Origin of the sequence: Massilia sp. DJPM01, from assembly GCF_030348125.1 — a bacterium.
Classification (GTDB): domain Bacteria; phylum Pseudomonadota; class Gammaproteobacteria; order Burkholderiales; family Burkholderiaceae_D; genus Telluria_A; species Telluria_A frigida.
Genome location: NZ_JAQOZV010000021.1, coordinates 1 through 55,541, shown reverse-complemented (window position 1 = coordinate 55,541; position 55,541 = coordinate 1). Strand labels below are relative to the sequence as shown.

The window sequence follows — 55,541 nt, the reverse complement described above, 5'->3', positions numbered from 1 at the left end:
CGAGCAATCGGCCAACCTGATCGTCGCCCAATTGCTGTTTTTGGAATCGGACAATCCCGACAAGGATATTTCACTCTATATCAATTCGCCGGGCGGCTCGGTGTATGCCGGCATGGCGGTCTACGACACGATGCAGTTCATCAAGCCGGACGTGTCGACCCTGTGCACGGGTTTCGCCGCCAGCATGGGTTCGTTCCTGCTGGCCGCCGGCGCGAGCGGCAAGCGTTACGCCTTGCCGAATGCCCGCCTGATGATGCACCAGCCGCATGGCGGGTCGCAGGGCGTGGCCGCCGATATCGAGATCCAGGCGCGCGAAGTGCTGTACCTGCGTCACCGCCTTAACACCATCTATGCCGAACGCACCGGACAGACGCTGGCGCAAATCGACAAGGATTCGGACCGCGACCATTACATGTCGGCCGCCCAAGGGGCGCAATACGGTTTGATCGACCGCGTGCTGGCCACGCGCGAGGGGACTTGAGGCCTTCGCTGCCAGGCGCCTGCCGGCGCGCTCAAGGGGGGCAGGCGCAAGCCTGTCCATCCGGATTAATCGATGCAGGCATCGCTGCTGTCGGCGTCGACCGTGCCCAGGCGCTCCACCCTGCGTTCGGTGCAGTCGACATCGAGGGCAGGCGCGCCGGCGCAATCGGCACTGCCGGCTTGCCCCGGCTCGCCATCGAAGCCCTGGCCGAAACCACCCTGGCTCAGCCATTCCTGGAAGCCATTGTTGGCCTGCGCATACCAGCGCGCCTGCGGCGACACGCGCACCATGCCCGGCACCAGCATGCGCGGCAGGTGAATGCCGCCGGTCCAGCGCGCGATCGCGTCACGCGTGGTCTCCAGCGCCGACTGGGCCAGGGGATTGTCGGGAAGATTGTCGGCAGCCGATTCCAGGAAATCGGCGGTGTTCAATTGCGTGGCGGCGGAAGTAATAGTGCGCATCCTGGTCCTCATCATGTTGTCCTGTTCAATTTCCCTGGTGCTGCCGTAAGCATTCGCAGGTGGCGTTAGGCCGATTCCTACTGAAGTTTCAGTTTAACAACCGGGCTCTTGCTATTCTTGATCTGTGTCAAAGATGCGTGAAGGCTCTTCCTTAACTCGCCAGCACTCGGGTCTTTATCCTACAAAGCGCTAAGCGCATTCCTATGCCGTCATGGGCGCATCTGGTAAAGTCTCGCCCATGAGTAAATTATCCCTGGACCGCATCCTGCAATCGCAGGGTTTCGGCACACGCAAATATTGCCGCGCCCTCATTGAAGACGGCGAAGTCGTCATCAATGGCGCCCCCCACACCGACTACAAGACCGCGATCGACACCGCTGGGCTGGTCATGACGATCTTCGACGACGAATGGGTTTACCGCGAACATGTGTATATCGCGCTGCACAAACCGGTCAATGTCGAGTGTTCGCGCAAGCCGAGCCACCACCCCGGCGTATTGACATTGCTCCCGGAGCAATTCACCTGGCGCGACGTGCAGCCGGTGGGCCGGCTCGACCACGACACCACCGGCATGTTGCTGATGTCGGACGATGGTCCATTTATCCACACCCAATCGTCGCCCAAGCGCCACATCCCCAAGATATATCAGGCCACCACCCAGGACCCCGTCACGCCAGAACTGATTGCGGAACTTCTGTCCGGCGTCAAACTGCATGACGAGCCGGCGCCGCTGGCGGCGCTCAGCTGCGTCCAGCGCGGCGAGCATCGGCTCGAAATCGTGCTGGAACAAGGCAAGTACCATCAGGTCAAACGCATGCTGGCCGCCGCCGGCAACCATTGCAGCGCGCTGCACCGGTCCGCCATCGGCCAGCTGACCCTGGAATCGCTCGGCCTGGCCGAAGGCGAGTGGTGCTATCTGGACCAGGCCCGGTTGGACTTGCTGGTGCCGGGCTGATCCCGTGCGCCGAACAAGATCATGAAATTAGCCACACTCAAGGACGGTAGCCGCGACGGCCAGCTGGCGGTGGTGTCGCGCGACCTGAAAACCATGCATGTGGCCGACGGCATCGCGCCGACCCTGCAGGCGGCGCTGGACGACTGGGCCTTCATCTCGCCCCAGCTGGGCGATCTGTACCAGATGCTCAACAGCGGACGGACTTCGCGCAGTGCCGATTTCGATCCCGCCAACTGCATGGCGCCCTTGCCGCGCGCTTTTCAGTGGGCTGACGGTTCGGCGTATGTCAATCACGTCGAACTGGTGCGCAAGGCGCGCAACGCCGACATGCCGGCTTCGTTCTGGGAAGATCCCCTGATGTACCAGGGCGGCAGCGATGATTTTCTCGGGCCGATGGACGAGATCGTGCTGGCGCACGAGGAGTGGGGCATCGATTTCGAGGCCGAGGTGGCCGTGATCACGGGCGACGTGCCGATGGGCAGCACGCCGGACCAGGCCTTTCAACAGATCCGGCTGCTGATGCTGGTGAATGACGTTTCGCTGCGCAAGCTGATTCCGCCCGAGCTGGCCAAGGGCTTTGGCTTCTTGCAGTCCAAGCCGGCATCGTCGTTTTCGCCGGTGGCGGTCACGCCGGATGAGCTGGGCGAGCACTGGCAGGATGCCAAGGTGCACCTGCCGCTGCGCTCGACCTGGAACGGCAAATTGGTCGGCCAGCCGCATGCCGGCGTGGATATGGTATTCAACTTCGCGCAACTGCTCGCACATTTGTGTAAAACGCGCAATGCGCGCGCCGGGACGATTCTCGGTTCCGGCACGGTGTCGAACAAGGATGCCAAGCGCGGCTATTCCTGCATTGCCGAAAAGCGCGCGCTGGAGATGATCGCCGATGGCGTCGCAAGCACGCCGTTCATGCTGTTTGGCGACACGATCCGGATCGAGATGCTCGATGGCGCAGGCAAGTCCGTGTTCGGGGCGATCGAGCAAACGCTCAAGCAGGCCGAGGCGAAAAAGAGCCGCTAGCGGGGGCGCACGCTAATATCCGTGCATCCGCTTCAAATAGGCTGGCAACAGCCACCATAAGCACAGGATGAAGGTGGCGATCGTCGCCGCCACGGCCAGTCCGACCAGCGTACCGAAGACTTCCGACATCACCAGGTTGGTCGCCAGGATCAGCGCCACCGCCAGGGTGAACGCGCCGGCCACGATCTGGCGCGTCGCCACGCGCTTGAAGCGTGCGCGGTCGTTGAGAGGGCGCATCAGCCGATGCTGGATCGCTGGCGCACTCAGCAACACCAGGCTGGTCAGCGCCAGCACGAAGGTGGCCAGGAAAACCAGCTTTTCCGTGTGCACGATCTGGCGGAAGCCGCCATTGAACGGCAGGATGATCAGGAAGGCCGTCAGCATCTGCGCTCCCGGCAGCAGGATGCGCTGCTCGCTGAGCATGTCGGAAAAGTCGCCATCTTCCTTGAGGTCGGCCGCAACCAGCGGCTCTTGGGGATCGGGCGGTACCAGCGAATTCATGGCAATCGTGTAGAAGTTGATAATTTTTGATTATACGAGAGCCCGCCCCGGAGCTCCGTTCGCCTGCCACCACCCGAATTGACCCCTGTTTCCCGCCTTACTCCATGGATAGCGCCAGGGCGATGTCGCGAATAATGGCATCTGTTAACGGGAGCCTGGCATGTCAGACGAAAGCGACGCAGAAAAGACCGAAGCCGCGTCAGCCAAGCGCTTGGAGCAGGCGCGCGAAGAAGGCGACGTGCCCCGATCGCGCGAAGTGGCGACGTTTACGGTCTTGATGACGGCCGGCTGCACCCTGTGGTTCTTCGGCACCGGCATCGTGCGCCAGCTGAACGCGACCATGGTGTCCGGCCTGGCCATGAGCCGCGAGCAAATCTTCGACCCGAACGCCATGATCCTGCGCGTGGCCAGCGATATCGCCCAGGTCATGCTGGCTTGCCTGCCGCTGGCGGCGGCGGTCATGGTGGTGGCGCTGGCGTCGCCCCTGCTGATCGGCGGCTGGCTGTTCAGCAGCAAGTCGTTCATGCCTAATTTCAACAAGTTGAACCCGATCCGCGGGCTGAGCAATATGGTCTCGACCAACGCGCTGGTCGAGCTGCTCAAGGCCCTCGCCAAGACCATCGTGGTCGGCAGCGTGGCCTGGATGGTGGTGATGAGCCAGAAAGACGCCGTGATCGGCCTGGCTGTCGAGCCTTTGAGAAGCGGCAGCGCGCATATGGTCGACCTGATCGGCTCGGCGTTCCTGTTTATCGTCGGCGGCCTGGGGCTAGTGGCTGCGATCGACGGTCCGTACCAGATCTGGCACTACGCGAACAAGCTCAAGATGACGCGCCAGGAAATGATCCAGGAGTCGAAAGAGTCGGACGGCAATCCCCAGATCAAGGGCAAGATCCGCCAGATGCAGCGCGAGATGTCGCAGCGCCGCATGATGGCCGACGTGCCGACCGCCGATGTGGTGGTCACCAACCCGACCCACTATGCGGTGGCGCTGAAGTACGCCGATGGCCAGCGCGGCGCGCCGCGCGTGGTGGCCAAGGGCAGCGATGAAGTGGCGGCGCGCATCCGCGAACTGGCCAAGGAAAACAATGTGGCCATGCTGGAAGCGCCGGCCCTGGCCCGTGCGCTGCACAAGCACACCGAGATCGGCGACGAGATTCCGGAAGCGCTGTACTCGGCGGTGGCCGAAGTGCTGGCGTATGTGTTCCAGCTGCGCGCCTACAAGAAGGATGGCGGGACTTACCCCGACCGGCCGACCAGGCTGCGCGTACCACCCGAGCTCGACCCGCATGACCCGGCATCGCAAGCCAAACCTGAACCGAAGAACGGAGCCACACCATGAACCGCCTGAACATGCCCTCCTGGTTAAGTGCAATGAAAGGCGGCGGCAACGCCCTGGCGGCGCCGGCCATCATCATCATGCTGCTGATGATGATGATCCTGCCGCTGCCGGCCTTCGTGCTGGACGTGTTCTTCAGTTTCAACATCGCCCTGTCGGTCATCGTGCTGCTGACCAGCCTGTACACGGTCAAGCCGCTCGACTTCATGGCGTTCCCGACCATCCTGCTGGTGTCGACCATGCTGCGCCTGTCGCTCAACGTGGCCTCGACCCGTATCGTGCTCACTGAAGGTCATACCGGTGGCGCGGCGGCCGGCAAGGTGATCGAAGCATTCGGCCACTTCCTGATTGGCGGCAACTACACGGTCGGTATTGTCGTGTTTATCATTCTGACTATCATTAACTTTACCGTCGTCACCAAAGGTGCCGGCCGTATCGCTGAAGTGGGTGCGCGTTTTGCCCTGGACGCAATGCCTGGTAAACAGATGGCGATTGATGCCGACCTCAACGCCGGCCTGATCGCCGAAGACGAAGCGCGCCGCCGCCGTACCGAAGTCGCCCAGGAAGCCGAGTTCTACGGCGCCATGGACGGTGCCTCGAAATATGTGCGCGGCGATGCCGTGGCCGGCATCATGGTTACCGTGATCAATGTGATCGGCGGCTTGCTGGTCGGTGTTTTGCAGCACGACATGGCCTTCGGCGAAGCGGCCAAGACCTACACCCTGCTGGCCATCGGTGACGGCCTGGTGGCGCAGATTCCCTCGCTGATCATCTCGACTGCGGCCGGTATCGTGGTGTCGCGCGTGGCCAGCGAGCATGACATCGGTACGCAGCTGATGAACCAGTTGTTCGCCAAGCCGGAAGTGCTGTACATCACCGCCGCGATCATCGGCGGCATGGGCTTGATTCCAGGCATGCCGAATCTGGTATTCCTGATGCTGGCCGGCGCGCTGGGCGGCAGTGCTTACCTGATCAACAAGAAAGCCAAGGCCCCGCCGCCGGAGGAAGTCGAAGCGCCGCCACCGGTGGCCGCGCCCGAGCAGGAAGAAGCCAGCTGGCAAGACATCATGCCGGTCGATACGCTGGGTCTGGAAGTGGGCTATCGTTTGATTCCGCTGGTCGACAAGACCCAGGGCGGCGAGCTGCTCAAGCGCATCAAAGGCATACGCAAGAAGTTCGCGCAGGAAGTTGGTTTCCTGGCGCCGCCGGTGCACATCCGCGACAACCTGGAGCTGAAACCGTCGGCCTACCGGATCACGCTCAAGGGGGTGGAAGTGGGGAGTGGCGAATCGATGAACGGGCAATTTCTGGCGATCAATCCGGGCATGGCCAGCGGCACCCTGGCGGGCCTGGTGACGACCGATCCGGCGTTTGGTTTGCCGGCGGTGTGGATCGATGCCGGGCTGCGCGATGAGGCGCAAAGCATGGGCTATACCGTGGTCGATGCCGGTACTGTCGTGGCAACGCACCTGAATCATTTGATCACGACGCATGCGTCGGAATTGCTGGGCCGGGCCGAAGTGCAGGCACTGCTCGATCATCTGGCCAAGGAAGCGCCGAAACTGGTGGAAGACCTGGTGCCGAAGCTGGTATCGCTGTCGACCTTGCAGAAAGTGTTGCAGAATTTGCTGGTCGAAGGCGTGCACATCCGTGATATGCGGACCGTGATCGAAACCCTGGCCGAATATGCCCCGCAGACCCAGGATCCGGCCGACCTGACCGCCGTGGTGAGGGTCGCGCTGGGGCGGGCGATTGTGCAGCAGTTGTTCCCGGGGACCAATGAGTTGTCGGTGATGACCTTGGATAACCGGCTTGAGCGGCTGTTGATGCAGGCGCTGGGGACGAATGGCGATGGCGCCGGGATCGAGCCGGGCCTGGCCGATACGATTGCGCAGCAGGCCGGCGCGGCTGCGGCGCAGCAGGAACAGATGGGCTTGACGCCGGTGCTGCTGGTGCCGGGTCCGCTGCGGGCGATGCTGTCGCGTTTCCTGCGCCGGGCCTTGCCGCAGTTAAAGGTGCTGTCGCACAATGAGATTCCGGAGACCAAGACGATTCATGTGACCAGTTTGGTGGGCGGGCAGTAAAGCGTTCGGGTGCGACCGTGGCGCGGGAAGCGCAATGGCGTGTCACGGGGCCGCTTGCGATGGCTGGAAAAAACGCATGTTCGCGGCCCCGCTCGAAAAAACGGTGTTTACATTTCCAGGCCAATTCGCTCCGCGATTTTTTCCGCCAACTGCGTGAAATCTGTTTTGGCGTCCTGCACCGCGCCAAAATGGCTGCCGATCGCGCCATCGGCCGAGGTGAGATTGAAAATAGGTTTTCGGCGCTCGTGAGCAATGTGGATCAGGCTACGGTAATGTTTAATTGTCGCTAGGCAATTGGGATCGTCGTCCTGCCGCATCTCGGCAGGTACGGATTCATTTAATATACATTCGCGATAGGCTGCCGGAATGCGTTGGGCCCATCTGTCGTAAATGCTCACGGGCCTGTCCAGGCGCATGCTGAGTTGCTGGCGCATGTAGCCGATCGGCTGCATGCGGCGATCGGGCGGTTTGAAATCGATAAAAATGCTATTTTCACCGCTTGCATTCCAATTGGCCAACCTTTCATGCCAAGAACTCTCCCAGCTGCGAAGCGTAGGCCCCAGGATTTTCAGGCTCATCAGCGAAGGTAAGTCGTTTCCTAAAGGAATTGCGACATAGTCGGTAGCGATCAGAACTGAACGATTGATCGCGCCGAGGTTCGGCCCGATATCGACCAGAATAATATCCGCCTGCACTTTATCCGCCGCCATTTGCATGACCTGCGAGAACGCGCTGAGTATGTGCATCGGTTGGTAAAGATGCTTATCGCCCAGACTGTTGCGCCATGCTCCTGAAAGCGTCTCTTCAAAAGCCGAGAGATTGATATCGCCGGGAAGCAAATGCAGCTCAGGAGTGATGCGCTGAAGAATGGGTTCCGCAATATCCCCAGCGTCAGTCAGCGGTTTGACACATTGATAGATAGTCGACCCTGGGTGTTGTTTTTCCCATAATATCTCCATCATATTTTCGTCAAGCAAAATGGAGGTCAGGGTAGCCTGCGGGTCCGCATCCACGATGACGACCTTTTTACCCAGGCGGGAGAACATCCAGCCCAAGTGGTATATCAGGGAAGTCTTGCCCACTCCTCCCTTGTTGTTGAAAAAGGTCAGTACCTTGGTATTCATGATTTCCTTCGCAAAACACAGACCACCGCGCTTTGGGTGGTCTCGAATTCTGGTGCCGGATTACCGTTCAGCTCCATCGTTCTTCTGGCGGTAGCAATACCCCGTCCAAAGGCCTGGACGAAGCCAAACGTCCTGAGCACGTCTGCGATGTTCGGGTTTCTATAATCCGTGATGCCGGGTTTTCCGAAATTTTCCACAGTGACGTTGCCATAGGGCCCGCCGGGACTGTTTATTTCGATCCGATCATTGAACCAATATACTCTGGTGGGGGCATTCGTGCTTTCGTATGTCCGGTGCAATATCGCGTTATATAAGACCTGCTGGATCGCAGCCTGGGGGTAGGGCGTGTCGACCAGATGGGTCGGCGCGGAGACAATGTCCACCGCGCTGCGATTGTGCGCCTTCAGCTTGTCTTCGGCCCTGCGCAGCATTTCAACAATCCCGCCGCCTATTTCCTCTTCATCAATGACCGGATCAGCGAGCTCCGTACCATTTATGCGCAAGAATTGAATGCGCGCGCCCGGCAAGAAATCCTGGGGACGTTTTCCCAGTGCTAATAAGCCGGTGACCGTGGGCGTTGTATCGTCGGGGGCGACGATCATGCGGCAGGAAGCGAGACGTTCCTCATAGGTACGGCCGTTGGCTTCAAGTATGTCCGACGCAAAGGCTTGAGGAAGATACTCATTCTCGAAAATCACGCGTGAAAGGTCTGAAATTTTCGCCGATGGCAAAGGGTAGATATCGAAAGGCAAAGTTTTGTATCGCCGCTTTTCAACGAGAATTCGCTCTTCCTGTTCGTTGGCCAGCGAACTGCGCGGGCCGGTGCGAATCCAGATGCGTCCGTCATACTTGTGGGGCGGCATATCGGACGGCATGACCGTGACCACGGCTAGTTCGGCACCTTTTAACATTCGTTTCTCTACCGAAAACACGGGCAAGGGCAAAATATTGCCATCTGTTTTCATATCTGCCAGTGACAGCAAGAGCTGATCCGTCACCTCCAGACCGCTCGGCTCGCCATTATCTTTTGCTCCGATAAACAAGATGTCCGGTAGATTATGTCCAGGCAAATCATTCGCAAACGCACAGACGGCCTGGCGCGCTTTCTTGGGAACGTCACCCTTGAAGCTTTCTTTGCGCTCGGCACGGTCTGATTCCGTGTCGTCCAGCAGATTGAGCAGATCCTGATCGGTAAGTCTTAGCATGTCTGTTACTCCAAAAGTCACTTACTTGGCATGATTGCGCTCTCATTTCTTCAGCGGACCATCTCGACGGCCATGCGCAGCGCTACCAACGTGATTGACTACGGTGAATTTTTATTGACGTCGCAGCAGTGTTCCTGTAAGCCGTATGATACGCTACTTGATTCATGGCTCAAACATCGGCCCATATCCCTTTCCGACCTGCCGTTACCCTGATGGCGCGACGTTCGGCGCCAGTCTTGCACCGGGTTGCTTGTCGGCTTGGCCGACCTCTTTCATCGTGCCAGCTTGAAAATGTTTTTATTTCAACATTGCGCGTAGCCCATTTGCGGTCGCTTGGCGGCCCGGATCAAGCCGCGCAGGGGATGAGCGAGGATCTTGCTGCTCCTCCGAAATGAACCCCTTTTACCATCCTTCTCCCTCGATCATTTCCAAACTGCATCGTCAATAATGGATCCTGTCAGTGCCTCATGTGAGCGCACCCAGCAGGAACCCAGGAGTTGGCGATGAATGTCAAAAAATTTACGGCTGCAACATCCCGCGACGCGCTGCGTAAAGTACGCGAAGCGCTCGGGCCCGACGCCGTCATCCTGTCCAACCGTCCGGTCGACGGCGTGGTCGAAATCCTCGCCCTGGCCAGCGACGACGTCGCCTCGATCTCGTCGCCCGCCCACGAAACCGAGATGGCCCAGCCGCGCCCATCCCTGTCGATCCCGCCAGAATCCTATGCCAACCGCCGCAGCGTACCCGCGCCGGCCCCGGCCTACGCCGCCCCGGAAGCGTTCGACATGTCGATGATGGCCTCGCAGATGTCGTCGATGATGCAGCAAGCCATGGCACAGGCCAAGGATAGCGCCAGCGCCGAAATGTCGGGCATGATGAATGAAATCCGCGCCATGCGTGGCTTGATGGAAAGCCAGCTGGCCGAGATCGCCTGGGGCACGACCCAGCAGCGCGAGCCGCAAAAAGCCGGCGTGCTGCGCGACATGCTGGCCGCCGGTTTCTCGGCCAGCCTGGCGCGCTACCTGATCGAAAAACTCCCGGCCGGAAAAGATGCCGCCGAGAGCTTGCGCTGGATCAAGACCGTGCTCGCGCGCAACCTGAGCACCATCTCGAACGAAGATGAAATCCTGGAAAAGGGTGGCGTGTTCGCCCTGGTCGGCCCTACCGGCGTCGGTAAAACCACCAGCACCGCCAAGCTGGCCGCGCGCTGCGTGATGCGCCACGGCCCGGAAAAGCTGGCCCTGATCACCACCGATGCCTATCGTATCGGCGGCCACGAACAGTTGCGCATCTACGGCAAGATCCTGGGCGTGATGGTGCACTCGGTCAAGGATGAATCGGACCTGCGCATCGCCCTCAAGGAATTGCGCAACAAGCACACCGTGCTGATCGATACCGTCGGCGTCTCCCAGCGCGACCAGAACGTGGCCGAACAGGTGGCGATGCTGTCCGAGACCGGCGCCGACGTCAAGCGCCTGCTGTGCCTGAATTCGACTTCGACCAACGAAACCTTGAACGAAGTGGTGCGCGCCTACCAGGGCAGCGGTCTGGCCGGCTGCATCATGACCAAGCTCGACGAAGCGGCCTCGATCGGCAACGTGCTCGACGTCGTGATCCGCCAGAAACTGAACCTGTTCTATGTCTCGAACGGCCAGCGCGTGCCGGAAGACTTGCACCTGGCCGACCGCAACATGCTGGTCGACCGCGCCTTCCGCCTCAAGCGCGATGCCGCCGCGACCCAGTTTTCGGATGCCGAACTGCCGCTGCTGATGGCCAACACCAGCACCGCCCGCAACGACCGCAGCCTGCGCGAGGTGTCCCTTGGCTAATCACTTCGATTTCGACCAGGCCGAAGGCCTGCGCCGGATGCTGGCCGGCCCCAAGCCGCGCATCGTCACCTTTCTCTCGGCCACCCCGCAAGACGACAAGGGCGCCATGCTGGTCAACCTGGGCGCTTCGCTGGCCCGGGCCGGCAACGATGTGCTCATCGTCGACGCCTGCGACCGCGAATACGGCGTGGCCCAGCGCCTCGGCGTGGCCGACCGCGCCAGCCTCTTGCAAGTGGCGCGCCAGCAGTGCGCGCTGAACCAGATCATCCACCAGGTGCCGCAGGGCTTCGGCGTGGTCAGCATGGCGCGCGCGCGCGGCGGCCCGGACGAGGCGCGGCGCCTGGCCAAGACCTTCGACGTGCTGGTCAAGCAGACCGGCATCGTCATCGTCGACGGCGAATTCGGCGACGACGATACTTTCCCGGTACCGGTCATGGACAGCGCCGAAATCGTGGTCCAGGTCTCCACCAGCGCCGCCTCGATCACGGCCGCGTACGCCCTCATCAAGCGACTTTCGCAACAGTTGGGGCGCCGTCCGTTCGGAATTCTGGTAACGGGCGCATCCGAAGCCGAAGCAAAGGTGGTATACGATAATATGTCATCTGCGGCAAGTCGTTACCTTGCCGTACAGCTCACCTCGATGGGCTCGGTCCCGGCGGACGAATACCTGCACCGGGCCGCGCGCTTGGGCCGGGCCGTGGTCGATGCGTTCCCGCTGGCCGGGGCGTCGGTGGCATTTCGCCAGCTGGCGGGGCGCTTTGCCCTGACAGCCATGCCGCAACTTGGCAGGACAGGGGGGACTTCCCATTTTGGTTCTTAAAACATACTGATAACTATGTACACCGTCAAAGGGAAAGCGGACAAGAACCATTTACTGACGGAGCACATGCCGTTGGTGAAGCGTCTCGCCCACCACATGAAGGCCAAGCTGCCACCCAGCGTGGAAGTGGATGACCTGATCCAGGCCGGCATGATCGGCCTGCTCGACGCCATCACCCGCTACGAGGAAACCCACGGCGCCCAGTTCGAGACCTATGCCGTGCTGCGCATCCGCGGCGCCATGCTCGACGAACTGCGCAGCAGCGACTGGCTGCCGCGCTCGATGCGCCAGAACATGCGCAAGATCGAAACGGCGATGAGCACCCTGCAGCAAAAGCTCGGCCATCCGCCCACCGAATCCGAAGTCGCCAAAAGCCTCAAGCTGTCCCTGGCCGACTACCAGGACATGCTGACCGACGGCGGCGGCCACCAGCTGGTGTACTACGAAGATTTTCACGACAACGAAGGCGGCAACGACAGCTTCCTCGACCGCTATGCGGTGGACGATGCCGATCCGCTGCGCAGCCTGCTCGACGGCGACTTCCGCCACGCCGTCATCGACGCCATCGACAATTTGCCGCCGCGTGAAAAAATCCTCATGGGCCTGTACTACGAAGAAGAACTGAACCTGAAAGAGATCGGGGCCGTCATGGGGGTATCGGAATCGCGCGTGTCGCAATTGCACACCCAGGCGGTTGCGCGCCTGCGGGCGTCCTTGAAGGAGCAGGCGTGGACCGGGCCAGCGTAGCGGGGATCTTCCTGGCGCTGGCCGGCCTGGTGATCGGCCAGTCGCTGGAGGGCGGCAAGCTGTCCTCGCTGGTGCAGCCGGCGGCGTTTGCCATCGTCGTCATCGGTACCGTCGGCGCCGTGCTGCTGCAAAGCGAAGCGCCGACCTTCATGCGCGGCGTGCGCATGCTGCGCTGGGTGTTTTCGCCGCCCCCAAGCCAGCGCGCCGGCCTGGCGCGCGAGATCGCCGTGTGGGGCTTGCACGCGCGGCGCGACGGCTTGCTCTCGCTGGAAAAGTACATGGCCGTCAACAAGGATAAATTCGTGCAGAAGGGCTTGCGCCTGGTGGTCGATGGCATCGCCCCCGACAAGCTGCGCAGCCTGCTGGAGATGGAAGTGACGGCCTACGAATTCGGCGAACGGCAAGCGGTGAAAATCTGGGAATCGGCGGCCGGCTATTCGCCCACCATCGGCATCCTGGGCGCGGTGCTGGGCCTGATCCACGTGATGGAAAACCTGAGCGACCCGGCCAAGCTGGGCAGCGGCATCGCGGTGGCCTTCGTGTCGACCGTGTATGGGGTCGGGCTGGCGAATATGTTTTTCTACCCGATCGCCAACAAGCTGAAAACCATCGTCGCCGAACGGGTGACGCAGTACGAAATCCTCACCGACGTCTTTCACGACATCGCCAGCGGCGACCATTCGCGCGTGATCGAAGAGCGGGTCGCCTGCCTGCTTTCGCGGCCCTGAGCCATGGCGCGCAAAAAATACGAAGCCGAGCACGAAAATCACGAACGCTGGCTCATTTCGTATGCCGATTTCATCACCCTGCTATTCGCCTTCTTCGTCGTGATGTACGCGATCTCGGTTGTCAACGAAGGCAAATACAAGGTGTTTTCGGTGTCGCTAGGCGACGCCTTCGGCGGCAAGGACAAGGGCACGGCCAGTGTCGCCAGCAGCAATGTGCCGCAGCTGATCGTGCTGCCCGACCCGCTCATCAAGCGGCGCGCCGAAGCCATGCGGCGCGAAAAGGACCGCTTGACCAGCCTCGCCCAGAAACTGACCTCGACCCTGGCCCCGCTGGTCAGGGAAGGCAAGGTGCGGGTGACGCAGAACAGCCGCGGGGTGAGCGTCGAGATCAATGCCAGCGTGCTGTTCGACCCGGGCGACGCCACGCTCACGCCGGAATCGGACCAGGCCCTGCGCGCGCTGGCGGTGCTGCTCAAGGACGACCCGCATGCGGTGCAGGTGGAAGGCCATACCGACCCGACCCCGATCAGGAATGCGCTGTTCCCGTCCAACTGGGAATTGTCGGCGGTGCGCGCGAGCAGCGTGGTGCGCCTGTTCATCGACAGCGGCGTGGCGCCGGCGCGCCTGACGGTGGTGGGGCACGGCGCCAACATCGCGGTGGCGCCCAACGCCACGCCGGAAGGCCGCGCGCGCAACCGGCGCGTGGCGGTGACGATCTTGTCGGCGCTGCCCGATACCACGACCGAGATTCCCACCCGTTGATCCAACCGGGCTGGCCGGCCGGGCGAAACGAGGCACAATGGCCGGGAATGGCACAGGCGGGCGACCCGGCCCCGCCGATCGGCAACCGCAGCCGGGACGAACCAAACAAGGAGCATGGCGATGAAACGATCACTGGCGGGCGTATTGATGCTCATGGCGCTGGGGCTGGCCTATGCGAAGGATAAACCGATGAACGGCGTGAGCGAAAAAGTCGCGCTGGCATCGCGCGAGGGCAAGGTGCTGGTGACCCTGACGGTGAGCAACAAGACGGCACAGCCGATTTACCTGTGGAAAGTCACCTACGCAAGCAAGCAACTGTTCGGACCGGAGTTCGAGATCAGCGTGGCGGGCAGTGCGGCGCCGGTCAATTACATCGGCCCGGTGGTCAAGCGCGCGCCGCCGGGGCCGGATGATTATGTGAAGGTCGAGCCGAACGGCGTGCATAGCAACACGATCGACATCACGGGCGCGTATGACTTCCTGCCAGGCAAGCACCGCTACCGGCTCAGCCATACAGGAAGTTACGTGCTCAGTTTGCAGCAGCTGGATAATCCGGTGGCGATCAAGCCGGCATCGGCGCGCTTCACCCATACCCAGGAGGCGCAGCCGGCGGAACAATAATGCTCGTTCCACATCTTTCTTAACCGGGGTCAGACCCCGAAGCTTAATGCTCGTCCCACATCTTTCTTAACCGGGGTCAGACCCCGAAGCAGTGGGCGGGCCGCCACCCTATAAAAAAACAGCCTGGACGCTTGCGCGGCCAGGCTGTTTTTCTTCCATCGTCCGCTTATGGCAGCGACGGGGTGTTTTCGCCGAAATATTCGTGGGAATCGGCATTGTCGACAGCTTTGGTCGGATTGCTGGTCGCCAGGCTGGCGGCGGCCGACTGGCCGTACGCCCAGTCATCGGTGGCGCCGACCACGTTGAAGTGGCTCAGCTCGTGCACCAGGGTGCCGCCCTTGGAATCGGTGCCGGACGTCGGTGCCGACCAGAAGGCGTTGCAGACGTAGATCTTGTACGGCTGGGTCGGGTACACATAGGCGTAGTAGGATTCCTTGCAGCTGCAATCGACCACGATCGGCTTGGTGTCAAGCGCGTTCTTGATGTTGGCATAGTGCGTCTTCACGCTCGCGTAACGCCCCGATGAGTAGGTGCCGAACCATTTCTTGTAGCGCGTGCCGGTCAGGCCGCTGTTGAGGTAATTGACACCGCTGTTGGCCATGTTCTTGGCCGCCGCCACCCCCGCGTTGATCGAGGTTTTCTGCCCCGAGCTGCAGCTGGCGAAGGAAATGCCAGCCGTTCCCGCCAACTGCTGGCGCGATGCCAGCTCGGCCGGATCGGCCACCACCGTGCCGCGCTCGAGCCGTCCATCAATCCACAGCGATACCGGCGCCGATTCGATTTCGCCGATCTCGCGTTCGGTGCTCATGGTCATGCTGTTGCCATCCGGCGGGGAATTGAACAGGTTGAGCGAGGCCGCGTGGTAGCGCACCGCGTAGTCACCCGTCACGCTCATGTCGTACAGGGCCGACAGCTCGACCTTGGCGGTGTGCGAAGCGCCTGGCTTGAGCAGGTAGTAATCCTTGGCGGTCGGGGCGGGGCGCTTGTAATGGCGGCCCTGGTACGGCACATGCGCACCATCGCGGGTGACGTCGAACAGGTGATCCTGGACCCCGGCAAACGGCGTGTGCCATTTGAGCACGTATTGCGGCTTGGACGAGGTGTTGGTGATGGTGACGCGCATGACGACGTCGTCTTCCTTGTTCAGCGATGCTTTTTCCGGCGTCAGGCTGACAGTCACCCCGTTCGATCCCGCCTGGGCTGCCAGGCAGGCTGCTGCTGCTACGATACCGACGCTTGCTTTTACCAAGTGATTCCAGTTCATACAGTTCTCCGTGAGTGAATGTGCTTGTTCTGAGTGCCGGCCCATAAGCGGGCTCAACAACTCATCGTTACACGCGAAATCGGCACAGGACATACATATTCATCGGTAATTGTGTCCTTCCGGCGAATTCTGAACGTATCATTGCGGCCCTTAAAAGAATGTGCTTTCGCACAATTCCCTCAATGAAATCAAGCTTGTCGCGGGAAAAAACTTCCATTGGTATTTAACAAAAGTGTTAAATTTCGACGAGGGTGTGCCACGCCGCGGGCAAACGGGTATTCTGGCGCCGGGGCGCATAAGGTGAACTGAGCAAAGGGAAAACGATGACAAAGAACAATGGCCGGCGGCCGGATGGCGCCATACACACGCAGCGCGGCGTGCTTGTCCTGGGCAGGCGCGCTGGCGCCGTAGTGATACTGGCAGGCGCAGCTGCCGCCGCTCACGCGGGTGCGCCGCGCAGCGCCATCGACGCTGCCGACATTATCTACCGCAACGGCTACGTCTACACCGTGGATGCCGGCGACAGCGTGCAGCAAGCCCTGGCGGTACGCGCCGGGCGCATCGTCTACGTGGGCGACAATACCGGCGCCGCCAAGCTGGCCGGCAAGGGTACCCGCGTCATCGACTTGCAGGGACGCATGCTCATGCCCGGCCTGATCGATGCCCATATGCATCCCCTGTCCGGCGGCAAGCGCCTGCTGCGTTGCAATCTGAACTACGAGGCGCTGACCGTGCCCCAGTTCCAGGCGCGCATCCAGGCCTGCGTCGACAAGGAAAGCAAGATCAAAGGCAACAAGGAATGGCTACAGGTGGTCAACTGGTTCGAGCAAGGCATGCTGCCAGCCGGCCTGGTAAGCACCCGCGCCACGCTCGACGCCATCAACAGCGCGCGCCCGATCGTGGTGCGCTCCTCGTTCGGCCACTCCAACCTGGTCAATACGCGCGGCCTGGAAGTGGCCGGCATCACGCGCGCCACGCCCAAGCCGGCCACCGGCAAGATCGTGCTTGACGCCAGCGGCGCGCCAAGCGGGCTGCTGGAAGACGCGGCCATGGAGCTGGTCGACCAGCTGCTCCCGAAGACCACCCCGGCCGAAAACGTCAGCGCCGCCACCTACGCCATGCAAGCGCTGGGGCGCCAGGGCGTGACCAGTTTTCTCGACGCCAGCAGCGACCCGGAAATCTTCGCCGCCTTTGCCGCCGTCGAGCGCCAGGGCAAGCTGAGCGCGCGCGCCCATTTCGCCGCCGAAGTGGCCACCGAAGATGGCGCCGATCCGGCGCGCGCGGTGGCGTCGGTGCTCAAGATGGTCAAGCGCTATCACCAGGAAAAGAAGGGCGTCGCCCCCATCATGCGCGTGCGCCACGCCAAGCTGTACATGGACGGCGTGATCGCCGCGCCGGCCCTGACCGGCACCATGGTCGCGCCCTACTATGTCGACCGCGGCACGCCGCAGCATCCGCACTGGGTGCCGGGCGACAGCAAGGGGCCGCCGACTTATTTCCCGCCGGCCGCGCTGAAAGCCATCGTCATCGGGCTGGCCACGGCCGGCATCGATGCCCACGTGCATGTGGACGGTGACGGCGCGGTGCGCGAAACGCTCGACGCCATCGAAGCCCTGCGCGCCGCGCCCGGCGGCAAGGATGCGCGCCCGGCCTTGGCGCATGCTGAAATCGTCGACCCGGCCGACTTTGGCCGCTTTGCCGCGCTGGACGCGAGCGCGGTGCTGTCTTTCCAGTGGGGCAAGCCGGCGCCGGACACGGTGGCCGGGCTGAAGGATTATCTGGGTCCGCAGCGCTACGCGATTGTCGAACCGCAGTCGCTGCTGCTCGATGCCGGGGCGCGCGTGGTGTTCGGCAGCGACTGGCCGGTCGATGCGCTGGACGAATGGTTTGCGCTCAAGGTGGGCGTGACCCGCACCAACGCGCCGTCAGCCGGCCCCGAGTTCGCGGGCAAGCTCGGTCCCGCGCCAGGCATGCCGCGCGCGGCCGTCTTGCGCGCGGCGACCATGAACGCCGCCTATACCTTGCGCCAGGAGGGGCAGGTGGGATCGCTGGAAGTGGGCAAGCTGGCCGATTTGATCGTGCTGGACCGCAATTTCTTCCAGATTCCGGACGAAGAGATCGCCGATATCAAGGTGTTGCAGACGGTTGTCGGCGGCAAGATCGTGCACCAAAGCCCGGGCTTTGCGTCGCAGTGACACTTCCGCGGCTGCCCCGCATGAGGTCGACTCGACTATCTGGCGAGGGGGCACGTGGCGCGGATCAATGCGCGGAAAGTCGTTCAAGAAGCAGATTGACGATGGTAAATCGACCGATCGCGACGGGCTCGTCGCCGGGGGCGAAGTAGGCAAGAGGAGGTCGGGGCGCGGGGGCCTCGAAAAACCGCCGTGCGCCCGGGTTTTTCGAGGTTTCCTTTCCCCGGAAGCAGGACGGTTTTGCTGTGTACCTGGGCCTGAACGATGTGGAAATTTGTGTATGAAGGACGGGGACTAACAGCGGCCCAGGCAGACCGCCCACTCAACGCGGCATTTGGGAAGGCACGATCCAATCAACCACTCCCACCAGGCGCAGGAGGATACGCAATTACTCCATGAATTTTGGCAAGCTGCGGGGCAGCTCAATTGTTGTGGCAACACTTTTCCAAAACGATCCGATGAGGACGATATATTTTCGATTCGGTAATGTTCGGCCGGTGCGGCCAGCACCAAGCCTGCGGTGAACCCGGGCATGTCCATCTCAACTCTCCTATGCGTGGCCGACCCTGCTCAACTGCCTGGCCGAGCGGGCCAGGGTGCATGGTCGGCATTTTTTCGGTGATCAATAAGCCTTACCTGGCCGAGCAACAGCTCAGTTCATGTCATGATAATTTGGCAGGGCTCACAAAACAGTGCAGGCCCCAACATGTGGGCACGAATACATCCGATTTGCCAGTCACGATTCCACCACAGCCACCAACATCCGAGTTCCCCGGCATTCGCAAATGGCTGACAGACCGTGTTGAGGAATTGGTTTCCGCAGCTTACTCTGACTAATAGCGGACTGACCTCCGAATCGCGACCCCGGCTATCAGCGCTGCCATCGTGCCTGTAAGACAGTCGTTGCGATGACGGCAAAGATGCCTCGGCGTGCATGCTTGGTATGTTCATTTGAGCGTCCTCCTTCTATCGAGCTGATGTTTAACGGTCGTAGTATGGTGACATTTTGGACACCAGGAACAGAAACTCGTCACTGACATCCACACGTGTGAAATATTTTTCGGTAACGTCGGTCTGACGGTTCGCGTAGCTGAAAATCACGTCCACAATCCTGCGCACGCCGCTCAGGCGCGAGGTGCGAACTTCCACGCCCGATAACGAGAAATTTCTGGCGTAAGCGTCGGCCGCTGTTGCATATACAGCAGGGTAGCGCACACACAGGTAGTTCAGCGCCCGGTGTTCGTCTGTGGCGCCAGCGTTGTCGGACAGTTGGGTCAGCCGCGAAAATATCTCATCGGCAATCGGACCGAAGTCCTTTTCAGAGACATTGTCGGGCTGGGGAATCGCCTTGATGAGGCAATCGCGATCAAACGAGTACACCTGATCCACGCCGACGATCGGCAGCATCAAGCCATTGCATGCCTCTGGTGGCGCGATGGGCCCGAGTACGCCGACAACGAGATCGAGGTCCATGCAGCTTGGGGTGGGCCGGGTAGCCTCCACCAGTAGCTCGAGGTCGGTTGGATCACGCGGGACCAGCAGGTAGGTGTCCAGTCCTTCGATGGTCAGGACCCAGCATAACTGACGTGCCAGATAGCGATTTTGTCGCATGGAAATGACCTTGTGCAGCCACTGCCGATCGGTCAGCCCCGCCGTATCGGTGCTGCCCGCCGCCTGCAGCAATTCCTTGGCAACCGCGACCCGTGGAATATGCGGCACGATCCGTCCCAGCGCGTAGATAAAAGACGGCGTGGCTGGCGACGGTTTCTCGGCGCAGCTGGCGCATTTCCCCCCACTGTTATCGAAAGGAACCGCGGTCGTCGGGTTGAAGTTCTCTGACGCGCTGGCCGATCCCGACGCTCCGCCGGGATGGGTACTGATCATTGGCGGCATGCGTTCATCGTTGTCCATGACACTCCTTCACGCTGGTTAAAAACCTGAGTTATGGTGTGACCTTGCGGTCGTCCTGTTCATTGCCTTTGTGCGTCCCGGTTCACTGCTTTGCCAGGAATTGATACGCAGCCCACGCATCCAGGAGTGGCGGCACAATCGTCGGCCGCCGTCTTGTTTGTGCTTGCATCATGGCGACCTTCAACTCGGTCGCGCTAGCGTTCGGGAAAGCCGACCACAACAACATGACAGTGCCGGTAACGAAGGGCACTGCAGCACTCGTACCCCCAAGAAAACCCCGGCTGCGCGCAGCGTCAATGCAGGCGATGCCCTCGCCGGGCGCGCTGAGGCCGCGCATCCCGATCGACCTTCCCAAGCTGGAGTAAGCCGCTGGCCGGCCCGCGCTGTCGCTCGCAGCAACGGGAATCACCCAGGCATGCTGGGCCAGTTTCGAGCCGCCTGACATGCCTTGATTCCCCGCCGCTGCGACCACGATAACCTGGCGTCTGCTGGCATATTCCAATGCCTGATTTATCACTTGCTCGTCCCTGGAAGAGGGGCGCTCCAATCCGATACTGAGGTTGATGACGTTGGCGCCCATGTCGATACATTCAATCATCGCCGCCGCAAGTGCGGCCGGTGATGCGCCAGGCATCCGGTCGCCGTCGGAGATCGTGTCGGCAAACACCGGGCGCACCAGCAGTGTGCAGCCAGGACAGATTGCCGGAAGCACCGATCCCCTCCTGCCATGCAAAATACCTGCCACGAAGCTTCCATGCATGCATGCGAGCTTGTCGGTCCCCTCGCATGCGGCGGGAAGCGATCCGCTGATCTCACGCATGTTTTCGGTCGCGAGATCGGGGTGATTCATTAACACCGGTCCGTCAATCAAACCGATGATTTTGTCCGGTATGCCAGCGGTCAAATTCATCAGCTGCGGAAGTCTCACGAGGGCGGATGGCGACATATGCTGAGGATGGGAGGGGGAAGTGGGGTTGATTATGTGCCGCGCCTTCGTCGCTCATTTGATATCGATCAATCCCCAGCCAGTCGCTACTGTCGGCTGGGCCCGACGCGGGGTCCCGACGAACGCCGTCGTCAGCGCTAAGCCAGCAAGGACGACCCAGGCCCGCTTCGGCTTTACCTGAAACAGACCGTCGCGCCAGAAGATCGCGAGCATTGACCTCGATAGACCTGACGCCAGACCATGCCATGCAAAACGGCCGCACCAGGCGACCGTTCAGTTCATTCAACCGGATAGGGCAGGGCGTCTAGCCCACCACGTAGCGCTTCGATGGCCCGGTGGGCGCGGCCTGGCCGCGCGGGCCGTACACGGCCGCTTCGCCAGCGCTGGCCGGGGTGCGCATCGCATTGATCAGGCTTTGGGTATGCGACAGTTGCTTATTGATCAGCATGCCGTTGATGCGGTTCAGTTCCTTGGCTTCGCGCGTCACGTCCAGCAGTGCTTGCCAGCTGGACAAGGCTTGCGCGTCGCCGCCGCCATCGATCCAGGCCTGCATGCCGCTGTCGTCCGCCGCAAAGCCGGCCGCCGCCAGGTGCTGATAGCGCTCCTGCCCCAGCGCCGTCATCTCGACCACCAGCTGCGCCTTGCGCGGCGTCAGCTCGCCCAGGCCGGCCGTGTCGGCGCTGACCAGCAATTGCTGTTCCTGCTTCATCAATTCCAGCACGGAAGTGATCAAGGCAAGTTCCTGCGGCAGGGTTGTGCTTGGGCTGGCTGTGGACATGGTCGTGGTATCGCCGGAACACCGGCGCGGTTAGCGTTTGCGGGAATGCAGCAGGTCGCGCACGGTGTCCAGCAAGCCATCCGCGACTTTCTCGGAATTGACCTGGAACTGGCCGTCGGCAATCGCCAGCTTGATGCGCTCGACTTTCTTGGTGTCGAACACGCCATTGCTGTTGCCCACCGCGCTGGCCATGGCCTGGCCCTGCGACGACAGCTTGACGCTGTCCGAACTGGCGGGCGCGCTGCTGCTGGCTTTTTCGGCGCTCTTGGCATTGGCTGCGGACGTACTGGCCGCCGGCAAGCCGGGATTACTCTTCAGGGTATCGTTAATTTTCACAGCATCATCCTTCTCTGGGCGGAGCGGCAAAAACTCCAGGGTCTGCGTAAGTAACGGCGCTCGCGTCGTAAACTTTAGCGCTTTCCGGCGCGAGTTTCCACCCCTTGCCTAAAACACCACTTCGACCAGTCCGCCAGCCTTGGCCACGCCGCTGAGAATGGCGCCGGCCGGGGTCCGCACCTGGACTACCTGGCCTTCGCTGGCGTTGCCGATCGCGCGCGCCTCGGCCGAGACGCGAAAGCCATTCCCGCTCGATACCACCCTGACCAGCTGTCCCTGCTGCACCACCGGCTTGCCGCGCAGGGCATCGAGCCGCAAGGGCGTGCCGGACGCCAGCGATACCGTGCTGGTCCGTCCGAGCGCCTGCGCCATGTCGGTGACGATTCCGTTCGGCATCGCTGAAATGTCGCCTTTGAGTAGCACTAATTGCGACTGTTCAATTGTCTGGCCCTGTGCCAGCGGCACGGACGTGGCCACATACCCGGTCACCACGCTCACCTGGGCTTGAATATACACCGTCCACGCCACCGGCGCGCTACAGCGCACGCCGACCGTGGTTTTTCCCCAGGTCCGCGCGCCGGGCTGCTGGAATGCCTGCGGCGCCGGGCACGAAGCGAGGCTCATGCGCTGATTGATGGGGCCGACCGTGACGCTCACTTCCCCCGCCAGCGCCGCGCTCTGGGCTTGCAGATACTGCTCGGCCACACGCTTTAACACGGCCGGATCCTGCAGCGCCAGCGCCGGGGCGGCGGCGGCCGGCGGCGCGCAGCAATATTGCGAGGCAAGCAAGAGGGCAAAAATAAGGGCGATTTTCATAGTGATTGCTTTCAGGAATGAGAGCATCATAGGCTTCACGCGACGCTGCCGAATTCCCGAATAGCCGTGTTTTGGTGTTCCTGATCGTTCGATTGGGCTGGCAACACGGCCCGTATGATTCATCCTGTCATCACCAGTACATTGCCGCCAACCCGGAGGCAGTCGACAGATGCGGAGCACGACATGATTGGCAAACTCGACGATTACATGCGCTTTAACGAGACGGCCCTGAGCCTGCGCTCGCAACGCCAGGAATTGCTGGCGTCGAACATCGCGAATGCGGACACGCCGAACTACAAGGCGCGCGATTTCGACTTCGCCAGCGCCCTGCAGGGGGTGCTGGCCAGGACCACCCCGCCGGCCGGCGTGCTCAAGCAAACCGCCGCGGCCCACATGGCGAGCGGCACCGCCCGTGGCGACCTGCTGCCGAACGGGACCCCGGTGCTGTACCGCACCCCGGCCCAGGGCGCGGTCGACGGCAACACGGTCGACATGGATGTCGAGCGCAACCAGTTCGCCGACAACGCCCTGCGCTACGAAGCCGGGGTCACGATGATCAATATGCAAATCCGCGGCATGATCGCGGCGATCCAGGGAGGCCAGTAATCATGTCCCTATTTAATATCTTCAACGTCTCCGGCTCGGCCATGAGCGCCCAGGCCCAGCGCCTCAATACCACCGCCAGCAACCTGGCCAATGCCGACAGCGCCACCAGCGCCAGCGGCGAAGCCTACCGCGCCAAGCAGGTCGTGTTCGAGTCGGTCCCGACCGCCGGCGGCGGCACCGGCGTCAAGGTGCGTGAAGTGATCGAAGATCCTTCCCCGCTCAAGCAGGTGTACGACCCCAAGCATCCGATGGCCGATGAAAAGGGCTATGTGGCCATGCCGAACGTAAACGTGGTCGACGAGATGGTCAACATGCTGTCGGCTTCCCGTTCTTACCAGACCAACGTCGAAACCATGAACGCGGCCAAGTCGTTGTTGATGAAAACCTTGACCCTCGGTCAATAACCTGAGAAACCGCCATGGCAACCGTTAGTTCGAATGCACCCGTGATGTCGCAAGACTTGCTCAACGCCGTCAATCCCAAGAAGCCCAAGGCGGCCGAAGGCAGCGTCGAAGCCGATACCGACAAGTTCATGACTCTGCTGGTCACCCAGCTCAAGAACCAGGACCCGATGAATCCGCTCGACAATGCCCAGATCACCAGCCAGCTGGCCCAGCTGTCGACGGTGACCGGCGTCAACAAGCTGAACACGACCATGGAATCGCTCAAGTCGAGCTACCAATCGTCCGAAGGCTTGCAGGCCGCCAACCTGATCGGCCACGGCGTGCTGGTGGGCGGCAATGGCGTGACCCTGGCCGGCGGCAAGGGCATCATGGGGGTGGACGTGGGCAGCCCGGCCGATAAGGTGCAGCTGATCATCACCGATCCGAAGACCGGCAAGGATATCCAGACCATCGACCTCGGCCAGCAGCCGGCCGGCACCGTGCCGATTGCCTGGGACGGCGTGGTCGATCCGACCAAACTCGATGCGGCCGGGAAACCGATCGCCCTCAAGGATGGCAATTACCTGATTCGCGTCGTCGCCGAGCGCGGTGGCGAAGTCTTAAAAGATGCCAAGGCCCTCTCGTTCGACACGGTCGCCAGCGTCACCACCAGCGCCAAGGATGGCGTGAAACTGAATCTGCCATCGCGGGGCGTCGTGACCATGTCCGACGTCAAGCAAATTCTGTAAACAAGCCGCTACTACTCATTTAGGAGAAACACCATGTCGTTTCAACAAGGACTTAGCGGCTTGAATGGCGCAGCCAAATCGCTCGACGTTATCGGCAACAACATCGCCAACGCCAGCACCGTCGGTTTCAAGGGTTCGCAGGCGCAGTTTGCCGACGTGTACGCCAATTCGCTCAACGGCGCCGGCGGCAACCAGGCCGGGATCGGCGTGAAAGTGGCGCAGATCGCCCAGCAGTTCACACAGGGCAATATCGAAAGCTCGAACAACCCGCTCGACATCGCCATCAACGGCGCCGGCTTTTTCCGCACCGATGTCAACGGCGATGTGCAGTATTCGCGCAATGGCCAGTTTTCGCTCGACAAGAACGGTTTCGTGGTCAATGCCCAGGGCGCCAAGCTGACCGGTTATGGCGTCAGCAGCACCGGCAATATCCTGACCGGTTCGCCGATTCCGCTCAAGATCGACAATAGCGACATGAGTCCGCTGGAAACGACCCGCGTCGATACCCAGCTCAATCTCGACTCGCGCAGCGAGCTGCCCAAGACCGTGCCTTTCAATGCGGCCGATCCGGAAACCTATAACAAGCAAACCTCGATCGACGTGTTCGACAGCCTCGGCAATTCGCACGTGATGTCGACCTTCTACGTCAAGACCGGTCCCGGCTCATGGGATGTGTACGTCGGTTCGGACGGGGTGGAAATGACCAACCAGGCGGTCGCCGCCGCGGCGCAGACCGATGCCGCTTCCGGCACCGCGCGCGACGCCTTCCAGACCGCCGCCACCAGCATACCGCCGGGTAATATGGCAGCTGCCGCAGCTGCCTACGCGACCGCCGCCGGCGCCGCCGTGGCCGCTGCCGCCGGCACTGCCGGGGCCACGCCGGCCCAGCAGACCGCGATCAATACCGCAGCCACCAGCGCCGGCGGCATTCCTGGCATCACGCCGGCCGAAATCGACAAGCTGATCGCCGCCGCCGTCAAGGTGCCGAGTGTGAGCGTCGGTCACCTTAATTTCGACACCAATGGCGTGCTGAGCAATGCCGCGATGGCGCCGCAGACCCTGCCGCTGCAGATCGAATTGCCGGTCTTTCCGCTGACCGGTGCCGAGCCGACGATCCAGATGGACTTGCATTTCGCCGGCTCGACCCAGTACGGCGACGCCACGGAAGAGAAGAAGTCGAGCCAGGACGGATACACGGCCGGCAGCCTGCAGCGTTTCTCGGCCGGTCCTGACGGCACCATCCTGGGACAGTACAGCAACGGCGAATCGCGTCCGCTGGGACAGGTCGTGCTGGCCAATTTTGCCAATCCGAACGGGCTGCAACCGCTGGGTAATAATGCGTGGGCGCAGACGCCGACCTCGGGTGCGCCGCTGGTCGGCACGCCCAATTCTGGCAGTTTTGGTAATTTGCAGGCGTCGGCGGTGGAGAATTCCAACGTCGACCTGACGGCCGAACTGGTCAATATGATCACGGCGCAGCGGGTGTACCAGGCCAACGCGCAGACCATCAAGACGCAGGATTCGGTGCTGCAGACCTTGGTCAACCTGCGTTAAACGTAATACGTTGCGTGTCACGTACCGCCGTTTCCGGCCACCACCGTCGTCGTTCCCGCGCAGGCGGGAACGACGGGCTAGGGGAACAGTGGCGGTAGGCATCAAGGAGAAAAATCATGGATAGACTCATCTACACAGCCGCCAGCGGCGCCAAGCACATCCTGGAGCAGCAGGCCACCACCTCGCACAACCTGGCCAACGTCACCACGACCGGTTTCCGGGCCCAGATCGACGCCTTCCGCGCCGTGCCCATCGTCGGCGAAAACCTGCCGCTGGCCACGCGCGCCTTCGTGGTCAACGCCACGGTCAGTTCCGATTTTTCCTCCGGCCCCCTGCAATTGACCGGGCGCGACCTCGACGTCGCCCTCAAGGGCAAAGGTTACCTCGCCGTGCAAATGGCCGACGGCAGCGAAGCCTATACCCGCAATGGCGCCCTGCAAATGAATGAAAACGGGCTGCTCACCAATACCGCCGGCTTCACCATCCAGGGCGACGGCGGCCCCATCACCGTACCGCCCGAAGTGTCCGTGTCGATCGGCGGCGACGGCACCATCTCGACCATCGCCACCACCACCAAACCGGGTGCGCCCACCGTGCTGGGCCGCCTGAAACTGGTCAACCCGCCCGAGCAGGACCTGGTGCGCGGCGACGATGGCCTGTTCCGCCTGAAAGACGGCACGGCAGCCCCGGCCGACCCGCAAGTGGCGGTGGCCGGCGGCGCCCTCGAAGGCTCCAACGTCAGCCCGGTCGATGCCATGGTGACCATGATTTCGCTGGCCCGTTCCTTCGAGCTGCAAATGAGCCTGATGAAGAATGCCGAGAACAACGCGGCGAAAGCCACCCAGATCCTCGCTTTGGGATAACAACAGGGCGCGCATAATCTCTTCATTGATCGGTGCGTGGCGATGTTCGCCGGCCGCCGTTACTGGAGAAGACCATGATTCGTTCCCTTTTTATCGCCAAGACCGGCCTGGAAGCGCAGCAGACCAACCTGGACGTCATCACCAATAACCTGGCCAACGTCAGCACCAACGGCTTCAAGCGCAGCCGCGCCGTGTTCGAAGATTTGCTGTACCAAAATGTGCGCCAGCCAGGCGCCCAATCCTCGCAACAAACCCAGCTGCCGTCAGGCCAGCAGATCGGTACCGGCGTGCGCGCGGTTTCGGTCGAACGCATCCACACCCAGGGCAATCCCCAGCAGACCGGCAACTCGAAAGACGTGATGGTCAACGGCGCCGGCTTCTTTTCCGTGCTGATGCCCGACGGTACCGCCGCCTACACCCGCGACGGCTCCTTCCAGAGCGATTCCAACGGCCAGCTGGTGACCTCGTCCGGCTTCGTGGTGCAGCCGGCCATCACCGTGCCGGCCAATGCCCAGTCGCTCACCATCGGGCGCGACGGCACCGTGTCGGTGACCCTGCCGGGCACCAACGCGCCATCCCAGATCGGCAGCTTGCAAGTGACGACCTTTGTCAACCCGGCCGGGCTGGAATCGAAAGGCGAAAACCTGTACGTGGAAACCGGTGCCTCGGGCAATGCCAACACCAACACCCCGGGCACGAATGGCGCCGGGGTGCTGCTGCAAGGCTACGTGGAAACCTCGAACGTGAACGTGGTCGAGGAAATGGTCAACATGATCCAGACCCAGCGCGCCTACGAGATCAACAGCAAGGCGATCACCACGTCCGACCAGATGTTGCAAAAATTGTCGCAGCTGTAAGCGCGGCCAGGAGAACCTTCATGAAACCTTTCCTCATCGTTTCCCTGCTGGCGCTGGCCGGTTGCGCCGCCACTCCGAGCTCGATCGTGCAGCGTCCCACCAGCGCGCGCCCGATCATGGCCGAGCAGAGCGCGCCCGCCAACGGCGCCATCTACCAGAGTTCCCAGTACCGTCCGCTGTTCGAAGACCGCCGCGCGCGTCATATCGGCGACATGCTGACCATTAATATCACCGAGAAAACCTCGGCCGTGAAAGCCGGCGCCAGCTCGGGCAACAAGTCGGGCTCGGCCAGCTTCGCCGCGCCCGGCGTGATCAAGGGCGTGTTCGGGGCGTCGGTCGGGGTCGAAGGCGCCAACAAGTTTTCCGATTCGGACAACCAGAGCGCCAGCAATACCTTTACTGGCACCATCGGCGTGACCGTCACCGAAGTGCTGCCGAACGGTAACCTGATCGTGGCAGGCGAGAAACAGGTCGCCATGAACAAGGGCATCGAGTTCATCCGCTTCTCCGGCATGGTCAGTCCCGACAATATTGGCACCGGCAACACCGTCTCGTCGACCCAGGTGGCCGATGCGCGCGTCGAGTACCGCACCAACAGCCAGATCGACCGCGCCGAAATGACGGCGATGGTGTCGCGTTTCTTCCAGTCCCTGCTGCCATTCTGATCGGAATTTCCATGCGTGCATTTCTCCATACCGCCGCTCTCGCGCTGTCGCTGGCCCTGCTGCCGCAGGCCGCCCAGGCCGAGCGCCTGAAGGACCTGACCACGATCGCCGGCGTGCGTCAGAATCAGCTGAGCGGCTACGGCATCGTGGTCGGCCTCGATGGCAGCGGCGACCAGACCACCCAGACTCCGTTCACGGTGCAGTCGATCGTGTCGATGCTGCAAGCGAAGGGTGTGAACATGCCGCCCGGCACCAGCCTGCAACTGAAGAACGTGGCCGCCGTGATGGTCACCGCCTCGCTGCCAGCCTTTGCCCAGCCCGGCCAGACCATCGATATCACGGTCTCGTCCATCGGTAACGCCAAGAGCTTGCGCGGCGGCACCCTGATCATGACCCCGCTGCAAGGCGCCGATGGCCAGGTCTACGCCATGGCCCAGGGCAATGTGCTGGTCGGCGGCGTCGGCGCCCAGGCTGGCGGCGCCCAGGTGCAGGTCAATCATCTGTCCGTGGGCAAGATTTCGGCCGGCGCCACGGTGGAGCGCGCCGTCGCCTCGAACCTGGGCGAGAACAACCAGATCCGCCTGGAACTGAACACCACCGATTTTTCCACCGTGGCCCGGGTGGTGGAAGCGATCAACAACCATTTCGGCCCGGATATCGCCACCGCGCTCGACGGACGCGTGATCCGCGTACGCTCGCCCTCGTCGAGCGACCAGCGGGTGGCCTTCATCGGCATCCTGGAAGGGCTGGAAGTCAATCCGTCCAAGCTGGCCGCCAAGGTCATCATGAACGCCCGCACCGGCTCGGTGGTGATGAACCAGACCGTCACGCTCGATACTTGCGCGATTTCACACGGCAACCTGTCGGTGACGATCAGTTCCGATCCGCAAGTGAGCCAGCCGGGGCCGTTCTCGGGCGGCCAGACCGTGGTCACCCAGAATACCCAGGTCGAAGTCAAGAAAGACCCGGGCAAGGTGGTCATGGTCAAGGGCGGCGCCTCGCTGGCCGACGTGGTCAAGGCCATGAATGCCATCGGGGCCTCGCCGCAAGACTTGCTCTCGATCCTGCAAGCGCTGAAAGCGGCCGGATCGCTGCGCGCCGAACTCGAAATCATTTGAGGATGCCATCATGATCGGCCCATCGAACGACCTGAGCAGCAAGCTCGCCCTCGACACCAACGCCTTGGGTGGGCTCAAGCAGTCGGCCAAGGCCGGCTCCCCGGAAGCGCTGAAAACGGCGTCGACCCAGTTCGAGGCGATGTTCATCAATATGATGATGAAAAGCATGCGCGACGCCACGCCCCAGGGTGAAGGCATGCTCGACAGCCAGCAAACCAAGACCTTCACCACCATGCTCGACCAGCAGATGAGCCAAAACCTGGCCAAGCGCGGGGTCGGCCTGGCCGACGTGCTGATCCGCCAGCTGAGCAGCCAGGCCACGAATGCGCAGGCGCTGGCGATCAATGGCGATCCGTCCGTCCAGGCGGCCCAGCCGATCGCCATCGCCGGCGACCAGCCCGCCAAGCGCATCGCCATGCCGGCCGGACGCGATGCCGGTGAAATGATCAAGACCCCGGGCGCACTCGTCACGCCATCGACGGCCACCGTGCCGGGCGCACTCGTTACGCCATCGACGGCCACGGTGCCGGGCGTGAGCGCGAGCGGGCGGGTGCAGTCGCCGCACGTGCGCGCGTTCCAGGAAAAACTCGGCGCCCACGCCGACGAAGCCTCGCGCGCGACCGGCATCCCGGCCAAGTTCATGCTGGGCCAGGCCGCGCTCGAATCGGGTTGGGGCAAGCGCGAAATCCGCAATGCCGATGGCGGCACCAGCCACAACCTGTTCGGTATCAAGGCCGGCCCTGGCTGGACTGGCAAGGTTGCCACCGCAGTCACGACCGAATACGTCAACGGCAAGCCGCAGACCAGGGTCGAGAAATTCCGCGCCTACGATTCGTATGCCGACAGTTTCAAGGATTACGCCAAACTGATCACGAATAACCCGCGCTACGAGAAAGTGCTGGCCAATGCCCAGGATGCGGCCGGCTTCGCCCACGGACTGCAAAAGGCCGGCTATGCCACCGATCCCCTGTACGCGGCCAAGCTGACCAAGATCATCCAGCGCAACCTGGCATAGGCCAATACCCCGTCGTCGTTTCTGGCACTGCCGGAAACGACTTCCCGCCTGTCCTGCGCGGCCCGGCCTACGCGGCCCGGCCTGCGCGGCCCGCTCAAGTTTCTCGCAAAACTGCCGTAGATAGAGATATTCAAGGAAAGAAAACACATCATGTCTGGAAATCTACTTAACATCGGCAAGAGCGGGCTGTTCGCGGCGCAAGTAGGCTTGTCCACGGCGGGGCATAACATCGCCAACGCCAATGTGGCCGGCTATAGCCGCCAGACAGTGGTACAGGCGAGCGGCACGGCCCAGGCTTTCGGCTATGGCTTCGTCGGCAGCGGCACGGAGGTCGAGCAGATCAAGCGCTTTTCCGACCCCTTCCTGAACGGTCAGGTGCGTTCCGCCCAGACCCAGGTCAGCTCGCTCGACGCCTTCTATTCCCAGATCAGCCAGGTCGACAACTTGCTGTCCGACACCACGTCCGGCCTGTCGCCGGCGCTGCAAGATTTTTTCAAGGGCGTGCAAGACATGGCCTCGAACCCGTCCTCGGCCGCGTCGCGCCAGGCGGTATTGTCGAACGGCGAATCGCTGGTGTCGCGCTTCCAGGGCATCGATGACCGTCTGACCGAGATCCGCCAGGGCGTCAACAGCGAAATCACGGCCAAGGTCGGTGTCATCAATTCCTACGCCCAGCAGATCGGCCAGCTCAACGACAAGATCGCCCAGCTCAGCACCGGTACCGGCAACGAGCCGAACGACCTGATGGATGCGCGCGACCAGCTCATCGCCGACCTGAACAAGGAAGTCAAGACCACCGTCACGCGCGGCAACAACAACAGCATGACGGTCGCGATCGGCACCGGCCAGCCGCTGGTGGTGGGCAACAAGGCCTTCGAACTGGTGGCCACCACCTCGCCGACCGACCTGAGCCGGGTGCAAGTCGGCTTCGTCACCGGCAGCAAAACGACCGTGCTGGACGACAAGGTGTTCACCGGAGGCGCACTCGGCGGCCTGATGGAATTTCGTTCCGGCACCCTCGACCGCACCCAGAATTCGCTCGGCCGCGTGGCCATCGGCCTGGCGCAGACCTTCAATGCCCAGCACCGCCTCGGCATCGATGCGGCCGGCAGTCCGGGCGGCGACTTCTTCAAGGTCGGCGTGCCCGTGGTCGGGCGCAATATCAACAATGCGGTCGGCAGCACCACCGATGTGCAGGCCGCCATCGTCGACCCGACCGCGCTGACCCAGAGCGACTACAAGGTCAGCTACGACGGCAGCAACTACATGGTGACCCGCCTGTCGGACAACAAACCGTTCCCGGTCACCCCGTTTCCGCAGACCGGCCCGCAGACCATCGATGGCGTGGCCTTTACCGTCACCGGCAGCGCGGCGGCCGGCGACAGCTTCCTGGTGCGTCCGACCATCAACGGCGCTTCGGATTTTTCGATGATGGTCAACGAGCGCAATTCGATTGCGGCGGCGGCCCCGATCAGCACCAGCATGCCGCTCAGTAACAAGGGCACGGTGACCATCAGCGAAGGCACTGTCGACGCGGCTTACCTGACGCCCGGCAACGCGCTGACGGCGCCGGTCAACCTGACGGTGGGCGGTGCCCCGGCCAGCCTGTCGGGTTTCCCGGCGGCCCAGGCCGTGACCGTCACCACCAATGGCGTGGCGACGACGTATCCGGCCGGCACCGCCTCGATTCCGTTCACGGCCGGCGCCAACTACAACTTCGGTGGCGTCAACCTGAAATTTGCCGGCACCCCGGTCGCGGGCGACACCTTCACGGTCGCCCCCAACAGCAATGGCACGGCCGACAACCGCAACGCGCGCCTCTTGGGCAACCTGCAAACCAAGCCGATCCTCGATGGCGGCAAGGCCACCTACCAGTCGGCATACGCCGAGCTGGTCAGCTTTGTGGGCAACAAGACGCGCGAAGTGCAAGTCAACGGCCAGGCCGGCGATACCCTGCTCAAGCAGGTCACGGCGGCCCAGCAGGATGTCTCGGGGGTGAACCTGGACGAAGAAGCGACCAATCTGCTCAAGTACCAGCAAGCCTACCAGGCGGCCGGCAAGGTGATGCAGATGGCCAGTACCCTGTTTGATACGGTGCTGTCGATCGGCCGTTAATCGTTGTAGTTGAGCAGTTCAGTCGAGGGAAACATCATGCGTATCAGCACCAGCACCATTTTTGCCAACGGCACGGGCCAGCTCGGCAGTTTGCAGACCCAGCTGGCCAAGACCCAGATGCAGCTGTCGACCAACCGGCGCCTGGTGACGGCCGCCGACGATCCGGTCGCGGCCGCGCGCGCGCTCGAACTGACCCAGTCGGCCTCGGTCAACGAGCAGTTCAAGGTCAACCGCATGAATGCCAACAGTTCGCTGGGGCAGGTCGAAGGCGCGCTCACCAGCGCCACCACCTTGATGCAGGAAATCCAGCGCTTGGCGGTGTACGCCGGCAATGGCTCGCTGACCCCGCCCGACCGCGAAGCGATCGCGATCGACCTCGAATCGCGCATGCAGGATTTGCTGGCCGTGGCCAATACCGAAGACGGCGTGGGCGGTTACCTGTTTGCCGGCCACCGCGCCAACACCCAGCCGTTCACCCAAACCGCCACCGGCGCCCAGTACAACGGCGACCAGGGCCAGCGCCAGTTGCAGGTGGGCTCGTCGCGCACGATGCCGGTGAGCGAGACCGGCAACGCCATTTTCGAACGCAATATGACCGGTAACGGCAGCTTCCAGACGCGCGCCGCGCCGGGGAACACCGGCTCAGGCCTGGTGTCGCCGGGCACGGTGACCAACAAGGCGGCGCTGACTGGCCACGATTACAGCGTGACCTTCGCGGTGACGGCGACCACGCCGCCGGTGACGACCTACATGGTGACTGATACCACCACCAACGAATCGATTCCGCGTCCGCCGGCCGTGGCCACGCCGCAGCCCTACAAAACCGGGCAGCAGATTGCGTTCGACGGCATGGCGCTCGACGTCAAGGGCGAGCCGGCCAACGGCGACAGTTTTACCACCACGCCGAGCGTGAACCAGTCGGTGTTTACCACCATCACCGATTTGGTGGCGGCGCTGCGCCAGCCGAGCATCGGCGCCGGCGGCAAGGCCCAACTGGCCAACAGCCTGAGCGTGGCCAATGCCAACTTGGGCTCGTCGCTCGACAACATCCTGTCGGTGCGCGCCTCGTTCGGCTCGCGCATGCAGGAACTCGATTATCTCGACAGCGCCGGTTCGGACCGCGACATCCAGTACCAGACCGCGCTATCGAACCTGCAAGACCTGGACATGGTCAAAGCCCTGTCGCAGTTCGCGCAGCAGCAGACCACGCTCGAAGCGGCGCAGAAGTCGTTCAAGATATTGTCGGGATTATCGCTGTTTAATTACATCGGCTAGTGCTTGCACAACATGCACCGACGGCCTGTCGATCCCGATGCGCCTGTGCACCGGCTGTAGCCAGCCAGTTTGCATCCGCAGAAACCGCATCGCAGGGGGCGCAGCAGATCGTCCAGCCGGCTGGCCGGTACCTCGTCCGACAAGGGCAATGTCCAGCCGCGCGCGTTATCCGGCTTGTTCCTTCCCTGCACGACTTATTCAACTGCGCAAGGCCCTGAGACTGACCCAGTAAAGCCTGTTGGAGTCTGCGCTACTGCACGTCATTAGATCCGACACTACGCGGCGGAACGGCGCAGCCGCCGTAGAACGTCCTGATCTGGCTGGACAAGGTGTTGCATGGGCGGCTCGATGACTTGGTCTTCGGATATGAACGTGCTGTCACCGTTTCAGGTCGCGTGAGGGCGTGGAGCCGGGGGGCGAATAAATTAGCGCTTCCCTGGGACAGGGTGGCAATACTGGGGACTGCTCCGTGCGATCTCGAAGCTCCCTGGAAAAAAGTCTTCCAGTTTTTCTTTCCCATCCAGAACAGAAAGTATCTTTTCGCGGGTTTTGGTTCGGGACAATGCATATTCCCTTCCCACTTCCATGACGTTGCCCTTATGCGCAACGAATTGAGATCCAGCGTCCGATATGAAGGCCACAAAATAGCTACCCACATCAAGGCGAGTCCCACAACAAGAGTCAGTGGAGAACCTGATTTGTTCAGGAAGTTTTTTAACTCCGCGCAGGCGATCGATGATTTTTATCCGGCCTATTATTTCCGCCCCACTGCGCTTATTGCCACTGATGAGATTTACCTTGGCTTGGCTCAATCGAAAAATAAATACGTTTTTCGCGTGGCGCGTCGCCTCTGTATTAAGTGGTGCAAACCCACATGTGCACGCCTGAGCAGTAAAGGAGAATGTAAGAGTCCAAGCAAGAAGAACCGATTTAATCATTGGATTTAATTTCATTGAAATCGTTAGCCATAGAACGGCCGCAGCGGCATGCCTATGGCGCGCACGTAAGTCGTCAAATGTCAGTTGGTTCTGGCAGGCGGCGCGGCCGGTACCGGCGCTGGCGCCGGCGTGGCCGCCATGCGCGGCACCCGCCGTGCCGTTTCGATGCCCTGGTTGAACAGCACCTGGAACGGATTGCCCAGGTACGGCAATACCATCACGATCACCAGCATGCCCACCCCCAGGGTGATCGGAAAACCAATCCCGAAGATGTTCAGCTGCGGCGCGGCGCGCGTCAGGATCCCCAGCGCCACCTGGGTAATGAGCAGGGCGGCGACGATCGGCAGCGACAAATGCAGCCCGGCGCTGAAAATCAGGCCGCCCCATTTTGCCATTTCCCATTCCGCACTGGATGACATCGGCGAGGCCGAAATCGGCATCGTGATAAAACTCTCGGCCAGCGCTTCGAGCAGCACCAGGTGCGCATTCGCGGCCAAAAACGCCATGGTCGCGATCAGCGCCAGGAACTGGCTCACGGCCGAGGAGCGGCCCTTGGTGAGCGGATCGAAAAAGCTGGCGAAGCCCAGGCCCATGGTCAGGCTGCAGATTTCGCCGGCCATTTCGATGGCGGCAAACACCAGGCGGATGGCAAACCCCATCGCCACGCCGATCAGCAACTCCTGCACCAGGATCAGCAAACCGGCCATCGACAGCGGATCGGCCGCCGGCACGGCGGAAATGGCCGGCGCGATGATGGTCGCCAGCAGCACGCCGAGCCCGATTTTCACCGGCACCGGCACGCTGGCATTGCCGAACAGGGGAGCGGCCGTGATCAGGCCGAGGATGCGCGACAGCGGCCACAGCAGGCCGGCGATCCACGCATTCATCTCGGCGCTGGTCAGGGTGATCATGCGGGAAGGGCGCCGGCGCGCCTAGCCGACCAGGCCGGGAATGCCGCTGAACACCTGGCGCATGTAGTCGAGCATGACCGCCAGCATCCACGGCCCGGCCACGATCAGGGCAACAAAAATGCCGACCAGCTTGGGGATGAAGGACAGCGTCGCTTCATTGATCTGGGTGGCGGCCTGGAAGATGCTGACGATCAGGCCGATGATCAGCGCCACCAGCAGCATGGGCGCGGCCACCATCAGGGTTACTTCCATGGCCGTGCGGCCCATTGTCATCACGCTTTCGGGGGTCATGGCGGGCCTTTCTAGTAAAAACTCTGCGCGAGCGAGCCGAGCAGCAACTGCCATCCATCGACCAGCACGAACAGCATCAGCTTGAACGGTAGCGAAATGACGGCCGGCGACATCATCATCATCCCCATCGACATCAGCACCGAGGCCACCACCATGTCGATGATGAGAAACGGGATGAAGATGGCAAAGCCGATCTGGAACGCGGTTTTCAGTTCGCTGGTGACGAAGGCCGGAATCAGTATGCGCAGCGGAATGTCTTCCGGCCCTTGCAGCGCGGCCGAGCGCGAAATGCGCACGAACATGGCCAGGTCGGCCTGGCGCGTCTGCCGGATCATGAAGGTTTTCAGGGGCGCCACCGCCTTGTCCATGGCTTCGCCCATCTGGATCTTGTTTTCCTGCAAGGGCTGGTAGGCCTCCACATAAATCTTGTCGAACACCGGACCCATGACGAACAGGGTCAGGAACAGCGCCAGCCCGACCATGACCTGGTTGGGCGGGGCCGACTGGGTGCCGATCGCCTGGCGCAGCAGCGACAGCACGATGATGATGCGGGTAAAACTGGTCATCATCAGCAGCACCGCCGGCAGGAACGACAGCGCCGTCATCAGGAGCAGCGTCTGCACCGGCAGCGAGTACGCCGTGCCGCCGCCCGGGGCCGGCGTGCTGGTGAAGGTCGGGATGCCCGGCGCGGCCAAGGCCAGCGCCGGCAGCCCGATGGCCGGCACCAGCGCCAGCAGCGGCAGCCAGCGCCGCGCGCGGCTCAATGAGGGCAGCGGCGGCAGGGAAGGCGGTTTAGCGTCCATTGCGTTTGTCGATGGTCTGTTTCAGCCACTCGGCGAAGGTGCCGGATGCCGGGCCGTTGCCCAGCACTGCGGGGCTGCCGGGCGGCGTATCGCGCTTGGGCATGGTGGCCAGCGCGTTGACGCGGCCGGGCGAGGCGCCCACCACGATCCACTGGTCGCCCACTTCGACCACGATGATGCGTTCGCGTCCGCCAAGGCTGAGTGCGCCGACGGTGCGGATCTGGGCCGCGCCGGCGGCAGCTTGGGGACCGTAGCGTTTCATGAACCAGACCATGCCGCCCAACAGGGCTAGTACCAGGGTCAGGGCGAAAATCGTTTGCAGCAGGTTGCCGGCCGACGGCCCCGCCATCGGACCGGGCGCCGGCTGCGCGGCGGCAGGGGCAGGCATGGCGGCGGCGGGCGCCGGCGTGACAGCGGCCGCAGCCGCAGCTGGAGGTGCAAGCGGGGCCGCAAGCGGGGCCGCAAGCGGGGCCGCAAGCGGGGCCGCAAGCGGGGCCGCAACCGGAAGACTGGCCTGCGGCGCGGCGGCGGCAGGCACGGATGCGGTCGGAACCGCAGGAACGGACGCAGCCGCCTTATCGGCGGCCAGGGCCGGCGCCAGGCTGCACGCCAGCGCCACGGCGGCAAGCAGGCGGGCCGTCATTTATTCAGTTTTCGAATCCGTTCGGACGGCGTGATGATGTCCGTCAGCCGAATACCGAATTTATCGTTCACCACCACCACCTCGCCCTGGGCGATCAGGCAGCCGTTGACCAGCACGTCCATCGGCTCGCCCGCCAGTCCGTCAAGCTCGACCACCGAGCCCTGGGCCAGCTGTAGCAGGTTCTTGATGGCGATCTTGGTCCGTCCCAGCTCGACCGTGAGCTGGACCGGGATGTCGAGGATGAAGTCGATATCGTTCGGCGTGTCGGGCCTGGTGCCCTTGTTGGAAAAATCCTTGAACACGGCCGCGCTGGCGGCCTGGCTTTGCAGCGCCTCGGCTTCCGCCTTGGCCTGTTCGGCGATGGCCGCGCCCCAGTCGTCGTCCATTGCATCATCTTCCAGATTATCGGCCATATTGCTCTCCTAAATTATTTGGTGTCCGCATTGGCGAGCAGTTTCTCGACCTTGAGCGCGTACTGTCCGTTGAGCACGCCGTAAGTACAATCCATCACCGGCACCCCATCGACGGTGGCCTGGATCTGTTCGGGCACGTTGAGGGCGACGATGTCGCCCACCTTGAAATTGAGAATCTCGTCGAAGGAAGCGCGCGCGGTACCCAGCACGGCCACCAGCTCGACTTCGGCGATCTGGATCTGCTGGGTCATCAGGCGGATCCAGCGCTTGTCCACTTCCAGCGCCTCGCCCTGCAGGCTGGAGGTGAGCGTGTCGCGGATCGGTTCGATCATCGAATACGGCATGCAGATGTGAATCTGGCCGCTCACCGAACCGAGTTCGATGGTGAAGGTGGACGACACCACCACTTCGTTCGGGGTGGCGATGTTGGCGAACTGGGTATTCATCTCGGAACGGATGTACTCGAACTCGACCGGATACACCGGTTCCCACGATTTCGCATACGAATCGAACACGATATCGAGGATGCGCAAGATGATGCGCTGCTCGGTCTGGGTAAAATCGCGTCCCTCGACCCGGGTATGGAAGCGCCCGTCGCCGCCGAACAGATTGTCCACCAGCAAAAACACCAGGCCCGGATCGAACACGATCAGGGCCGTGCCGCGCAGCGGCTTCATGTGCACCAGGTTGAGGTTGGTCGGCACCACCAGGTTGCGGATGAATTCGCTGTATTTGGAAACCCGCACCGAACCGACCGAGACCTCGGCGCTGCGCCGGATGTAGTTGAACAGGCCAACCCGCAACAGGCGCGCGAAACGCTCGTTGATGATTTCGAGCGTCGGCATGCGGCCGCGCACGATCCGTTCCTGGGTCGCCAGGTTGTACGTGCGTACGCCCGTGTTGTCTTCGGGCGCGGACGCTTCATCCTGGTCGCCGTTGACGCCCTTGAGCAGGGCATCGACTTCTTCCTGCGAGAGAAAATTATCGGCCATGGCGCATTATTGGGGCTGGATGATGAACTGGGTGAACATGACTTCGTTCACTTCCTGCGGCTCGTCGTGCTCGACGAACGGCTTCTTGAGCGCCTCGAGAATTTCCGCGGCCAGCTTGTTCTTGCCTTCCACCGTCTTCACTTCCGAGGCTTTCTTGGCCGACAGCAGCAGCAGCACGCGGCTGCGCACCTTGGGCATGTTCGCCTTGATCAGGTCAGCTTGCTCGGGGCCCAGCACTTCAAGCGTGATGGTGGTTTGCAGCATGCTCTCTTCTTCGCCATCCGGTTGCAGATTGACGGTAAATACGTCGAGCGGGGCGAACACCGGCGCCGCGTGGGCCTTGGCCTTTTTCTTTTTCTTGGACGGCTTGGCCGATTCCTCGGTGTCATCGCCCCCTTTTTGCATGAAAAACCAGCCCGCGCCGCCGCCGCCCAGCGCAAGCACGGCCACCAGCGCACCGATCATGGCCAGTTTCTTCGACGGCGGCTTGGCGGCCGCATCAGGGGGGGCTGCAGCTTTCATGTTTGCTTTCGCTTTCAAAGTACCTCAAGACGACGTCGGTGGATCATGCCTGCATTATGTCATTTTCGCGAAGAGATGAGCGGGCGGATGCGTGGAAAACAGGGCCGAACCCGGCCCAACTCGTGGCTAGCTATCGACAGCCGATGCGCTGTGCAAGCGCGGCGCCGGGTGTGCCGCCGGGAATGCCGGACAGTGCATGCCGTCCGTCATCAGGCGAAGGTGTCGACCACGCCCAGCCGTCCACCCTGGGCCGGGGTCTTGGCGGCCAGGCGCTCGTTGGCGTCGGACGCGCTGCCGTTGACCAGGCCGTGCACCTCGCCCGTGCCGCTGCCGCCCGCCGTCGCGCGTCCGCCCTGATCCTGATCCTGGCGCTGTTCCGGCATGCCGGCGTTGACGCTGGCGTTGCCCAGCGAAATGCCGCTTTCATCCATCATCTCGCGCAGCTTGGGCATGGCGTTTTCCAGCGCCTGGCGCACTGCCAGCTCGCCCGACGAGAACGTCACGCTGGCGTTGTCGCCGCTGATGTTGAGCACCACCTGGACCGGACCCAGGTCGGGCGGGTTGAGCGTCAATGTCGCGCTTTGTTCCTTGCCGGCCACCATCCAGACGATTTTCTGGCCCACCTGGTTGTCCCAGGCCGGGGTGCCGACGCGCGCCGACAGCTTGTCGGTGCCGCCATTGGCGGCCTGCGCCAGGCCGGCCGCGGCTTGCTGCAGCGGCGCGCCGACCGGGGTCGCCTCGATCGCCTTGGTCTCGATGGCAACGGCCTCGGGCAGCTCGCGGGCGGCGGGGGCGATGCGCGCCGCCTCGGTTTGCAGCAGCGCCGCTTGCAGTGCCGGCGCGGCGCCCTGGGCCTGGGTGGTGTCGGCGGCGGCACTGGCGCCGGCCGCGCGCGGCATGGCGCCTTCCAGCAGGGCGCGCAGCTCGCCCGCCGGGGCGGCATCGGTTTCCATGGCCAGGGCCGGTTCGGTTGGCAGGCCCAGCGCGCCGACTGCGGGCGGGGTGGGGGCGCCATCGATGGTCGGGAAACGCCCGGCCGCCGCCATGGCCGGCGCGGTGAAGGCGGCCAGCGCGGCATCGGCCGCCAGGCCCGGATCGGTGGCGGCGCCAGCAGCGCCGCTGGCGCCGCGGGTCGCGGCCAGCGTGCTCCAGGCCGGATCGCTGGCCACCGGCGCGGCCCCCGCTTGCGCCGGCTGGGTCAGGCTGGCGACCAGGGCCAGCATGTCGGCCAGGGGCAGTTCGGCGCGCGCGGCCGCTGCGGCGGCGCTGTCGGCGGCAGCGGCGGCGGCGGCCGCGCTAGCGTCGGTCGCGGGGCTGTTGCCGCTCTCGCCGGACTGGGTATTGCCGCCATTGCCGGCGGCCGGGGCGCCTGGGCGGGCTGGCGCGGCGTCCGGGGCGGGCGCGCTGGCCTGCTCCGCCTTGGCGCCTTGTTCCGGGCGCGCGGCGGGGGCTTTCTCGGCCGGGCGCGGCGCGGCGGCCTTGGCCGGCGCCGGTGGCTGCTGGGTCATGCTCTGGCGCTGCGCGATTTCGCGCGACAGCGTCTGGCCGAACTGCACCGCCGGTGCCGTGGAGGCGGCGCTATTGGTGCGCGCCGGCGCCGGCGTGGCGTTCAGGGAAGTCAGTGGCTGCGGAATCGGAGAAGTGGACATGGCGGGCGATCGGTTGGTTATGACAGGGTGCATCAACGTTTGTAATAAGCCTGGCGGGCGGCGTGTTCATCCATCTGTTTCTGGTCGCGCTTGTTTTCCAGGCGCAGTGCTTCAGCCGCTGCGCGCTCGTTCAGGGTGCGGTACGACACCCGTTTGCGCTCGCTCGCCTGCCACAAGCCCTTTTCCACCGCGCTGCGGTTGTGCGCATGCTTGACGATCTCGCGCTGGCCCAGGATGGCGTGCTCCAGCTTGCCCATGAAGGCAATGAAATTGGCGTACGCCATCGGCGTCATGCCGCCGCGCTGGGCCGCGTCCAGCTTGAGCGCGTAATCCTCCAGATAGCCCAGCAGCATCTGCAGCTTTTGTTCGGTCTCTTCGGCCGCCTTGATCGCCACCCCCAGCCGCTTGGCGGCCTCGTCGGTGTCGCGCTGGGCGAGTTCGAGCAGGGTATCGAGGACGGTTTGTTTTGCCATAATGCATCATTATAGGCACGCCGATTCCGATTCCATCACGAGAATAGAGCGGTCAATTCGGCCAAGCTCTGCGGCATGCCGACGTTGTCCGTGATTTCCTGGCACAGGAACGCTTCGATTTTCTCGTTCAGGGCGATGGCCTGGTCGAGCACCGGGTCGCTGCCGTGGGCGTAGGCGCCGACCGTGATCAGGTCGCGCGAGCGTTCGAAGCGCGAATACAGTTGCTTGAGGCGGCGCGCGGCGTGCTGGTGGGCGGTGCTGGTGATGGTGTGCATGGCGCGGCTGATCGACTGTTCGATGTCGATGGCCGGATAGTGGCCAGCCTCGGCCAGGCGCCGGTTGAGCACGAAGTGGCCGTCCAGGATCGCGCGCGCCGAGTCGGCGATCGGGTCTTGCTGGTCGTCGCCCTCGGTGAGCACGGTGTAGAAGGCGGTAATCGAGCCGCCGCCCACCAGGCCGTTGCCGGCCCGTTCCACCAGTACCGGCAGCTTGGCGAACACCGATGGCGGATAGCCCTTGGTGGCGGGCGGCTCGCCGATGGCCAGCGCGATTTCGCGCTGCGCCATGGCGTAGCGGGTCAGCGAATCCATGATCATGAGCACGTTCTTGCCCTGGTCGCGGAAATGTTCGGCAATCGCCGTGGTGTACGCCGCGCCTTGCAGGCGCATCAGCGGCGGGGTGTCGGCCGGCGCCGCCACCACGGCCGCGCGCGCCAGGCCTTCCGGTCCCAGGATGTGTTCGATGAATTCCTTGACCTCGCGGCCGCGTTCGCCGATCAGGCCGACCACGACCACGTCAGCCTTGGTGTAGCGCGCCATCATTCCCAGCAGCACCGATTTACCGACGCCGGAACCGGCGAACAGGCCCAGGCGCTGGCCGCGGCCGACGGTGAGCATGGCGTTGATCGCCCGGATGCCGACATCGAGCGTTTCCACGATGGGGGCGCGGTCGAGCGGATTGGCGGGACGCACGTTGATCGGACCGCTGTCGTCGGTGAGCAGGGGCCCCAGGCCATCGAGCGGGCGCCCGGCGCCATCGACCACCCGGCCCAGCAGCCCCATGCCGACCGGCAAGTGGCGCGCGCGGTCGCTCGGACGGCGCCGTGGATGGGCCACCGACCCCGGACGCGGCAGGGTGGCTTCGACCGGCAGCACCTTGGTGCCCGGCACAATGCCTTCGACATCGCTTTGCGGCATCAGGAACAGGCGGTCGCCATCGAAGCCGACCACCTCCGCTTCCACCCGGGCGCCGCTCGGCATCGGGATGGTGCAGGCGCTGCCGACGGCCAGCTTGAGGCCCACGCATTCCATGACCAGCCCGGCCACGCGCGTGATGCGGCCCGACACCAGCTGCGGCTCGACGAAGCCGACCAGGGTGCCGCAGTCGCGCAGGTAGGACGACCAGCGGCTGGTATGGCGGTCCAGCTCGGGCTTGGGGCGGCTCATCGGTCCAGCCACTCGACGTCGTTCTTGCCGAGCGCGGCGGCCAGGCGCTGCCAGCGCACCTCGACCTGGGAATCGATCTGGTTGCTGGCGGTATCGATCTTGCAGCCGCCGCGCGTGATCTGCGCATCGTCCGCCACGCGCCAGCCGCCCTTGTCGAGTTCGTCGCCGATGGCCTCGCGCACCAGGCGCGCGTCGTCCGGGTGCAGCATCAGCACGGCCGGCAGCTGCAGTACCGGCAGGTAGGAAATGGCGTCGCGCACCACCGCGATGATCAGCTCGGGCTTGACCGTGAGCGCGGTGCGCAGCATGTTCTTGGCCAGGTGCAAGGTCAGTTCGAGCAAGTCGTTGGCGATGTTCTCGTCGGCCTGGGTGAGCGCCTGGGTAAACGTGGCGGCGATCGATTGCAGGTTGGCCATCTCGGCCGCGCTTTCCTCGCGCCCGAGCGCCTGCGCATCGGCGTAGCCGGCCGCGTGGCCCGCTTCGTAGCCTTCCAGGCGCGCCTGTTCGCGGATGGCGGCCAGTTCGTCCTCGCTCGGCCAGGCCGGCGCCGGCGGTGCGTCGGGCAGCGCTTCCTGCTCGGGCGCGGTGTCGAGCAAGACCGGTTCCGGTTCCGGAACGCGGTCGAAGGAATTCATTTCCCAGCGCTGATAGGCGGTTTGCAGTTCTTTCGGTAGGGTAGCCATCAGACGAAGGAATCCTCACCTTTGCCGAGCACGATCTGGCCTTCGTCGGACAGGCGGCGCACGATCTGCAGGATTTGTTTTTGCTGGGTTTCGACTTCGGACAGGCGCACCGGTCCTTTCGATTCCAGGTCTTCGCGCATCATTTCGCCGGCGCGCGCCGACATATTGCGGAAGATTTTCTCGCGCAATTCCTGCGAGGCGCCCTTGAGCGCCATGATCAGCATTTCCGACTGCACTTCGCGCAGCAGCAGCTGGATGCCGCGGTCGTCGATATCGATGATGTTATCGAACACGAACATTTCATCCATGATTTTCTGGGCCATGTCGTTGTCGTAGTTCTTGATGTTGTCCATCACCGAACCTTCTTGCTCGCCGCTCATGAAGTTGAGGATTTCGGCCGCTGCGCGCACGCCGCCGAGCGAGGATTTCTTGATGTTTTCATTCCCCGACAAGAGCTTGGTGAGCACGTCGTTCAGTTCGCGCAGGGCGGCCGGCTGCACCCCGTCGAGGGTGGCGATGCGCAGCACCACGTCGTTGCGCAGGCGGTCGGTGAAGTTGCCCAGGATTTCGCACGCCTGGTCGCGCTCCAGGTGGACCAGGATGGTGGCGATGATCTGCGGGTGCTCGTTGCGGATCAGTTCCGACACCGACGAGGCGTCCATCCACTTCAGGCTTTCGATGCCGGAGGCATCCTTGCCGCCCAGGATGCGCGACAGCAGCACCGCGGCCTTGTCGTCGCCCAGCGCCTTGGTCAGCACCTGGCGGATGTATTCGTCCGAATCGAGGCCGACGGTGGAGGTCAGTTCGGTCTGCTCGCGGAACGAGTCGAGCACGGTAACCACCTGTTCATGCTGCACGTTTTTCATCGTGGCCATGGCCGCGCCGAGTTTGAGCACTTCGCGCGGGCCGAGGAAGCGCATCACCTCGGCCGCCTCGGACTCGCCGATGGCCAGCATCAGGATGGCTGCCTTCTGGATTCCATTATCATTCATTTGTACCTACCCATGCCTTGATGACGTTTGCGACGATGCGCGGATCTTCCTGTGCCAGTTTCTTGGCCAGCGCCAGGTTGGCCCGGTAGCTGTGGTCTTGCTGCGATTCGGCCAGGGCTTCGGCTTCCTGCTGGGCGGCCTCGGCGGTGGCGGCTTCCTCGGCCTTTTCTTCCGCAGTCGGGACCGGCTCGGGCGGCACTTCGTGGGCCTTGTCGAACTTGGTCAGCACCGGGCGCAGCATCGGGCGCAGCAGGCGGAAGTACAGGAACGCGATGAGCGCGAACACGAACAGGTACTTGGCGACATCCTTGGCCAGCGGCAGGTTGGCCGGATCGCGCCACCAGTCGAGCGTGGCGGCCGGTACTTCCGGCTTGTCCACGCCATCGAAGGCGGCATTGGTGACGTTGAGCGTGTCGCCGCGGCTTTGGGAGTAGCCCATCGCCTGCTTGACCAGTTCGTTGATCTTGGCCACCAGGTCGGGCGCGAGCGGGGTCACCGTGACGCGGCCGGTCTTGGCGTCGACCGAGCGCCGGTGGTTGACCAGCACGCCGACAGTCAGGCGCTTGACCAGGCCCATCGGACGCTGCTCGAAACGGATGGTCTTGTCGACTTCAAAATTGGTGGTGCTGTCCTTGCGCGTCGGGCCGGTGGTGGCCACAGGCGCGGTACCGGGCGCTCCGGTGGCGGTCAGGGGCGCCGTGGCCAGGCCCGGCGGCTGGTTGGAGAGCGCGCCCGGTACGCCGGCCGGATTGGCGCTGCCGGGGCCGTTCGCTTCCGAGGTTTGCTGGCTGCGGATCGATTGCGGCTCCGGTGGCGAGTTTGGCTTGTAGACTTCGGCGGCCGTGTCGACCTGGGCGAAGTCGATGTCGGCGGTCGCTTCGGCGCGCACATTGCCGGGGCCGACCAGCGGCGTGATCAGGGACTCGACCTGCTTGATGATGTTCTTCTGCACCGCTTCCACGTACTTGAGCTGGTTCGGATCGAGCTTGCGCGCGTTGCCCGATTTATCCGGATCGGACAGCAGGTTGCCGTTCTGGTCAACCACGGTCACGTTCGAGACCGGCAGTTCCGACACGCTCGACGCCAGCAGGTGGACGATGGCGTTGACCTGGGCCTGGTCGATGACGCGTCCGGTTTGCAGGTTCAACAACACCGAGGCGGTCGGCTTTTGCTGCTCGCGCACGAAGACCGACGGTTTCGGCAGGGCCAGGTGCACGCGCGCCGAGCTGACGGCGGCGATCGATTCGATCGAGCGCGCCAGTTCGCCTTCGAGCGAGCGCTGGTAATTGACTTGTTCGTGGAACTGGGACACGCCCAGTTTCTGGTTTTCCATCAGCTCGAAGCCGACCGTGCCGCCCTTGGGCAAGCCTTGCGCGGCCAGCTTGAGACGGATGCCGTGCACTTGCTCGTTGGGCACCATGATGGACGCGCCGCCATCGGAAAACTTGTAGGGCACCGCCATCTGGTCGAGCGAAGCCATGATGGCGCCGCCATCCTTGTCGCTGACATTGGTAAACAAGATGCCGTATTCGGTGCGCTGGCTCCACAGCCAGATGCCCAGCATCAAGGCCAGCACCGCCGCGATGCCGCCCCCGCGCAGGAAATTTTTTCCGAGCGGAGTCTGCAGGAACGTGGGGGGCGGCGTGTCCTGGGGGATATCGACGAGTTCTCCTGCGGTTGCAGCTGCCATGGTGGGTATGTCCGACGGGCTAGGCCCAAACTGGTAGGAATTTCCCAAACCTGCGCAAAGGCTGGGGCTCAGACTCCATTATGTGGGGCGGGGCCCCCCGTCAAAGCATTGAACAGAGCGCGCTTTTGGCCCCTGCTCGGGGGGCCGGCGCGCCACCCGGGTGCTATTCTGGCACCCTGACTTCGCTGGTATGCATATTGTACTCGCGGGATGGGGCAGGGATGCGCCCGCCAGTGTGAACAGAGGAAATAACATGAACGTGAACGGAATCGGATCTGACCGGATCGAAGCGATGATGGCCCAGCTCAAGGCGGCCGCTGCGCGCCCGGCTGGCGGCGTCGGGCCGGCGCTCAAGGTCACGCCCGAGCCGGCTGTCGCCAAGGTCGACTTCGCCGACGCGCTCAAGAATTCGATCGCCGAGGTCAGCGATGCCCAGCTCAAGGCGGGCGAGCAGGGCAAGGCGTTCACCATGGGCGACGACCGGGTGAGTTTGTCGGATGTGATGGTGTCGATGCAAAAGGCCAGTATTGGCTTTCAGGCAACCGTGCAGGTGAGGAACAAGCTGGTGTCGGCGTATCACGAGATCATGAATATGCAGGTGTGAGCGCGGCCGCTGTCGCTTTTCCCCCTGCGTTCGCCAGGGATCACTTTCGCCTTATTGAAATTTCCTTCTTGTAATAATTCTTGAAATCACGTTTACTCGTGCTTTTGCTTGGCTTCACTGCCTGGAAACACGATTGCTGATTGATGGATAAGAAAAAAGAGCGTTTCCCCAACGCGCTGGAAGCGCTGATGCTGTTTGTCGCGCTGTATATGGCCGAATATGTGGTGGGCGCGGCGCTGTATGACGTGCGCGGCGCGTTGTCGATGGAGCCGCGCGACTTGGCCGGCATGATCATGGTGCTCGCCAATGGCCTTATCTTTACCGCGGTGATGCACTACAAAGGCCTGAGCTACCGCGCGCTGTTTCACTCGTCGCCGGCGTCAGCCAGCGCCACCGTGCTGATGGTCTTTCCGGCGGTCGCCCTGACGCTTCCCTTGATCTTCATGGCCATGTCCATGCTCGACGCAGCGATGCTCATGCTGTTTCCCATGACGTCCCAGGAGCATGCCCTGTTTGCCAACATGAAGGCCGACAGCGTGGGAATGATCGTGGTGATCTGCGTTCTGGCCCCGGTGCTGGAAGAAATGCTATTTCGCGGAATTATCTTGCGCAGCTTTCTGGGCCAATATCCGAAATGGGCTGCCATCCTGGCATCGGCCGGGCTGTTCGGCTTTGCGCACATGAATATCTATCAATATGTCGGTGCCGTGATCATCGGGGTGTTTCTCGGCTGGCTGTATGAGCGCACCAAGTCCTTGCTACCCTGCATTGGACTGCATGCCGCGTATAACACCATGTGCGTGGCACAGGAGTGGAGTGATGTCCGCGAGGCGCGCGAGGGTTTGCCGGAGTTCGCATCCTCATCCTGGCTGTTCGCGATGTTGGCAGGGGCGGCGGGGGCGGCTTTCTTGTATCGTGTACTGCACGTACCGGCCGCGCGGCGCGGCAGGTGAGCGGAGATTGATTGATCACTGAAAGGCAGCGATGTTTTGGAATATGGATATTGGACAGGGTGTGGTCGTGTTCGACGACATCTCGTTTCTTCCCGATGCGTTCGACGCAGCCCAGCATGCCGACTACCTGAAGGAAGACCTGCTGCAGATTGTCTTCGGCGACGATCTTGTGCTGGACGTCGGCTGGACTCCCTCGTTCGATGAGCATGGCCGCTTTCTGCTCATGCTGGTGAGGGATGGCAACTGGGACGAGCCGGTGGAGCGTGCCGAGTTCACCGATGTGCTCTCGCTCAAGGCGCGGATCGCGGGCATTGCCGGCAAACTTTCCGACCGCGTTTGACGGAAACTGCATGTGCCAGCCAGTTAAAGCGGCCGTGGGAGGCGAGAACGGCCAGTTCGGCATGAGGAAAAAAGAGATGAAATCATGCGAAGACTGCGGCATGTGTGGTCGTGAAACAGCCGTCGGAGCCGACTGCCCCCACTGCGGGAACAAAAGTATCGGCATAACTGATCGTTCTCAGATGCTGGGCGTCCCTGTGCAAAGGTCTGGGAGCAGCAGGCTCTCTGAGCAAGATCGACTGCTTTTTCTTGAGGCTTGGGGACAGTTTAGTCGCACAGGAAAATCCGCCGAATCTTGCGACGAATGCGGCTGTAAGATAGTGTTCGAACAAGTCGGATCCGCAGTTAAACACTTTTGTTCGTGCGGAAAATTTACGGGCACTTTGCGTGGGCTATAGCGCCAACAGTGCCGTCTGCAATGGGGCGGCGAGTGGCAGTGACTGATTCGGCATGAGCGGGTAAAATCGGCCAGAAGCGGACAGTCGAAGTTCAACCTAAAACATGAGGGGCATATGTCAGCTCGCGGTATGTTGGGTCTAGCTGGCCTCGCGCTCGTGTCGGCGATCACGCTGACACTGCTATCGATCTCCGTCGAGCGCAAAGGTCCCGAACTCGCTCCCTATGGACAGTATGAAGGTCAGCAATGGGGCGAGCAGACGGTCGTGCTGACTCGGACGAGCGAGTCCGTTCCCCGACTAATTGCCGCATCCCTCAGCAGCCGGCTCGCCGCAGGCAATCATGCGCTGTACCGTGGCGTTGCGCGGGTAATCGGTGTGCGCGCTGGTGGGCAGCTCAATCAGCCCGAAGTAGGTCGGTGCGTTCGACACCCCCGCATCAATGATCAGGTAGCCCGCGCGCGCGGCGAATGGGCTTTTCACCAGGGTATACCCGAGCACGTCGTTGGGATCGGTGAACACCACCACGGTCGGCATATCGAAATTGACCCTGCGAATAAATTGGCCCAGCGGATGACGCGGATCAGCCCAGGCCCGCCAGGCGCGCGTTGCGTTCGCGTTCGAGCTTGGTGATGTACTTTTGCACGCTGGCCAGGCCGCCGCGCGAAATGTCGACGAAGGCGCAGCCGAGGCGGCGGTTGGTCTTGTCGTTGAGCATGGTCAGGTCGACCGAGTTGCGGATCATCAGGGTGGTCTGGACCGCGCCCACATCGGGCAAATCGATGCGGCACCCCGTGTAGCTGTGGCCGATCGTGGTGCCCAGCACCAGTTTGTTGTCGAGGATGGCGATCCCGCCGCAGCTGATATCGGCCAGCGGAAACACGTGGGTGCCGCCGCCGGCATCCTGCGCCAGGCGGATCACCACCGACACCGGGTTGCTGACCGGCGTGGCCATGCGGTAAAACTCGCGCCGCTGCAAGCGGATCAGGGTCTCGGGAATGGGAATCGTAAACGCCGGCGTGTCCTCGAAGGTGGTCGCTTGCACCTCCTCGGAGGAAAACAGGATGCGGATCTTGTCGAGCGAGGTTTCGAAGGCCATCCGGCCCACATTGGCAAAGCGGCGGTGCTGCTCCGGGTCGGCCGAGCCGTCCAGGGTCAGGGTGTTGTTGTCGGGATCGACCTCGAGGATGGCAGAGACGCACACTTCGGTGCCGCGCCGGATGACCATGCGCACCAGCTGGCGCTTTTCGCCGATGCCGCGCAACAATGCGATGATTTCCTTGCGCGAGGCGACTTCAAAGTCGTGCCAGCTTTCAATATCGGAATCATTGGTTGATTGCATCTTTGTCTGCCGCTTCTTGTGGTCGGTCGATGAAAAGGGCTGCGTCCGGCGGGGCGGGCAGGGGGCTACCTGCCGCTTGTGCGGCTTCAATATGATATAGCCAGGCCAGCAGTTCCGCAATCGCCCGATACAGACCGGGCGGGATCTGGCGGTCCAGGTCCACGCCCATCAGCAGGGCCACCAATTCCTTCGACTCGTGCACGAACACGCCGGCATCCTTGGCGCGCTCGATGATCTGGGCGGCAATCAAGCCCTTGCCCTTGGCGACCACCTTGGGCGCCGGGTCGCCGTTGTTGTAGGCCAGCGCGACCGCCGACTGCGGGCGCTTGGGCAGCGGCTCAGCCATCGCCAGCTTCCGGGGTGCGGATGATGAGCGAGGCCAGCGCCGTGCCCGACACGTCCAGCGCCGAGGTCAGCTCGCCCGCGCGCGCGCGCAGGGCCTCGCCCGTGCCCTGGCTGGTGGTGCGCAACTCGATGTGGACCCGCGCGCCGGTGGTGACGATGCTCGCTTCGATCTCGCCCAGCAGCGGAAAGCGCAGCCGCATGCCGCTCTTCCACACGGGGGCGGTGGGGTCGTCGTCGCCGCGTCCGCGCTGCTCTGGTGCATCTTTATGGATTTCCCATTGCAACTCCTGGCCCGGCGCCAGCTGGCCTTGCCAAGTCACGCGCGCCTGTTCCTGGGCCGTCAGCTGCAGGTTGATCAGCTGGGCGCTGGCCAGTTCGGCCGCCGCCGGGCGCGCCCCGCCGCCGGGCGTGGCCATGGCTTGCTGCATCTGCGGCTCGCGCTGCAGTTCGCTCAGGGGACGCTTGCCGTCGGCCCATTCGGCCACGTGCGATTCGTAGAACACGCCGCTGCGGCTGATCGTTTCTTCCAGCTTGTGGGCCAGCGTGGCGGCGTCGGGCGCGCCGTGTTTCGGGTTGATCAACGGCGTGGCACCGGCGATCGCAGCTTGCTTGCCGGGGGCGGGATGGCCGATGTCGAGTATGCGCGCGAGCAATTGTCCGGTGTTGCTGAGCGTGGCGGGCGGGGTCGAGGCATCGAGCGAGGGCAGGTCGGCGCTGGCGGTCAGGGGCGCCTTGCCGAGCAGGGTGGCGGCCAGGCTGGTGGCGCGCCCGGTGAGATTGGCGGCGCCGGCGCCCTGGCCTTCCTGGGGCTGCGCCTGCGGCAGCGCGGGAGCCTGCAGTGGTGCGCGTTCGGGCGTGGCGCCGGTCGGCAGGGGCTGGCCGGCGGCAGCGGGCAAGGGCGTCTGGGCGGGGCCGCCCGGCAGGCCAGTCGCGCTGCCTGGCTGGTTGTCGAGGCGGAACTGGGGGCGCGGATTGATCGCGACCAGGGTCATCGGCATCTCGGTGCCGGCTTCCGCGCCTTGCGGCAGGCTCATGCGGGCCTGTTCGCCCGCCACCCGGACCAGGAAAGTGCCGTCGTTGAACTTGGACAGGACCGCTACCCGCATCGACTGGCCGAGCTGGGTCGACAGCGCGCGTGCCAGCGCATCCTGGCGGGTGTCGCCGACGCCGAGCGCGGGCCGGACCGGGTCGACCTTGCCGACCGCATGCACCCCCGGGCCGTCCGTGCGCGCCAGCATCGCGAGCGCGACTAGACGCCGCCGTAGGCGTTATTCAGCCGGCGCGAGGTGCCGCTGCTGTTGATCAGTTGCGACAGTTGCGCCATCCATGGGGTGGTCAGGTCGCGGATGATGCGGTCGTACGCCAGCAACTGCTTGATGATCGCTACTTTCTTGACCCGGCTGGCGCCTTCGAGCAAGACTTGCTCGTCATTGGCTTGCAGGGCTGCGACATGCGCGCCGACCCGTTTTTCGAGCAGGCTCAGTTCATCCCACTCGCCGCTTTCGGCGGCGCTCACCATCTGGGCCGACAGGGCCAGCATCGCTTCGTAGGTCGACAGCACGTCATCGTTGGTCATCGTCATGGTTCAGGCACTCACAAGGTTGGATATGCGCACTGGCGCTACGTCGGACGCGGGAACGCCGGCCGGGGCGGCACCGATGGCGTTCCAGGTTTCGCGCAGCTCGGTCAGCAAACCCTGGATTTCGATCATGATCTCGGTATCGTTTTTCAGGTTCGCGGTGAGCAGGCGCGCGCTCATGTATTCGTACAGCGAATCGAGGTTCTCGGCGATCTGGCCCCCGGCTTTCTTGTCGAGGCTGGCGCGCAAGCCATTGTCGATGATCTGGATGGCTTTCGAGATCGCCTTGCCTTTTTCCGGGATGTTGCCCGACCTCATGTGCATCAGGCCGCTGAGCACCGCCACCAGGGCGCCGTCGAACAGCATGACGATCAGCTTGTGCGGGGAGGCCGCCACCACACTCGTTTCCAGGCCGACCTTGGCATAGCTGCTTGCGCCCCTGTTGGAAGATCCAAACATAATTGATGTCCTCTTTCTGTCGTATGCTATCGAATGGTGCCAAGGGAGGCGAGCTGCTGCGCCAGGAAGTTACTCGTCGAACTCATGCCCGAGAGTGTCACGTCGAGCGTCGAATATTGCCTGCGCAAATCCTTTTCGGTCTGGGTCAGCCGCACATTGAGTGCCGCGCGCTGCTTGGCGATATCGGCCAGGCTGGCATTGATGCCGGCATTCTTGCCAGGAATGGTGCCCTTGGCGTTGAGAAAGCTGTCGATCAGCTCGGTAAATTGCGCGCCCACCCCTTTCGAGATGTTCACGCTGCCGCGCTCGCCGATGACGCCGCCGGTGATTTGCACCTGGATCCCGGAACTGGCCGAGCCGACGTCGCCGGTCAGGTTCTGGCCGCTGCCGGTGGCGAGCGCGCCGCCGATGGTGCCGGCCACGTCGAGCCCGTCGACCACGGTCGGGGTGCCCAGCAGGGCGGACGCGCCCGAGCCGCTCAGGCTGATTTTCGAGGTCGACCCGTATTTGTTCGAGGTGATCGTGAAAATCCCGCTGTCTTGCTTGACCGTCACCCCGGTGCCGCTGGTGGCGCTGGCGCCGGTCGCGCCGACCGCGCCATTGATGATCGATTGCACATGGCTGGCCAGGCTGGCCGCCGTGTAGCTGCCCGCCAGCAGGGTCGCGGTCGAGGTCACGCCGTTGATGGTCAGCGACAGCTGGTCGTTGACGCCCGCGGTGATGCTGGTGTCGGCGGCGGTGCTGCCGGTGGCGCTGCCCTGGGTCGCCATCTGGGTCAGCACCAGGCTCTTGGTGCCGACCGTGCTGTTGCTGGTGGAACCGACGAAGCTGACCAGGCTGTCCGAGGTCGAGCCAACCGTGCTGAGCAGCTTGGACACATCGTCCAGGTTGGTATCGATGGCTTTTTGCAGCTTGGTGTTGTCGAGCTTGAGCGAACCGTCCGGCTGGAACGACACGCCCAGCTGGCTCAGGCTGCTGATATCGCCATCCATGCCCGGCACCGGCGTGAAGAACATCTTGCGCAGGCTCGATTGCAGGTTGCGGGTGGTGGCGTCGCCCAGCAGCACGCCGGCAGTCTTGCCTTCGCTGGCCTTGGGCGCCGTGGTCAGGCCGGCGATGGTGCTGTTCAATTCATTGTAGGACTTGATGAAATTGTTGATCGCCGTCTTCGCGCCGGTGCTGTCGCTGGTGATGCTGACGGTGCTGGTGCCGACCTTGAGCGCGCTGATGGTCACGCCCTGGATCGCTTCCGAGACATTGTTGCCCGGGCTGCTGATGGCCACGCCGTTGATGGTCAGCTTGGCGTTTTGCGCCACGCTGTTCTGGGTCATGTTCTGGGTGCCGTCGGCCGCATAGCCGAGCAGGCTGTCGATGGCCGGGTCGCCCGAGACGCCGATCCGCATGCTCGACGTTTCGCCGGTCTGGGTCGAGGTCAGCACCAGGCGGTTGGGGTTGGCGCCGCCGTCCGAAATGATGGTCGCGGTCACCCCCACGTTGGCCTTGTTGATGGCGTCGCGCATGCCTTGCAGCGAATTGTTGCTCGAATCGATGGTGACGGTGCGCGCCGAGCGCGTGGCGTCCTGGGCGAAGGCGGCGCCGGTGTAATTGCCGTTGGTCAGGGTGCCGCCCGTGATGCTGCCGAATTCGAAGGTGAGGGTGGTGGCCGCGCCGCTGCCGATCAGGGCGCTGGTGCTGGCCTGGCCGGCCGAGGTCAAGGTCTGCGCCTGCGACAGCTGGGTCACGTTGACGGCGTAGCTGCCCTTGACGGTATCCTTGCCGGCGGTGGCGGTGAGCACGCTCGATTCGGTCGAGCTGGCGCCGACGGTCTTGAACTTGGTCGGATCGGCCAGGCCGCTGACCGCAGTCTGGAATGAGCCCAATGCTCCGCTCAGGGTGCCATAGGCAGACAATTTGGCGGTGTACGCCTTTTCCTTGTTCTGCATGGCGACGAAGGGCCGGCTCTCCGCCATCATCAATTTATTGACGATGTCGTTGACGTCGATAGAGCCGCCTGAACTGACGGAAGAAATGGCCACGAACGCCTCCTGATAAAAGCATGAATATACTAAGTTAACGGCATCTTCTATCCAGACTTTAGAGGGGTAATCCGCTGCTTGTTCGGTTTATGCCCGGTTTTTCGCCTTACGCGGTCTGCCTGATGAGCAAACCCTGCACTTTTTCCAGCGCCTTGCCGATTTCGAGCGCCTCGGCGGTCGGCATCTGGCGGATCACTTCCTTGGTGGTCTGGTCGATGATCTTGACCACCGTGCGCTGGCTGTCTGTATCGATCGAAAACTCGATATTGCGCGACAGCGCCTGCATCGCCACATTGATTTCGCCGACCACCTTGCTCACTTCCCTGGGATCGGGCTCGGCCGGGGGGCGCGCGGGTGCGCTCTTGCCGGCAGCGGCGGCGGCCGGCGCTGCCGTCCTGGCGCTGGCGAAGGCGTTCTCGGGCGCTGCCGGGCGCAGCGGGGGCGCGGCCGGCGCGTTGTCTAAGGGACGAAGTTCCATGACTTGTTTCCTTTAACGAAAATTCCCCGGCGCTTGAACAGCGGCCGGGGAGTGCAGCGAAGCGGAGCCGGGTGGATCAGCCGCGCAGCAGGGACAACACACCATTCGGCAGGGAGTTGGCCTGGGCCAACATCGCGGTGCCTGCCTGTTGCAGAATCTGGCCGCGGGTCAGTTTCGCGGTTTCCGAAGCGAAGTCGGTATCCTGGATCCGGCTGCGCGAGGCGGACAGGTTTTCCGAGGTCGATTCGAGGTTGGTGACGGCCGTTTCGAAGCGCGACTGCAGGGCGCCGAAGGAAGCGCGCTGGCTGTTGACGTTGGCCAGGGCCGAGTCGAGCACCTTGAGTGCGTTCGATGCACCCTTGGCGGTCGAGACGTCGATACCGGACACGGTATTGAGCGAGGCGGCGGTGCCGGCGGTGATTGCGGTCGAACCGCTGCTGCCGACCGAA

The 55,541-nt window shown here is 63.0% G+C and carries 60 protein-coding genes (1 of these 60 running past the window's edge); 26 read left to right on the top strand and 34 right to left on the bottom strand.

Annotation, left to right across the window (positions count from 1 at the left end):
- A protein-coding gene (clpP, locus tag PO883_RS15435) for an ATP-dependent Clp endopeptidase proteolytic subunit ClpP (protein WP_289310559.1) crosses the window boundary here: on the top strand, window positions 1-481 show its 3' portion. Its footprint begins 134 nt before the window's first position; the window shows 481 of its 615 coding nt (coding positions 135-615); the start codon falls outside the window, past its left edge; the stop codon is at window positions 479-481.
- A gap of 65 nt (window positions 482-546) precedes the next feature.
- On the opposite strand, the gene PO883_RS15430 is transcribed toward clpP, so the two are convergent.
- Entirely contained in the window at window positions 547-942 is a 396-nt protein-coding gene (locus tag PO883_RS15430; protein WP_289310558.1) for a hypothetical protein, read from the bottom strand.
- A 238-nt stretch (window positions 943-1,180) separates the two neighbouring features.
- Here PO883_RS15430 and PO883_RS15425 point away from each other — a divergent pair, with 238 nt between their 5' ends.
- Together PO883_RS15425 and PO883_RS15420 are read left to right on the top strand one after the other, a co-directional pair.
- Window positions 1,181-1,897, top strand: a complete 717-nt coding sequence (locus PO883_RS15425; protein WP_289310557.1) for a pseudouridine synthase — start codon at window positions 1,181-1,183, stop codon at window positions 1,895-1,897.
- Between the two features lie 21 nt (window positions 1,898-1,918).
- A complete protein-coding gene (locus PO883_RS15420; protein WP_289310556.1) occupies window positions 1,919-2,917 on the top strand; it encodes a fumarylacetoacetate hydrolase family protein in 999 nt (332 codons plus the stop codon).
- A gap of 12 nt (window positions 2,918-2,929) precedes the next feature.
- On the opposite strand, the gene PO883_RS15415 is transcribed toward PO883_RS15420, so the two are convergent.
- Entirely contained in the window at window positions 2,930-3,418 is a 489-nt protein-coding gene (locus tag PO883_RS15415; protein WP_167087954.1) for a DUF6328 family protein, read from the bottom strand.
- 160 nt (window positions 3,419-3,578) lie between these two features.
- Here PO883_RS15415 and flhB point away from each other — a divergent pair, with 160 nt between their 5' ends.
- On the top strand, window positions 3,579-4,757 hold the full coding sequence (gene flhB, locus PO883_RS15410; RefSeq protein ID WP_289310555.1) for a flagellar biosynthesis protein FlhB: 1,179 nt from the start codon (window positions 3,579-3,581) through the stop codon (window positions 4,755-4,757).
- Entirely contained in the window at window positions 4,754-6,838 is a 2,085-nt protein-coding gene (flhA, locus tag PO883_RS15405) for a flagellar biosynthesis protein FlhA (RefSeq protein WP_289310554.1), read from the top strand. Before flhB ends, flhA begins: the two co-directional genes overlap by 4 nt.
- Window positions 6,839-6,945: 107 nt before the next feature.
- On the opposite strand, the gene PO883_RS15400 is transcribed toward flhA, so the two are convergent.
- Entirely contained in the window at window positions 6,946-7,962 is a 1,017-nt protein-coding gene (locus PO883_RS15400) for a ParA family protein (RefSeq protein WP_289310553.1), read from the bottom strand.
- On the bottom strand, window positions 7,959-9,167 hold the full coding sequence (locus tag PO883_RS15395; protein ID WP_289310552.1) for an ATP-binding protein: 1,209 nt from the start codon (window positions 9,165-9,167) through the stop codon (window positions 7,959-7,961). The genes PO883_RS15400 and PO883_RS15395 overlap by 4 nt, the downstream gene beginning before the upstream one ends.
- Before the next feature lie 503 nt (window positions 9,168-9,670).
- Between PO883_RS15395 and flhF the strand changes: the two genes are divergently transcribed.
- The 6 genes from flhF to PO883_RS15365 all read left to right on the top strand — a co-directional run bounded on the left by flhF (window position 9,671) and on the right by PO883_RS15365 (window position 14,674).
- Window positions 9,671-10,996 carry a flagellar biosynthesis protein FlhF gene (gene flhF / locus PO883_RS15390; RefSeq protein ID WP_289310551.1) on the top strand — a complete coding sequence of 442 codons (1,326 nt, stop codon included), beginning with the start codon at window positions 9,671-9,673 and terminating at the stop codon, window positions 10,994-10,996.
- Between the two features lie 37 nt (window positions 10,997-11,033).
- Window positions 11,034-11,816: a MinD/ParA family protein gene (locus PO883_RS15385; RefSeq protein WP_373890070.1), complete on the top strand. Its 783-nt coding sequence runs from the start codon at window positions 11,034-11,036 to the stop codon at window positions 11,814-11,816.
- A 15-nt stretch (window positions 11,817-11,831) separates the two neighbouring features.
- Complete coding sequence (locus tag PO883_RS15380) at window positions 11,832-12,563, top strand: RNA polymerase sigma factor FliA (RefSeq protein WP_167087964.1); 732 nt, start codon at window positions 11,832-11,834, stop codon at window positions 12,561-12,563.
- Window positions 12,545-13,291, top strand: a complete 747-nt coding sequence (locus tag PO883_RS15375) for a flagellar motor protein (protein ID WP_289310549.1) — start codon at window positions 12,545-12,547, stop codon at window positions 13,289-13,291. The genes PO883_RS15380 and PO883_RS15375 overlap by 19 nt, the downstream gene beginning before the upstream one ends.
- Window positions 13,292-13,294: 3 nt before the next feature.
- Entirely contained in the window at window positions 13,295-14,053 is a 759-nt protein-coding gene (gene motD, locus PO883_RS15370) for a flagellar motor protein MotD (RefSeq protein WP_289310548.1), read from the top strand.
- Window positions 14,054-14,173: 120 nt separating this feature from the next.
- Window positions 14,174-14,674, top strand: a complete 501-nt coding sequence (locus PO883_RS15365; protein WP_289310547.1) for a hypothetical protein — start codon at window positions 14,174-14,176, stop codon at window positions 14,672-14,674.
- Window positions 14,675-14,840: 166 nt separating this feature from the next.
- Here PO883_RS15365 and PO883_RS15360 read toward each other — a convergent pair whose 3' ends face one another.
- A complete protein-coding gene (locus PO883_RS15360) occupies window positions 14,841-15,938 on the bottom strand; it encodes a M35 family metallo-endopeptidase (protein WP_289310546.1) in 1,098 nt (365 codons plus the stop codon).
- 410 nt (window positions 15,939-16,348) lie between these two features.
- On the opposite strand from PO883_RS15360, the gene PO883_RS15355 reads away from it, so the two are divergent.
- Entirely contained in the window at window positions 16,349-18,133 is a 1,785-nt protein-coding gene (locus PO883_RS15355; RefSeq protein WP_289310545.1) for an amidohydrolase, read from the top strand.
- Between the two features lie 978 nt (window positions 18,134-19,111).
- Here the strand turns inward: PO883_RS15355 and PO883_RS15350 are convergent.
- The 6 genes from PO883_RS15350 to flgA all read right to left on the bottom strand — a co-directional run bounded on the left by PO883_RS15350 (window position 19,112) and on the right by flgA (window position 22,917).
- The gene (locus PO883_RS15350; protein ID WP_289310544.1) at window positions 19,112-20,041 is read right to left on the bottom strand and encodes a hypothetical protein; all 930 of its coding nucleotides are present in this window, start codon (window positions 20,039-20,041) and stop codon (window positions 19,112-19,114) included.
- Between the two features lie 82 nt (window positions 20,042-20,123).
- Window positions 20,124-20,951, bottom strand: a complete 828-nt coding sequence (locus tag PO883_RS15345) for a S8 family serine peptidase (protein WP_289310543.1) — start codon at window positions 20,949-20,951, stop codon at window positions 20,124-20,126.
- A gap of 90 nt (window positions 20,952-21,041) precedes the next feature.
- Window positions 21,042-21,200: a hypothetical protein gene (locus PO883_RS15340; protein ID WP_289310542.1), complete on the bottom strand. Its 159-nt coding sequence runs from the start codon at window positions 21,198-21,200 to the stop codon at window positions 21,042-21,044.
- Between the two features lie 91 nt (window positions 21,201-21,291).
- The gene (locus PO883_RS15335) at window positions 21,292-21,765 is read right to left on the bottom strand and encodes a flagella synthesis protein FlgN (protein ID WP_289310541.1); all 474 of its coding nucleotides are present in this window, start codon (window positions 21,763-21,765) and stop codon (window positions 21,292-21,294) included.
- A 30-nt stretch (window positions 21,766-21,795) separates the two neighbouring features.
- Complete coding sequence (gene flgM / locus PO883_RS15330) at window positions 21,796-22,101, bottom strand: flagellar biosynthesis anti-sigma factor FlgM (protein WP_167087980.1); 306 nt, start codon at window positions 22,099-22,101, stop codon at window positions 21,796-21,798.
- Between the two features lie 108 nt (window positions 22,102-22,209).
- Window positions 22,210-22,917, bottom strand: a complete 708-nt coding sequence (flgA, locus tag PO883_RS15325; protein WP_289310540.1) for a flagellar basal body P-ring formation chaperone FlgA — start codon at window positions 22,915-22,917, stop codon at window positions 22,210-22,212.
- 183 nt (window positions 22,918-23,100) lie between these two features.
- Between flgA and flgB the strand changes: the two genes are divergently transcribed.
- From flgB to flgL, 11 genes are all read left to right on the top strand, one after another.
- Window positions 23,101-23,523 (top strand): flagellar basal body rod protein FlgB, encoded by a 423-nt coding sequence (gene flgB, locus PO883_RS15320; RefSeq protein WP_289310539.1) that lies wholly within the window; start codon window positions 23,101-23,103, stop codon window positions 23,521-23,523.
- A gap of 2 nt (window positions 23,524-23,525) precedes the next feature.
- Window positions 23,526-23,927, top strand: a complete 402-nt coding sequence (gene flgC / locus PO883_RS15315) for a flagellar basal body rod protein FlgC (protein WP_289310538.1) — start codon at window positions 23,526-23,528, stop codon at window positions 23,925-23,927.
- 14 nt (window positions 23,928-23,941) lie between these two features.
- Entirely contained in the window at window positions 23,942-24,655 is a 714-nt protein-coding gene (locus PO883_RS15310; RefSeq protein ID WP_167087988.1) for a flagellar hook assembly protein FlgD, read from the top strand.
- 33 nt (window positions 24,656-24,688) lie between these two features.
- A complete protein-coding gene (locus tag PO883_RS15305) occupies window positions 24,689-26,209 on the top strand; it encodes a flagellar hook protein FlgE (RefSeq protein ID WP_289310537.1) in 1,521 nt (506 codons plus the stop codon).
- A gap of 116 nt (window positions 26,210-26,325) precedes the next feature.
- A complete protein-coding gene (locus PO883_RS15300; RefSeq protein WP_167087992.1) occupies window positions 26,326-27,072 on the top strand; it encodes a flagellar basal body rod protein FlgF in 747 nt (248 codons plus the stop codon).
- 74 nt (window positions 27,073-27,146) lie between these two features.
- The gene (flgG, locus tag PO883_RS15295) at window positions 27,147-27,929 is read left to right on the top strand and encodes a flagellar basal-body rod protein FlgG (protein ID WP_167087994.1); all 783 of its coding nucleotides are present in this window, start codon (window positions 27,147-27,149) and stop codon (window positions 27,927-27,929) included.
- A gap of 20 nt (window positions 27,930-27,949) precedes the next feature.
- The gene (locus PO883_RS15290; protein WP_167087996.1) at window positions 27,950-28,594 is read left to right on the top strand and encodes a flagellar basal body L-ring protein FlgH; all 645 of its coding nucleotides are present in this window, start codon (window positions 27,950-27,952) and stop codon (window positions 28,592-28,594) included.
- A gap of 11 nt (window positions 28,595-28,605) precedes the next feature.
- A complete protein-coding gene (locus PO883_RS15285) occupies window positions 28,606-29,712 on the top strand; it encodes a flagellar basal body P-ring protein FlgI (RefSeq protein WP_167087998.1) in 1,107 nt (368 codons plus the stop codon).
- 10 nt (window positions 29,713-29,722) lie between these two features.
- Window positions 29,723-30,727 carry a flagellar assembly peptidoglycan hydrolase FlgJ gene (gene flgJ, locus PO883_RS15280; protein ID WP_289310536.1) on the top strand — a complete coding sequence of 335 codons (1,005 nt, stop codon included), beginning with the start codon at window positions 29,723-29,725 and terminating at the stop codon, window positions 30,725-30,727.
- 150 nt (window positions 30,728-30,877) lie between these two features.
- Window positions 30,878-32,842 (top strand): flagellar hook-associated protein FlgK, encoded by a 1,965-nt coding sequence (flgK, locus tag PO883_RS15275; RefSeq protein ID WP_289310535.1) that lies wholly within the window; start codon window positions 30,878-30,880, stop codon window positions 32,840-32,842.
- 36 nt (window positions 32,843-32,878) lie between these two features.
- Window positions 32,879-34,117, top strand: a complete 1,239-nt coding sequence (gene flgL / locus PO883_RS15270; RefSeq protein WP_289310534.1) for a flagellar hook-associated protein FlgL — start codon at window positions 32,879-32,881, stop codon at window positions 34,115-34,117.
- A 425-nt stretch (window positions 34,118-34,542) separates the two neighbouring features.
- On the opposite strand, the gene PO883_RS15265 is transcribed toward flgL, so the two are convergent.
- The 14 genes from PO883_RS15265 to fliF all read right to left on the bottom strand — a co-directional run bounded on the left by PO883_RS15265 (window position 34,543) and on the right by fliF (window position 46,562).
- Window positions 34,543-35,070: a hypothetical protein gene (locus tag PO883_RS15265; RefSeq protein WP_289310533.1), complete on the bottom strand. Its 528-nt coding sequence runs from the start codon at window positions 35,068-35,070 to the stop codon at window positions 34,543-34,545.
- 65 nt (window positions 35,071-35,135) lie between these two features.
- Window positions 35,136-35,966: a flagellar biosynthetic protein FliR gene (gene fliR, locus PO883_RS15260; protein WP_289310532.1), complete on the bottom strand. Its 831-nt coding sequence runs from the start codon at window positions 35,964-35,966 to the stop codon at window positions 35,136-35,138.
- Window positions 35,967-35,987: 21 nt separating this feature from the next.
- Entirely contained in the window at window positions 35,988-36,257 is a 270-nt protein-coding gene (gene fliQ, locus PO883_RS15255; RefSeq protein ID WP_167088009.1) for a flagellar biosynthesis protein FliQ, read from the bottom strand.
- Between the two features lie 11 nt (window positions 36,258-36,268).
- Complete coding sequence (fliP, locus tag PO883_RS15250; protein ID WP_289310531.1) at window positions 36,269-37,060, bottom strand: flagellar type III secretion system pore protein FliP; 792 nt, start codon at window positions 37,058-37,060, stop codon at window positions 36,269-36,271.
- Complete coding sequence (gene fliO, locus PO883_RS15245; RefSeq protein WP_289310530.1) at window positions 37,050-37,703, bottom strand: flagellar biosynthetic protein FliO; 654 nt, start codon at window positions 37,701-37,703, stop codon at window positions 37,050-37,052. The genes fliP and fliO overlap by 11 nt, the downstream gene beginning before the upstream one ends.
- Window positions 37,700-38,116: a flagellar motor switch protein FliN gene (gene fliN / locus PO883_RS15240; RefSeq protein ID WP_167088015.1), complete on the bottom strand. Its 417-nt coding sequence runs from the start codon at window positions 38,114-38,116 to the stop codon at window positions 37,700-37,702. The genes fliO and fliN overlap by 4 nt, the downstream gene beginning before the upstream one ends.
- Window positions 38,117-38,130: 14 nt before the next feature.
- On the bottom strand, window positions 38,131-39,108 hold the full coding sequence (gene fliM, locus PO883_RS15235) for a flagellar motor switch protein FliM (RefSeq protein WP_054264144.1): 978 nt from the start codon (window positions 39,106-39,108) through the stop codon (window positions 38,131-38,133).
- A 6-nt stretch (window positions 39,109-39,114) separates the two neighbouring features.
- Entirely contained in the window at window positions 39,115-39,630 is a 516-nt protein-coding gene (gene fliL, locus PO883_RS15230) for a flagellar basal body-associated protein FliL (RefSeq protein WP_289310529.1), read from the bottom strand.
- A 209-nt stretch (window positions 39,631-39,839) separates the two neighbouring features.
- The gene (locus PO883_RS15225; protein ID WP_289310528.1) at window positions 39,840-41,279 is read right to left on the bottom strand and encodes a flagellar hook-length control protein FliK; all 1,440 of its coding nucleotides are present in this window, start codon (window positions 41,277-41,279) and stop codon (window positions 39,840-39,842) included.
- A 32-nt stretch (window positions 41,280-41,311) separates the two neighbouring features.
- Window positions 41,312-41,752 carry a flagellar export protein FliJ gene (gene fliJ, locus PO883_RS15220; RefSeq protein ID WP_167088021.1) on the bottom strand — a complete coding sequence of 147 codons (441 nt, stop codon included), beginning with the start codon at window positions 41,750-41,752 and terminating at the stop codon, window positions 41,312-41,314.
- A gap of 35 nt (window positions 41,753-41,787) precedes the next feature.
- On the bottom strand, window positions 41,788-43,197 hold the full coding sequence (fliI, locus tag PO883_RS15215; protein WP_289310527.1) for a flagellar protein export ATPase FliI: 1,410 nt from the start codon (window positions 43,195-43,197) through the stop codon (window positions 41,788-41,790).
- Window positions 43,194-43,880, bottom strand: coding sequence for a flagellar assembly protein FliH (locus PO883_RS15210; protein ID WP_289310526.1), 687 nt, complete (start codon window positions 43,878-43,880; stop codon window positions 43,194-43,196). Before PO883_RS15210 ends, fliI begins: the two co-directional genes overlap by 4 nt.
- Window positions 43,880-44,872 carry a flagellar motor switch protein FliG gene (gene fliG, locus PO883_RS15205; RefSeq protein WP_167088027.1) on the bottom strand — a complete coding sequence of 331 codons (993 nt, stop codon included), beginning with the start codon at window positions 44,870-44,872 and terminating at the stop codon, window positions 43,880-43,882. The genes PO883_RS15210 and fliG overlap by 1 nt, the downstream gene beginning before the upstream one ends.
- Window positions 44,865-46,562, bottom strand: coding sequence for a flagellar basal-body MS-ring/collar protein FliF (fliF, locus tag PO883_RS15200; RefSeq protein WP_289310525.1), 1,698 nt, complete (start codon window positions 46,560-46,562; stop codon window positions 44,865-44,867). Before fliF ends, fliG begins: the two co-directional genes overlap by 8 nt.
- 253 nt (window positions 46,563-46,815) lie before the next feature.
- Here fliF and fliE point away from each other — a divergent pair, with 253 nt between their 5' ends.
- The 3 genes from fliE (at window position 46,816) to PO883_RS15185 (ending at window position 48,459) form a co-directional block, all read left to right on the top strand.
- Window positions 46,816-47,166 (top strand): flagellar hook-basal body complex protein FliE, encoded by a 351-nt coding sequence (gene fliE / locus PO883_RS15195; protein ID WP_289310524.1) that lies wholly within the window; start codon window positions 46,816-46,818, stop codon window positions 47,164-47,166.
- Window positions 47,167-47,309: 143 nt separating this feature from the next.
- Window positions 47,310-48,119, top strand: coding sequence for a CPBP family intramembrane glutamic endopeptidase (locus PO883_RS15190; protein WP_289310523.1), 810 nt, complete (start codon window positions 47,310-47,312; stop codon window positions 48,117-48,119).
- 67 nt (window positions 48,120-48,186) lie between these two features.
- Window positions 48,187-48,459 carry a hypothetical protein gene (locus PO883_RS15185; protein WP_289310522.1) on the top strand — a complete coding sequence of 91 codons (273 nt, stop codon included), beginning with the start codon at window positions 48,187-48,189 and terminating at the stop codon, window positions 48,457-48,459.
- Between the two features lie 694 nt (window positions 48,460-49,153).
- Here PO883_RS15185 and PO883_RS15180 read toward each other — a convergent pair.
- The 9 genes from PO883_RS15180 to PO883_RS15140 form a co-directional block, all read right to left on the bottom strand.
- Entirely contained in the window at window positions 49,154-49,390 is a 237-nt protein-coding gene (locus tag PO883_RS15180; protein ID WP_289310521.1) for a hypothetical protein, read from the bottom strand.
- A gap of 46 nt (window positions 49,391-49,436) precedes the next feature.
- Window positions 49,437-50,195, bottom strand: a complete 759-nt coding sequence (locus PO883_RS15175; RefSeq protein ID WP_289310520.1) for a flagellar brake protein — start codon at window positions 50,193-50,195, stop codon at window positions 49,437-49,439.
- Window positions 50,179-50,541 carry an EscU/YscU/HrcU family type III secretion system export apparatus switch protein gene (locus tag PO883_RS15170; RefSeq protein WP_289310519.1) on the bottom strand — a complete coding sequence of 121 codons (363 nt, stop codon included), beginning with the start codon at window positions 50,539-50,541 and terminating at the stop codon, window positions 50,179-50,181. Before PO883_RS15170 ends, PO883_RS15175 begins: the two co-directional genes overlap by 17 nt.
- A complete protein-coding gene (locus PO883_RS15165) occupies window positions 50,534-51,778 on the bottom strand; it encodes a flagellar hook-length control protein FliK (RefSeq protein WP_289310518.1) in 1,245 nt (414 codons plus the stop codon). Before PO883_RS15165 ends, PO883_RS15170 begins: the two co-directional genes overlap by 8 nt.
- Window positions 51,779-51,789: 11 nt before the next feature.
- On the bottom strand, window positions 51,790-52,122 hold the full coding sequence (locus PO883_RS15160) for a flagellar protein FliT (protein ID WP_289310517.1): 333 nt from the start codon (window positions 52,120-52,122) through the stop codon (window positions 51,790-51,792).
- A 3-nt stretch (window positions 52,123-52,125) separates the two neighbouring features.
- The gene (fliS, locus tag PO883_RS15155; RefSeq protein ID WP_289310516.1) at window positions 52,126-52,578 is read right to left on the bottom strand and encodes a flagellar export chaperone FliS; all 453 of its coding nucleotides are present in this window, start codon (window positions 52,576-52,578) and stop codon (window positions 52,126-52,128) included.
- A gap of 26 nt (window positions 52,579-52,604) precedes the next feature.
- Window positions 52,605-54,614: a flagellar filament capping protein FliD gene (gene fliD, locus PO883_RS35120; RefSeq protein ID WP_289310515.1), complete on the bottom strand. Its 2,010-nt coding sequence runs from the start codon at window positions 54,612-54,614 to the stop codon at window positions 52,605-52,607.
- A gap of 106 nt (window positions 54,615-54,720) precedes the next feature.
- Window positions 54,721-55,092, bottom strand: coding sequence for a flagellar protein FlaG (locus PO883_RS15145; protein ID WP_289310514.1), 372 nt, complete (start codon window positions 55,090-55,092; stop codon window positions 54,721-54,723).
- Between the two features lie 76 nt (window positions 55,093-55,168).
- Window positions 55,169-55,541: flagellin (locus tag PO883_RS15140; RefSeq protein ID WP_289310513.1), on the bottom strand; the 373-nt coding region annotated here is incomplete at its 5' end.

Coding starts and splice junctions, on each gene's coding strand:
- PO883_RS15430 (WP_289310558.1), bottom strand. CDS start 942: ATGCGCACTATTACTTCCGCCGCCACGCAATTGAACACCGCCGATTTC.
- PO883_RS15425 (WP_289310557.1), top strand. CDS start 1,181: ATGAGTAAATTATCCCTGGACCGCATCCTGCAATCGCAGGGTTTCGGC.
- PO883_RS15420 (WP_289310556.1), top strand. CDS start 1,919: ATGAAATTAGCCACACTCAAGGACGGTAGCCGCGACGGCCAGCTGGCG.
- PO883_RS15415 (WP_167087954.1), bottom strand. CDS start 3,418: ATGAATTCGCTGGTACCGCCCGATCCCCAAGAGCCGCTGGTTGCGGCC.
- flhB (WP_289310555.1), top strand. CDS start 3,579: ATGTCAGACGAAAGCGACGCAGAAAAGACCGAAGCCGCGTCAGCCAAG.
- flhA (WP_289310554.1), top strand. CDS start 4,754: ATGAACCGCCTGAACATGCCCTCCTGGTTAAGTGCAATGAAAGGCGGC.
- PO883_RS15400 (WP_289310553.1), bottom strand. CDS start 7,962: ATGAATACCAAGGTACTGACCTTTTTCAACAACAAGGGAGGAGTGGGC.
- PO883_RS15395 (WP_289310552.1), bottom strand. CDS start 9,167: ATGCTAAGACTTACCGATCAGGATCTGCTCAATCTGCTGGACGACACG.
- flhF (WP_289310551.1), top strand. CDS start 9,671: ATGAATGTCAAAAAATTTACGGCTGCAACATCCCGCGACGCGCTGCGT.
- PO883_RS15385 (WP_373890070.1), top strand. CDS start 11,034: ATGCTGGCCGGCCCCAAGCCGCGCATCGTCACCTTTCTCTCGGCCACC.
- PO883_RS15380 (WP_167087964.1), top strand. CDS start 11,832: ATGTACACCGTCAAAGGGAAAGCGGACAAGAACCATTTACTGACGGAG.
- motD (WP_289310548.1), top strand. CDS start 13,295: ATGGCGCGCAAAAAATACGAAGCCGAGCACGAAAATCACGAACGCTGG.
- PO883_RS15365 (WP_289310547.1), top strand. CDS start 14,174: ATGAAACGATCACTGGCGGGCGTATTGATGCTCATGGCGCTGGGGCTG.
- PO883_RS15360 (WP_289310546.1), bottom strand. CDS start 15,938: ATGAACTGGAATCACTTGGTAAAAGCAAGCGTCGGTATCGTAGCAGCA.
- PO883_RS15350 (WP_289310544.1), bottom strand. CDS start 20,041: ATGGACAACGATGAACGCATGCCGCCAATGATCAGTACCCATCCCGGC.
- PO883_RS15345 (WP_289310543.1), bottom strand. CDS start 20,951: ATGAATTTGACCGCTGGCATACCGGACAAAATCATCGGTTTGATTGAC.
- PO883_RS15340 (WP_289310542.1), bottom strand. CDS start 21,200: ATGCTCGCGATCTTCTGGCGCGACGGTCTGTTTCAGGTAAAGCCGAAG.
- PO883_RS15335 (WP_289310541.1), bottom strand. CDS start 21,765: ATGTCCACAGCCAGCCCAAGCACAACCCTGCCGCAGGAACTTGCCTTG.
- flgA (WP_289310540.1), bottom strand. CDS start 22,917: ATGAAAATCGCCCTTATTTTTGCCCTCTTGCTTGCCTCGCAATATTGC.
- flgB (WP_289310539.1), top strand. CDS start 23,101: ATGATTGGCAAACTCGACGATTACATGCGCTTTAACGAGACGGCCCTG.
- flgC (WP_289310538.1), top strand. CDS start 23,526: ATGTCCCTATTTAATATCTTCAACGTCTCCGGCTCGGCCATGAGCGCC.
- PO883_RS15310 (WP_167087988.1), top strand. CDS start 23,942: ATGGCAACCGTTAGTTCGAATGCACCCGTGATGTCGCAAGACTTGCTC.
- PO883_RS15305 (WP_289310537.1), top strand. CDS start 24,689: ATGTCGTTTCAACAAGGACTTAGCGGCTTGAATGGCGCAGCCAAATCG.
- PO883_RS15300 (WP_167087992.1), top strand. CDS start 26,326: ATGGATAGACTCATCTACACAGCCGCCAGCGGCGCCAAGCACATCCTG.
- flgG (WP_167087994.1), top strand. CDS start 27,147: ATGATTCGTTCCCTTTTTATCGCCAAGACCGGCCTGGAAGCGCAGCAG.
- PO883_RS15290 (WP_167087996.1), top strand. CDS start 27,950: ATGAAACCTTTCCTCATCGTTTCCCTGCTGGCGCTGGCCGGTTGCGCC.
- PO883_RS15285 (WP_167087998.1), top strand. CDS start 28,606: ATGCGTGCATTTCTCCATACCGCCGCTCTCGCGCTGTCGCTGGCCCTG.
- flgJ (WP_289310536.1), top strand. CDS start 29,723: ATGATCGGCCCATCGAACGACCTGAGCAGCAAGCTCGCCCTCGACACC.
- flgK (WP_289310535.1), top strand. CDS start 30,878: ATGTCTGGAAATCTACTTAACATCGGCAAGAGCGGGCTGTTCGCGGCG.
- flgL (WP_289310534.1), top strand. CDS start 32,879: ATGCGTATCAGCACCAGCACCATTTTTGCCAACGGCACGGGCCAGCTC.
- PO883_RS15265 (WP_289310533.1), bottom strand. CDS start 35,070: ATGAAATTAAATCCAATGATTAAATCGGTTCTTCTTGCTTGGACTCTT.
- fliR (WP_289310532.1), bottom strand. CDS start 35,966: ATGATCACCCTGACCAGCGCCGAGATGAATGCGTGGATCGCCGGCCTG.
- fliQ (WP_167088009.1), bottom strand. CDS start 36,257: ATGACCCCCGAAAGCGTGATGACAATGGGCCGCACGGCCATGGAAGTA.
- fliP (WP_289310531.1), bottom strand. CDS start 37,060: ATGGACGCTAAACCGCCTTCCCTGCCGCCGCTGCCCTCATTGAGCCGC.
- fliO (WP_289310530.1), bottom strand. CDS start 37,703: ATGACGGCCCGCCTGCTTGCCGCCGTGGCGCTGGCGTGCAGCCTGGCG.
- fliN (WP_167088015.1), bottom strand. CDS start 38,116: ATGGCCGATAATCTGGAAGATGATGCAATGGACGACGACTGGGGCGCG.
- fliM (WP_054264144.1), bottom strand. CDS start 39,108: ATGGCCGATAATTTTCTCTCGCAGGAAGAAGTCGATGCCCTGCTCAAG.
- fliL (WP_289310529.1), bottom strand. CDS start 39,630: ATGAAAGCTGCAGCCCCCCCTGATGCGGCCGCCAAGCCGCCGTCGAAG.
- PO883_RS15225 (WP_289310528.1), bottom strand. CDS start 41,279: ATGTCCACTTCTCCGATTCCGCAGCCACTGACTTCCCTGAACGCCACG.
- fliJ (WP_167088021.1), bottom strand. CDS start 41,752: ATGGCAAAACAAACCGTCCTCGATACCCTGCTCGAACTCGCCCAGCGC.
- fliI (WP_289310527.1), bottom strand. CDS start 43,197: ATGAGCCGCCCCAAGCCCGAGCTGGACCGCCATACCAGCCGCTGGTCG.
- PO883_RS15210 (WP_289310526.1), bottom strand. CDS start 43,880: ATGGCTACCCTACCGAAAGAACTGCAAACCGCCTATCAGCGCTGGGAA.
- fliG (WP_167088027.1), bottom strand. CDS start 44,872: ATGAATGATAATGGAATCCAGAAGGCAGCCATCCTGATGCTGGCCATC.
- fliF (WP_289310525.1), bottom strand. CDS start 46,562: ATGGCAGCTGCAACCGCAGGAGAACTCGTCGATATCCCCCAGGACACG.
- fliE (WP_289310524.1), top strand. CDS start 46,816: ATGAACGTGAACGGAATCGGATCTGACCGGATCGAAGCGATGATGGCC.
- PO883_RS15190 (WP_289310523.1), top strand. CDS start 47,310: ATGGATAAGAAAAAAGAGCGTTTCCCCAACGCGCTGGAAGCGCTGATG.
- PO883_RS15180 (WP_289310521.1), bottom strand. CDS start 49,390: ATGCCGACCGTGGTGGTGTTCACCGATCCCAACGACGTGCTCGGGTAT.
- PO883_RS15175 (WP_289310520.1), bottom strand. CDS start 50,195: ATGCAATCAACCAATGATTCCGATATTGAAAGCTGGCACGACTTTGAA.
- PO883_RS15170 (WP_289310519.1), bottom strand. CDS start 50,541: ATGGCTGAGCCGCTGCCCAAGCGCCCGCAGTCGGCGGTCGCGCTGGCC.
- PO883_RS15165 (WP_289310518.1), bottom strand. CDS start 51,778: ATGCTGGCGCGCACGGACGGCCCGGGGGTGCATGCGGTCGGCAAGGTC.
- PO883_RS15160 (WP_289310517.1), bottom strand. CDS start 52,122: ATGACGATGACCAACGATGACGTGCTGTCGACCTACGAAGCGATGCTG.
- fliS (WP_289310516.1), bottom strand. CDS start 52,578: ATGTTTGGATCTTCCAACAGGGGCGCAAGCAGCTATGCCAAGGTCGGC.
- PO883_RS15145 (WP_289310514.1), bottom strand. CDS start 55,092: ATGGAACTTCGTCCCTTAGACAACGCGCCGGCCGCGCCCCCGCTGCGC.